At 60.7% G+C, this 52,411-nt stretch carries 68 protein-coding genes, 2 tRNA genes and 2 pseudogenes (2 of these 72 only partly in view); 42 read left to right on the plus strand and 30 right to left on the minus strand.

Going from position 1 to position 52,411, the window contains the following annotated elements:
* From ACZ5C7_RS19785 to ACZ5C7_RS19795, 3 genes are all read left to right on the plus strand, one after another.
* On the plus strand, positions 1-504 hold the 3' portion of the coding sequence (locus ACZ5C7_RS19785) for an NAD(P)H-hydrate dehydratase (protein WP_464377976.1). The gene continues 975 nt to the left of window position 1, outside the view; only the last 504 of its 1,479 coding nucleotides appear in the window; its start codon lies off the left edge, out of view; the stop codon is at positions 502-504.
* A 3-nt stretch (positions 505-507) separates the two neighbouring features.
* A complete protein-coding gene (moaC, locus tag ACZ5C7_RS19790; RefSeq protein ID WP_464377977.1) occupies positions 508-1,032 on the plus strand; it encodes a cyclic pyranopterin monophosphate synthase MoaC in 525 nt (174 codons plus the stop codon).
* 151 nt (positions 1,033-1,183) lie between these two features.
* Entirely contained in the window at positions 1,184-1,594 is a 411-nt protein-coding gene (locus tag ACZ5C7_RS19795; protein ID WP_464377978.1) for a hypothetical protein, read from the plus strand.
* A 44-nt stretch (positions 1,595-1,638) separates the two neighbouring features.
* Here the strand turns inward: ACZ5C7_RS19795 and ACZ5C7_RS19800 are convergent, their stop codons facing one another.
* Complete coding sequence (locus ACZ5C7_RS19800) at positions 1,639-2,382, minus strand: beta-ketoacyl-ACP reductase (RefSeq protein WP_464377979.1); 744 nt, start codon at positions 2,380-2,382, stop codon at positions 1,639-1,641.
* A gap of 284 nt (positions 2,383-2,666) precedes the next feature.
* Between ACZ5C7_RS19800 and ACZ5C7_RS19805 the strand changes: the two genes are divergently transcribed.
* Positions 2,667-3,116, plus strand: a complete 450-nt coding sequence (locus tag ACZ5C7_RS19805) for a hypothetical protein (protein WP_464377980.1) — start codon at positions 2,667-2,669, stop codon at positions 3,114-3,116.
* A gap of 45 nt (positions 3,117-3,161) precedes the next feature.
* Here the strand turns inward: ACZ5C7_RS19805 and phaC are convergent, their stop codons facing one another.
* The 4 genes from phaC to ACZ5C7_RS19825 are packed head-to-tail and all read right to left on the minus strand — an operon-like array spanning position 3,162 to position 6,004.
* Entirely contained in the window at positions 3,162-4,565 is a 1,404-nt protein-coding gene (gene phaC / locus ACZ5C7_RS19810) for a class III poly(R)-hydroxyalkanoic acid synthase subunit PhaC (RefSeq protein WP_464377981.1), read from the minus strand.
* Between the two features lie 46 nt (positions 4,566-4,611).
* Positions 4,612-5,157: a poly(R)-hydroxyalkanoic acid synthase subunit PhaE gene (locus tag ACZ5C7_RS19815; protein ID WP_464377982.1), complete on the minus strand. Its 546-nt coding sequence runs from the start codon at positions 5,155-5,157 to the stop codon at positions 4,612-4,614.
* Positions 5,158-5,196: 39 nt separating this feature from the next.
* Positions 5,197-5,682: a hypothetical protein gene (locus ACZ5C7_RS19820; RefSeq protein ID WP_464377983.1), complete on the minus strand. Its 486-nt coding sequence runs from the start codon at positions 5,680-5,682 to the stop codon at positions 5,197-5,199.
* 1 nt (position 5,683) lies between these two features.
* Entirely contained in the window at positions 5,684-6,004 is a 321-nt protein-coding gene (locus ACZ5C7_RS19825; RefSeq protein ID WP_464377984.1) for an AbrB/MazE/SpoVT family DNA-binding domain-containing protein, read from the minus strand.
* 267 nt (positions 6,005-6,271) lie between these two features.
* Here ACZ5C7_RS19825 and ACZ5C7_RS19830 point away from each other — a divergent pair, with 267 nt between their 5' ends.
* Positions 6,272-6,973, plus strand: coding sequence for a MaoC family dehydratase (locus ACZ5C7_RS19830; RefSeq protein WP_464377985.1), 702 nt, complete (start codon positions 6,272-6,274; stop codon positions 6,971-6,973).
* 145 nt (positions 6,974-7,118) lie between these two features.
* Positions 7,119-8,204, plus strand: coding sequence for a DUF7351 domain-containing protein (locus tag ACZ5C7_RS19835; protein WP_464377986.1), 1,086 nt, complete (start codon positions 7,119-7,121; stop codon positions 8,202-8,204).
* A 133-nt stretch (positions 8,205-8,337) separates the two neighbouring features.
* Here ACZ5C7_RS19835 and ACZ5C7_RS19840 read toward each other — a convergent pair whose 3' ends face one another.
* Together ACZ5C7_RS19840 and ACZ5C7_RS19845 are read right to left on the minus strand one after the other, a co-directional pair.
* A complete protein-coding gene (locus ACZ5C7_RS19840) occupies positions 8,338-9,108 on the minus strand; it encodes an archaeal proteasome endopeptidase complex subunit alpha (RefSeq protein WP_464377987.1) in 771 nt (256 codons plus the stop codon).
* A 2-nt stretch (positions 9,109-9,110) separates the two neighbouring features.
* On the minus strand, positions 9,111-9,845 hold the full coding sequence (locus tag ACZ5C7_RS19845) for a proteasome subunit alpha (protein WP_464378484.1): 735 nt from the start codon (positions 9,843-9,845) through the stop codon (positions 9,111-9,113).
* 272 nt (positions 9,846-10,117) lie between these two features.
* Here ACZ5C7_RS19845 and ACZ5C7_RS19850 point away from each other — a divergent pair, with 272 nt between their 5' ends.
* From ACZ5C7_RS19850 to cdd, 3 genes are all read left to right on the plus strand, one after another.
* A complete protein-coding gene (locus ACZ5C7_RS19850) occupies positions 10,118-11,521 on the plus strand; it encodes a phosphohexomutase domain-containing protein (protein ID WP_464377988.1) in 1,404 nt (467 codons plus the stop codon).
* Between the two features lie 126 nt (positions 11,522-11,647).
* Positions 11,648-12,799, plus strand: coding sequence for a CaiB/BaiF CoA transferase family protein (locus tag ACZ5C7_RS19855; protein ID WP_464377989.1), 1,152 nt, complete (start codon positions 11,648-11,650; stop codon positions 12,797-12,799).
* Between the two features lie 93 nt (positions 12,800-12,892).
* Positions 12,893-13,285 (plus strand): cytidine deaminase, encoded by a 393-nt coding sequence (gene cdd / locus ACZ5C7_RS19860; RefSeq protein ID WP_464377990.1) that lies wholly within the window; start codon positions 12,893-12,895, stop codon positions 13,283-13,285.
* A 33-nt stretch (positions 13,286-13,318) separates the two neighbouring features.
* Here the strand turns inward: cdd and ACZ5C7_RS19865 are convergent, their stop codons facing one another.
* On the minus strand, positions 13,319-13,759 hold the full coding sequence (locus ACZ5C7_RS19865) for a DUF488 domain-containing protein (protein WP_464377991.1): 441 nt from the start codon (positions 13,757-13,759) through the stop codon (positions 13,319-13,321).
* Between the two features lie 59 nt (positions 13,760-13,818).
* Between ACZ5C7_RS19865 and ACZ5C7_RS19870 the strand changes: the two genes are divergently transcribed.
* Positions 13,819-14,640 carry a nucleoside phosphorylase gene (locus ACZ5C7_RS19870; protein WP_464377992.1) on the plus strand — a complete coding sequence of 274 codons (822 nt, stop codon included), beginning with the start codon at positions 13,819-13,821 and terminating at the stop codon, positions 14,638-14,640.
* Positions 14,641-14,682: 42 nt separating this feature from the next.
* Here ACZ5C7_RS19870 and ACZ5C7_RS19875 read toward each other — a convergent pair whose 3' ends face one another.
* Together ACZ5C7_RS19875 and dacZ are read right to left on the minus strand one after the other, a co-directional pair.
* The gene (locus ACZ5C7_RS19875; RefSeq protein ID WP_464377993.1) at positions 14,683-15,447 is read right to left on the minus strand and encodes a mechanosensitive ion channel family protein; all 765 of its coding nucleotides are present in this window, start codon (positions 15,445-15,447) and stop codon (positions 14,683-14,685) included.
* A 1-nt stretch (position 15,448) separates the two neighbouring features.
* Positions 15,449-16,261 carry a diadenylate cyclase DacZ gene (gene dacZ, locus ACZ5C7_RS19880; protein ID WP_464377994.1) on the minus strand — a complete coding sequence of 271 codons (813 nt, stop codon included), beginning with the start codon at positions 16,259-16,261 and terminating at the stop codon, positions 15,449-15,451.
* Positions 16,262-16,426: 165 nt separating this feature from the next.
* Between dacZ and ACZ5C7_RS19885 the strand changes: the two genes are divergently transcribed.
* Positions 16,427-16,678 carry a hypothetical protein gene (locus tag ACZ5C7_RS19885; protein WP_464377995.1) on the plus strand — a complete coding sequence of 84 codons (252 nt, stop codon included), beginning with the start codon at positions 16,427-16,429 and terminating at the stop codon, positions 16,676-16,678.
* Positions 16,679-16,788: 110 nt separating this feature from the next.
* Positions 16,789-17,244: a hypothetical protein gene (locus ACZ5C7_RS19890; protein WP_464377996.1), complete on the plus strand. Its 456-nt coding sequence runs from the start codon at positions 16,789-16,791 to the stop codon at positions 17,242-17,244.
* Between the two features lie 69 nt (positions 17,245-17,313).
* Here ACZ5C7_RS19890 and ACZ5C7_RS19895 read toward each other — a convergent pair whose 3' ends face one another.
* The 9 genes and pseudogenes from ACZ5C7_RS19895 to ACZ5C7_RS19935 form a co-directional block, all read right to left on the minus strand.
* A complete protein-coding gene (locus ACZ5C7_RS19895) occupies positions 17,314-18,099 on the minus strand; it encodes a phytanoyl-CoA dioxygenase family protein (RefSeq protein ID WP_464377997.1) in 786 nt (261 codons plus the stop codon).
* A gap of 124 nt (positions 18,100-18,223) precedes the next feature.
* The gene (locus tag ACZ5C7_RS19900; protein ID WP_464377998.1) at positions 18,224-19,213 is read right to left on the minus strand and encodes an aldo/keto reductase; all 990 of its coding nucleotides are present in this window, start codon (positions 19,211-19,213) and stop codon (positions 18,224-18,226) included.
* A gap of 566 nt (positions 19,214-19,779) precedes the next feature.
* Positions 19,780-19,998, minus strand: a complete 219-nt coding sequence (locus tag ACZ5C7_RS19905; RefSeq protein WP_464377999.1) for a hypothetical protein — start codon at positions 19,996-19,998, stop codon at positions 19,780-19,782.
* A 91-nt stretch (positions 19,999-20,089) separates the two neighbouring features.
* Positions 20,090-20,332: pseudogene (locus tag ACZ5C7_RS19910) on the minus strand (hypothetical protein); the annotation flags it as partial.
* Positions 20,333-20,550: 218 nt separating this feature from the next.
* Positions 20,551-21,765: a right-handed parallel beta-helix repeat-containing protein gene (locus ACZ5C7_RS19915; RefSeq protein WP_464378000.1), complete on the minus strand. Its 1,215-nt coding sequence runs from the start codon at positions 21,763-21,765 to the stop codon at positions 20,551-20,553.
* Between the two features lie 277 nt (positions 21,766-22,042).
* Positions 22,043-22,519 carry a hypothetical protein gene (locus ACZ5C7_RS19920; protein ID WP_464378001.1) on the minus strand — a complete coding sequence of 159 codons (477 nt, stop codon included), beginning with the start codon at positions 22,517-22,519 and terminating at the stop codon, positions 22,043-22,045.
* 91 nt (positions 22,520-22,610) lie between these two features.
* Complete coding sequence (locus ACZ5C7_RS19925) at positions 22,611-22,757, minus strand: hypothetical protein (protein WP_464378002.1); 147 nt, start codon at positions 22,755-22,757, stop codon at positions 22,611-22,613.
* Between the two features lie 247 nt (positions 22,758-23,004).
* Positions 23,005-23,089, minus strand: a tRNA-Leu gene (locus ACZ5C7_RS19930).
* A 63-nt stretch (positions 23,090-23,152) separates the two neighbouring features.
* Positions 23,153-23,329, minus strand: coding sequence for a hypothetical protein (locus ACZ5C7_RS19935; protein ID WP_464378003.1), 177 nt, complete (start codon positions 23,327-23,329; stop codon positions 23,153-23,155).
* Between the two features lie 286 nt (positions 23,330-23,615).
* On the opposite strand from ACZ5C7_RS19935, the gene ACZ5C7_RS19940 reads away from it, so the two are divergent.
* Positions 23,616-23,924: a cyclin family protein gene (locus ACZ5C7_RS19940; protein WP_464378004.1), complete on the plus strand. Its 309-nt coding sequence runs from the start codon at positions 23,616-23,618 to the stop codon at positions 23,922-23,924.
* A 211-nt stretch (positions 23,925-24,135) separates the two neighbouring features.
* Here ACZ5C7_RS19940 and ACZ5C7_RS19945 read toward each other — a convergent pair whose 3' ends face one another.
* Positions 24,136-24,609 (minus strand): phosphopantetheine adenylyltransferase, encoded by a 474-nt coding sequence (locus tag ACZ5C7_RS19945; protein WP_464378005.1) that lies wholly within the window; start codon positions 24,607-24,609, stop codon positions 24,136-24,138.
* Positions 24,610-24,750: 141 nt separating this feature from the next.
* On the opposite strand from ACZ5C7_RS19945, the gene ACZ5C7_RS19950 reads away from it, so the two are divergent.
* The gene (locus ACZ5C7_RS19950; protein WP_464378006.1) at positions 24,751-27,006 is read left to right on the plus strand and encodes an NADP-dependent malic enzyme; all 2,256 of its coding nucleotides are present in this window, start codon (positions 24,751-24,753) and stop codon (positions 27,004-27,006) included.
* A gap of 51 nt (positions 27,007-27,057) precedes the next feature.
* Here ACZ5C7_RS19950 and ACZ5C7_RS19955 read toward each other — a convergent pair whose 3' ends face one another.
* A complete protein-coding gene (locus ACZ5C7_RS19955; protein WP_464378007.1) occupies positions 27,058-27,291 on the minus strand; it encodes a hypothetical protein in 234 nt (77 codons plus the stop codon).
* Positions 27,292-27,316: 25 nt separating this feature from the next.
* On the opposite strand from ACZ5C7_RS19955, the gene ACZ5C7_RS19960 reads away from it, so the two are divergent.
* Positions 27,317-27,688: a 30S ribosomal protein S8e gene (locus tag ACZ5C7_RS19960; RefSeq protein ID WP_459889145.1), complete on the plus strand. Its 372-nt coding sequence runs from the start codon at positions 27,317-27,319 to the stop codon at positions 27,686-27,688.
* Between the two features lie 376 nt (positions 27,689-28,064).
* On the opposite strand, the gene ACZ5C7_RS19965 is transcribed toward ACZ5C7_RS19960, so the two are convergent.
* Entirely contained in the window at positions 28,065-28,223 is a 159-nt protein-coding gene (locus tag ACZ5C7_RS19965) for a hypothetical protein (protein WP_464378008.1), read from the minus strand.
* A 214-nt stretch (positions 28,224-28,437) separates the two neighbouring features.
* Positions 28,438-29,433, minus strand: a complete 996-nt coding sequence (locus tag ACZ5C7_RS19970) for a PhoU domain-containing protein (RefSeq protein ID WP_464378009.1) — start codon at positions 29,431-29,433, stop codon at positions 28,438-28,440.
* A gap of 209 nt (positions 29,434-29,642) precedes the next feature.
* Here ACZ5C7_RS19970 and ACZ5C7_RS19975 point away from each other — a divergent pair, with 209 nt between their 5' ends.
* The 4 genes from ACZ5C7_RS19975 to pstB all read left to right on the plus strand — a co-directional run bounded on the left by ACZ5C7_RS19975 (position 29,643) and on the right by pstB (position 33,506).
* Complete coding sequence (locus ACZ5C7_RS19975; protein WP_464378010.1) at positions 29,643-30,641, plus strand: PstS family phosphate ABC transporter substrate-binding protein; 999 nt, start codon at positions 29,643-29,645, stop codon at positions 30,639-30,641.
* Positions 30,638-31,561 carry a phosphate ABC transporter permease subunit PstC gene (gene pstC, locus ACZ5C7_RS19980; RefSeq protein ID WP_464378011.1) on the plus strand — a complete coding sequence of 308 codons (924 nt, stop codon included), beginning with the start codon at positions 30,638-30,640 and terminating at the stop codon, positions 31,559-31,561. Before ACZ5C7_RS19975 ends, pstC begins: the two co-directional genes overlap by 4 nt.
* Positions 31,558-32,493, plus strand: a complete 936-nt coding sequence (gene pstA / locus ACZ5C7_RS19985) for a phosphate ABC transporter permease PstA (protein WP_464378012.1) — start codon at positions 31,558-31,560, stop codon at positions 32,491-32,493. Before pstC ends, pstA begins: the two co-directional genes overlap by 4 nt.
* Positions 32,494-32,648: 155 nt before the next feature.
* On the plus strand, positions 32,649-33,506 hold the full coding sequence (gene pstB / locus ACZ5C7_RS19990; protein ID WP_464378013.1) for a phosphate ABC transporter ATP-binding protein PstB: 858 nt from the start codon (positions 32,649-32,651) through the stop codon (positions 33,504-33,506).
* 97 nt (positions 33,507-33,603) lie between these two features.
* On the opposite strand, the gene ACZ5C7_RS19995 is transcribed toward pstB, so the two are convergent.
* The 4 genes and pseudogenes from ACZ5C7_RS19995 to ACZ5C7_RS20010 all read right to left on the minus strand — a co-directional run bounded on the left by ACZ5C7_RS19995 (position 33,604) and on the right by ACZ5C7_RS20010 (position 35,809).
* Positions 33,604-34,086 (minus strand): NYN domain-containing protein, encoded by a 483-nt coding sequence (locus tag ACZ5C7_RS19995; protein ID WP_464378485.1) that lies wholly within the window; start codon positions 34,084-34,086, stop codon positions 33,604-33,606.
* Between the two features lie 155 nt (positions 34,087-34,241).
* Positions 34,242-34,493, minus strand: a pseudogene (locus ACZ5C7_RS20000) (RNA-guided endonuclease TnpB family protein); the annotation flags it as partial.
* 56 nt (positions 34,494-34,549) lie between these two features.
* A complete protein-coding gene (locus tag ACZ5C7_RS20005) occupies positions 34,550-34,705 on the minus strand; it encodes a hypothetical protein (protein ID WP_464378014.1) in 156 nt (51 codons plus the stop codon).
* Between the two features lie 213 nt (positions 34,706-34,918).
* Complete coding sequence (locus tag ACZ5C7_RS20010) at positions 34,919-35,809, minus strand: dihydrodipicolinate synthase family protein (RefSeq protein ID WP_464378015.1); 891 nt, start codon at positions 35,807-35,809, stop codon at positions 34,919-34,921.
* A gap of 192 nt (positions 35,810-36,001) precedes the next feature.
* Here ACZ5C7_RS20010 and gcvT point away from each other — a divergent pair, with 192 nt between their 5' ends.
* The 3 genes from gcvT (at position 36,002) to ACZ5C7_RS20025 (ending at position 38,410) form a co-directional block, all read left to right on the plus strand.
* On the plus strand, positions 36,002-37,099 hold the full coding sequence (gcvT, locus tag ACZ5C7_RS20015; protein WP_464378016.1) for a glycine cleavage system aminomethyltransferase GcvT: 1,098 nt from the start codon (positions 36,002-36,004) through the stop codon (positions 37,097-37,099).
* On the plus strand, positions 37,099-37,482 hold the full coding sequence (gene gcvH / locus ACZ5C7_RS20020; protein WP_464378017.1) for a glycine cleavage system protein GcvH: 384 nt from the start codon (positions 37,099-37,101) through the stop codon (positions 37,480-37,482). The genes gcvT and gcvH overlap by 1 nt, the downstream gene beginning before the upstream one ends.
* 400 nt (positions 37,483-37,882) lie before the next feature.
* Complete coding sequence (locus tag ACZ5C7_RS20025; RefSeq protein WP_464378018.1) at positions 37,883-38,410, plus strand: GNAT family N-acetyltransferase; 528 nt, start codon at positions 37,883-37,885, stop codon at positions 38,408-38,410.
* A gap of 30 nt (positions 38,411-38,440) precedes the next feature.
* Here the strand turns inward: ACZ5C7_RS20025 and ACZ5C7_RS20030 are convergent, their stop codons facing one another.
* Together ACZ5C7_RS20030 and ACZ5C7_RS20035 are read right to left on the minus strand one after the other, a co-directional pair.
* Entirely contained in the window at positions 38,441-39,046 is a 606-nt protein-coding gene (locus tag ACZ5C7_RS20030; protein WP_464378019.1) for a GNAT family N-acetyltransferase, read from the minus strand.
* Between the two features lie 131 nt (positions 39,047-39,177).
* Positions 39,178-39,924, minus strand: coding sequence for a competence/damage-inducible protein A (locus ACZ5C7_RS20035; protein ID WP_464378020.1), 747 nt, complete (start codon positions 39,922-39,924; stop codon positions 39,178-39,180).
* A gap of 113 nt (positions 39,925-40,037) precedes the next feature.
* On the opposite strand from ACZ5C7_RS20035, the gene ACZ5C7_RS20040 reads away from it, so the two are divergent.
* The 3 genes from ACZ5C7_RS20040 to ACZ5C7_RS20050 all read left to right on the plus strand — a co-directional run bounded on the left by ACZ5C7_RS20040 (position 40,038) and on the right by ACZ5C7_RS20050 (position 42,525).
* Positions 40,038-41,621, plus strand: coding sequence for an HTTM domain-containing protein (locus tag ACZ5C7_RS20040; protein WP_464378021.1), 1,584 nt, complete (start codon positions 40,038-40,040; stop codon positions 41,619-41,621).
* 109 nt (positions 41,622-41,730) lie between these two features.
* On the plus strand, positions 41,731-42,021 hold the full coding sequence (locus tag ACZ5C7_RS20045) for a ribbon-helix-helix protein, CopG family (protein ID WP_464378022.1): 291 nt from the start codon (positions 41,731-41,733) through the stop codon (positions 42,019-42,021).
* Between the two features lie 12 nt (positions 42,022-42,033).
* Complete coding sequence (locus tag ACZ5C7_RS20050; RefSeq protein ID WP_464378023.1) at positions 42,034-42,525, plus strand: PIN domain-containing protein; 492 nt, start codon at positions 42,034-42,036, stop codon at positions 42,523-42,525.
* Between the two features lie 333 nt (positions 42,526-42,858).
* On the opposite strand, the gene ACZ5C7_RS20055 is transcribed toward ACZ5C7_RS20050, so the two are convergent.
* Positions 42,859-42,929, minus strand: a tRNA-Gly gene (locus ACZ5C7_RS20055).
* 306 nt (positions 42,930-43,235) lie between these two features.
* Between ACZ5C7_RS20055 and ACZ5C7_RS20060 the strand changes: the two genes are divergently transcribed.
* The 17 genes in view from ACZ5C7_RS20060 to ACZ5C7_RS20140 are tightly spaced (at most 10 nt apart) and all read left to right on the plus strand, a layout consistent with a single transcriptional unit that may run on beyond the window.
* A complete protein-coding gene (locus ACZ5C7_RS20060) occupies positions 43,236-44,168 on the plus strand; it encodes a putative RNA uridine N3 methyltransferase (RefSeq protein WP_464378024.1) in 933 nt (310 codons plus the stop codon).
* A 4-nt stretch (positions 44,169-44,172) separates the two neighbouring features.
* Positions 44,173-45,192, plus strand: coding sequence for a 50S ribosomal protein L3 (locus ACZ5C7_RS20065; RefSeq protein WP_464378025.1), 1,020 nt, complete (start codon positions 44,173-44,175; stop codon positions 45,190-45,192).
* Positions 45,193-45,195: 3 nt separating this feature from the next.
* Entirely contained in the window at positions 45,196-45,948 is a 753-nt protein-coding gene (rpl4p, locus tag ACZ5C7_RS20070) for a 50S ribosomal protein L4 (RefSeq protein WP_464378026.1), read from the plus strand.
* On the plus strand, positions 45,945-46,199 hold the full coding sequence (locus tag ACZ5C7_RS20075; protein WP_464378027.1) for a 50S ribosomal protein L23: 255 nt from the start codon (positions 45,945-45,947) through the stop codon (positions 46,197-46,199). The genes rpl4p and ACZ5C7_RS20075 overlap by 4 nt, the downstream gene beginning before the upstream one ends.
* Positions 46,200-46,201: 2 nt before the next feature.
* Entirely contained in the window at positions 46,202-46,924 is a 723-nt protein-coding gene (locus ACZ5C7_RS20080; RefSeq protein ID WP_464378028.1) for a 50S ribosomal protein L2, read from the plus strand.
* On the plus strand, positions 46,921-47,343 hold the full coding sequence (locus ACZ5C7_RS20085) for a 30S ribosomal protein S19 (protein WP_464378029.1): 423 nt from the start codon (positions 46,921-46,923) through the stop codon (positions 47,341-47,343). The genes ACZ5C7_RS20080 and ACZ5C7_RS20085 overlap by 4 nt, the downstream gene beginning before the upstream one ends.
* A 7-nt stretch (positions 47,344-47,350) precedes the next feature.
* The gene (locus tag ACZ5C7_RS20090; protein WP_464378030.1) at positions 47,351-47,833 is read left to right on the plus strand and encodes a 50S ribosomal protein L22; all 483 of its coding nucleotides are present in this window, start codon (positions 47,351-47,353) and stop codon (positions 47,831-47,833) included.
* Positions 47,834-48,778, plus strand: coding sequence for a 30S ribosomal protein S3 (locus ACZ5C7_RS20095; protein ID WP_464378031.1), 945 nt, complete (start codon positions 47,834-47,836; stop codon positions 48,776-48,778).
* A complete protein-coding gene (rpmC, locus tag ACZ5C7_RS20100; RefSeq protein WP_464378032.1) occupies positions 48,778-49,017 on the plus strand; it encodes a 50S ribosomal protein L29 in 240 nt (79 codons plus the stop codon). Before ACZ5C7_RS20095 ends, rpmC begins: the two co-directional genes overlap by 1 nt.
* 10 nt (positions 49,018-49,027) lie before the next feature.
* A complete protein-coding gene (locus tag ACZ5C7_RS20105; RefSeq protein WP_464378033.1) occupies positions 49,028-49,513 on the plus strand; it encodes a ribonuclease P protein component 1 in 486 nt (161 codons plus the stop codon).
* Positions 49,504-49,956 carry a 30S ribosomal protein S17 gene (locus ACZ5C7_RS20110; RefSeq protein WP_464378034.1) on the plus strand — a complete coding sequence of 151 codons (453 nt, stop codon included), beginning with the start codon at positions 49,504-49,506 and terminating at the stop codon, positions 49,954-49,956. The genes ACZ5C7_RS20105 and ACZ5C7_RS20110 overlap by 10 nt, the downstream gene beginning before the upstream one ends.
* Positions 49,956-50,354, plus strand: a complete 399-nt coding sequence (locus ACZ5C7_RS20115; protein WP_464378035.1) for a 50S ribosomal protein L14 — start codon at positions 49,956-49,958, stop codon at positions 50,352-50,354. The genes ACZ5C7_RS20110 and ACZ5C7_RS20115 overlap by 1 nt, the downstream gene beginning before the upstream one ends.
* Positions 50,355-50,357: 3 nt before the next feature.
* Positions 50,358-50,714: a 50S ribosomal protein L24 gene (gene rplX / locus ACZ5C7_RS20120; RefSeq protein WP_464378036.1), complete on the plus strand. Its 357-nt coding sequence runs from the start codon at positions 50,358-50,360 to the stop codon at positions 50,712-50,714.
* On the plus strand, positions 50,711-51,406 hold the full coding sequence (locus ACZ5C7_RS20125) for a 30S ribosomal protein S4e (RefSeq protein WP_464378037.1): 696 nt from the start codon (positions 50,711-50,713) through the stop codon (positions 51,404-51,406). The genes rplX and ACZ5C7_RS20125 overlap by 4 nt, the downstream gene beginning before the upstream one ends.
* On the plus strand, positions 51,403-51,942 hold the full coding sequence (locus ACZ5C7_RS20130) for a 50S ribosomal protein L5 (RefSeq protein WP_464378038.1): 540 nt from the start codon (positions 51,403-51,405) through the stop codon (positions 51,940-51,942). Before ACZ5C7_RS20125 ends, ACZ5C7_RS20130 begins: the two co-directional genes overlap by 4 nt.
* Entirely contained in the window at positions 51,935-52,111 is a 177-nt protein-coding gene (locus ACZ5C7_RS20135; protein WP_283835010.1) for a 30S ribosomal protein S14, read from the plus strand. The genes ACZ5C7_RS20130 and ACZ5C7_RS20135 overlap by 8 nt, the downstream gene beginning before the upstream one ends.
* Positions 52,108-52,411 carry the 5' portion of a 30S ribosomal protein S8 gene (locus ACZ5C7_RS20140; protein WP_464378039.1) on the plus strand. The gene runs 89 nt beyond the window's last position, so 304 of the gene's 393 nt are visible here — the first part of the coding sequence; the start codon lies at positions 52,108-52,110; its stop codon lies beyond the right edge, outside the window. Before ACZ5C7_RS20135 ends, ACZ5C7_RS20140 begins: the two co-directional genes overlap by 4 nt.

A 52,411-nucleotide genomic window follows, 5' to 3' on the forward strand; every position in this document is an offset into this window, starting at 1 on the left:
ACCCTCGAGGCCGCGCGCCGGTTCCTCGAGTCCTACACCGGCCCGGCGGTCGTCGACGCCGACGCCCTCGAGATCGTACCCGACCTTGAGACCGAGGCGACGCTGGTCTGTACGCCGAACCGTCGCGAACTGGCGGGAATGGGCGGACCGGAGACGGACGACCTCGAGGCCGCCGCCGAGGAGATAGAGGAGTTCGCCGCCGACCTCGGCCACGTCGTTCTCGCGAAGGGCGTCGACGACGTCGCGACCGACGGCGAACGTACCCGAATCTGCCGGGTCGGAACACCGGGGATGGCCGTCGGCGGAACCGGCGACCTCCTCGCGGGTATCGTCGCCGGGCTGCTCGAGCACGCGGAGCCGCTCGAGGCCGCCACGGCGGGTGCCTACGTCAACGGGAGAGCGGGTGAGGTGCGGGCGGGACGGATGGGACAGGGATTCTTCGCGTCCGACCTGCTCGAGGACATTCCAGCAGTGCTTTGGGGCGAGACCGACGAGGGCGAGTAACGAATGAGCGACGACCACCCGACGAACGTTCCGGAGGAGTCCGGCGATACCGACGCCGACGAACTCACCCACACCACCGACGACGGCGACGTGCAGATGGTCGACGTCGGCGACAAACCCGACACCAGCCGCCGCGCCGTCGCCGCGGGCGAAATCCGACTCCAACCCTCGACCCTCGAGGCGATCCGCGACGACCAGATCGGGAAAGGCGACGTGCTCGCCACCGCCCGAATCGGCGCGATTCAGGCCGTCAAACACACTTGGGAGACGATCCCGATGTGCCACCAGATTCCGATCACGAACGTCGACACCGGCTTTTCGCTCAAGGACGACCGCGTGGCGCTCGAGGTCGCCGTCGAGACGACCGGCAAGACGGGTTGCGAGATGGAGGCCCTCGAAGGCGTCACGACGGGACTCAACGTCGTCTGGGATATGGTCAAAGCCGTCGAGAAGGACGAAGACGGCCAGTATCCGGCGACGGGCATCGAGAACGTGCGAGTGCTCGAGAAGGAAAAGCGGGAGTTGTAAATCGATCGACGAAGCTGTGAACGCTTCGACGGAGCGGTGGGCGAATCGATAACGCAACCGCGCGAGCGAGTAGCGAATTCCGAAACAGCTTTCAGACACTTCTCGGGCGAACGAAAGGTACTTATCCGAACACCTGTCAGACGAGAACACAATGGTTTCCGGATCGATCGATCTTCCAGGGCTCTTGGTACTGGCGTTCCTGCTCCTTCTCGTCGCCGGGGCCTGGTGTCTCTGCTACGCCGTCGCGGTGGACGCCAGCGCTCGAGGTGCGAGCGGGTCCCTCTGGGGATTGTTCACGTTCGTTCTCTTACCGATCGCGATCCCGGCGTATCTCGTGTACAGAACGCGGCTCCCGGAGCGGACGGATTCGTCGTCGAAGATCGAACGGTGGGCCGGTTCGTTCGGAATCGGTGCGACCGGCGCATGGGCGCTCGCCACAACCATTGCACCGCCGGATCCGTTCACCCTCGTACTGTTAACGTTTCCGGCGGCGCTCGTTCTCGTTCCGCTATCGATGAATCTCTGTTATGGCGTTGGGCCGGGTCGTACAGAAGTCCAGTAGTCACTCGGAGGGCAAAGAGACGAACGAGTATCGGGCCGAATCGGTTAGAGATCCATGCCGCCGTTGACGTCGATCACTTCTCCGGTCACGTACGACGAATCCTCGCTCGCGAGGAATCGAACGACCGCGGCGATATCTTCGACTTCCGCGAGCCGCTCTAAGGGGACGCTCGAGACGATCCGCTCTAAGACGTGGTCGGGAACGGTCTCGACCATATCCGTCGCGGTAAAGCCCGGAGCCACGCAGTTGGCCGTCGAGCCGCCCTGTGCGAGCTCGAGTGCGATCGTGCGGGTGAAGCCGAACATCCCGCTCTTGGCCGCGGCGTAGTTCGCCTGTCCGAAGTTGCCCTGTTTGCCGACGACGCTCGAGATGTTGATCAGCCGGCCCTCCTCGGCGTTCCAGAGGTCGTCGTAGAAGACCTGACTGCAGTTGAACATCCCGCCGAGGTTGACGTCCATCACGCGGTCCCACTCCTCTCGAGTCATTTCGGTGAACTGGTGGTCCGCCGTGATCCCGGCGTTGTTCACTAACACGTCCGCCGGGCCGAAGGCCTCGAGACAGACCTCGCGCATGTGTTCGACGTCCGCGCGGTCGGCGACGTCGGCCTGGGCGGTGACCGCCGAGCCGCCGGCCGTTTCGATCGCGTCAACCGCTTCGTGGGCCGCGCCCTCCGACGTTCGATAGTTGATCACGACGTTCGCCCCCTCTTCTCCGAGGTATTCGGCGATCCCTCTGCCGATGCCTCGAGCCGACCCGGTGATGACGCAGGTTCGCCCCTCCATTGACATAGCCACCTAGACAATGTACCCCACGCCCTATATAATGACGTGCGGGCTCTCAGTTTGCCGGGCATCGACGACGGATAATTAGAGCGGAAGAGGGCCGAACAACGGTGGCCTCGAACCGCGATTCCGTTGTCGGTGAGAGCCCGGAATAAAAATACTGCGCATAATCTGTCGAGAGACGACCGTTCGGTCCGTCGTGACAGTCTCGACTCTCGCGGCTCGTACCGATCAACACGACTTCCGCTAACCAACAAACGTCATTACCCGCGGCCGAGGACGGGAAACGGATGGCACTATCCGATTCTCAAGAAGCGGTTCTTGACGACCTCGTGGCAGATGTCCCGAACGACGTGGCGTGGTGCGTCATCGGAAGCACCGACTCGGTTCTTCGAGGACTCGAGGACGATCCGAACGATATCGATATTCTCACCACGAATTCGGGAGCCGAGTGGTTTCGAGACGCGCGTTCCGACGGGTTCGTCCGAACTCGCGAGGTCGGCGAGTCACAGATCGACGAGTATCGAGTTCGCGAGGAGGAACTCGAAGTGATATTCGCCGACCGGGAAAAAGACCACCAGAAGCCGCTCGTAGATCTGAATACCGTTGAGATCGAGTCATCTGGCGAGCGAGAGATTCCGCTGTTGCCACTCGAGGAACTCCTCGACGTGTACAGGAAAATAAACAAACACGAAACGGCCGACAGACTGGAAAACGAATTCGATCCGGCGGGCGGATAACCCGGTTATTTAGGTCGCCTGTTTGAGGATATCTCCGCGCTGAAACTATCTCGAGGCGGCCTGCTCGATCCAGTCCTCGAGTCGCGCCGGGGAGATTCCGGTTTCCGTAGCCAGATCGGCGGCGTCCGCCGCGGCGAGGTCGTCGAAAGTCTCGATTCCGGCTTCCCGGAGATCTTCGGCGTAGGCGTCGCCGACGCCGGAAAGATCGGTGAGATCCTCGTCGCCTTCAGAGCCGTCGATTTCGATCTCGACTCCGCTGTCGTCCACACCGGCTTCGTCCCCCTCGACATCCGCCGCGAGCGCGGCGTCGGATTCGTCGGGGTCCGCTTCGGCTGAGTCGGTATCGGACTCCTCCTCGAGATCGGTCCCCGATCGTTCCTCGAACCATTCACAGACCTGCGGCCAGAGTTCGTCGTGGCTCCGCGAGGAGACCGACATGCCGATGTGGCCCGTCGGGAACTCGAGGATCTCGGTGTCTTCGGAGGCGATCGCGTCGTTGAACGGCTTCGAGGCGTTCGGCGGAATGAGGTGGTCGTACTCCGCGACGATCTGGAGGACGGGCATCTCGATGTTCTCGAGGTCGACGCGTTCGCCGCCGAGGACGAGCTCGTTCTCCATCAGCTTGTTCTCCTGGTAGATGTCTGTGATGAACTCCTCGTAGGCGGCTCCGGCGACGTCGATTCCCTCCGAGAGCCAGCGCTCCATCCGCGCGAAGTTCTCGACAAAGTCCTCGTCGTCCATGTTGTCGTAGAAGCGGACGTACTTCGTCACGTTGTTCGCGACGGGATCCATCAACGCGAAGCCGACGTCGAGGAACTCGGCAGGTACGTTTCCGTACGTGTTCGTCACCCGATCCGGGTCGTAGTAGTCCTCGGCACCCCACAGCTCGAGAACGCCGCCGTCGCCGGCGAAACAGAGTCCGGAGGCCATCAGCGCGAGGTTCTTGACCTTCTCCGGGTAGAGCGAGGCGTACATGGCCGACTTGGTGCCGCCCATGCAGTAGCCCAGAATGTTGATCTCGTCCTCGCCCGACCGGTCGCGGACGGTATCGACGCAGTTGTCGATGTACCGGTTGACGTAATCGTCGAGCGTGAGCGAGCGATCCAGCGCCGAGGGCTCGCCCCAATCGATCAGGTAGACGTCGTAGCCGGCTTCGAGCAGGGTCCCGACGACCGAGCGATCCGGCTGCAGGTCGAGGATGTAGGGTTTATTGATCAGGGCGTAGACGATGAGGATCGGCACGTTGTGTTGTTCCTCGGTCTTCGCCTCGTAGTGCAACAGCTCGAGTTTGTTCTCCTCGTAGACGACTTCGCTCGGCGTCTGACCGACTTCGACGTTCTCGAGCGTTTCGGTCCGCTCGGGCGCGACGCGGCTCTTCTCGGCGAGTTCGGCGGCCCCTTCCCAGGCCTGCCGTTGCATGTCCATCGCGAGTGTGTATGGGTTTTTCATTGCGTGGGGTCCGTGTGTGGATGCGTTGTGTGTGGATGATCCGCAGTTACTGGTCCTCGAGATGCTCGAGGACCCGATCCAGCTTGTTCTCGACGGCGTGCTGGCGTCGCTCGAGTTCGACGAGTCGGTCGCCGACCTCGACGACGTCGCTTTCCGTCGCGAATCCGAGCGTTCGGAGCGTCGTTTCGGCCGCTTCGTCGGCCTGTTGTTGGGCCTCGAGAACGTCCCCGACGGTTTCGCCGGTCATCTTGGCGAACGCCGTCGTGGACATCACGTCTTTGAACGCGTCGTTGGCCGTGTTGAGCCAGATGTCGCGGAACTCTTCGATATCGACGTCTTCGCCCTCGAGCTGATCGTTCATCCGGTCGACCATCTGCTGTGAGGCGTCCATCCACGTCTCGTAGGCCCGAGCGTAGCCTTCGACGCCTTCGGAAACCTCGTTCTCTTCGGCGGCTTCGCCGACCGTCTCCGACCAGCTCTCGACGAACTGGGCCTGCGCTTCCATGTTCTGCTCGAGCGCCTCGAGAAACTGTTCGTTCCACTGTTCGGCGGCCGCGTTCCAGTCGTGGCCCTGGGATGCTGGGTCTGTCATGAATAAAATTGTGGGTTGGGGAGTGAAAGTGCTTCGGGGCTACGCGGAGGTGTCGAACTCCTCGGCGGCGTCTTCGACGTTCTCGGCGACGGCCGTAACGTTGGCTTCGGCCTGCTCGTGAGCGTCGAGGAACGCGTCGAACGAATTGTCGACGGCATCCGTGTAGCCGTCGGCGAACTCGTCGTAAGCCTCGCCGGATTCTTCGACCGCGGCAACGACAGATTCGAGCGTTTCGACCTGTGCCTCGGTCGCGTTCTCGAAGCCTTCGTCGACGAGTTCGTGGAGTTCGTCGACGTTTGCGGCGTTCTCGGGAAGCGACGATTCAACGGCGTCGAGGGATGCGTGAATCGCTCCTTTCGTCAGGTCGGCGTTCTGCTCGAGCATCGAACTCGAGGAGTCGACGACGGTCGCGAAGGCGTCGATCGACTGCTTCTGGGCCTCGACGGCGTCGTGGGTGAGTGTCTGGCTCTGTTTCACTGCGGTGCGCTGTGCGTCGAACAGTTGGGTGAGTGGGGTCTGGGTCATGTTATTCGTCCTCTTCTCGGTCGCGTTTGACGGGAACGACGATCGTCTGAACGATGTCTCCCTCCTCGATGTCGAGGGCGTCTCGTTCCGGGCCGGGAATGCTGACCCGGCCGCCGCTCTGGACACGCGCTTTGAACGTCGCGGTGCCCATGTTCATCGGTCCAAACGACGACATCCCCTCGAGGGGGTTCGTCGAACCGGACTGCATCATCTGTTTCATCAGCTCCTGCTGGGATTGGGCGACCTGCTCACCGGCTTCCTGCATCTGCTCCGTAACCATCGCAGGCGGAAACCAGGGTGACCGGTCGGAGTCGTCCGTCATCACGTGTTCCAATGGGGCGAGCAGTAATAAGCATTTCCACCAGACACCATTGAATACCATTGAAATACATTTGATGGGTCGTATTGCATTTCAGTGTGTTTGAATGGGACGCCAGGTTCACAATCCGGAGTGAAAATACGTCAAGACGTCTACTCATTCTACGGTTAACGGCTATTTCATGTCCTGTAACACCGTTTCATCCGTTATTAATCGGTTTCCCTCTCAGCCAAAGAAGACTTAACGACTACTCGCATAGTTATCGATCAGATGTCCCAACAGAACTCGGGGAAAACGGACGTTTCCGCCATGACCGACGCCTGGTCCGCGATGACTCGGAGTTTCATCCAGACCACGGCCGCCGCAAACCGAGCGGCGGTATCCGCGATGGTTCCTCCCATCGTGACGGACGGTTCGGATGAGGACGGCTCGAGTCGATCCAGTTCCGACGAGACTCGCTCGAACGGCCCCACGGGTGTCGAACAATCGGCGGACATCGTCTCGGCGGCGATCCCGTCAGTCGAGTACTCCGATCTCGACTGGGAGTTCGAACGCACTACGGACAGCCCCGACCACATCAGCGTCGGCGACACCGTCACCTTCGAGAAAACCCTCTCGGAGGACGATGTCCAAGCGTTCGCTCACATCAGCGGCGATACGAATCGGCTCCATCTGGACGACGAGTTCGCCGCCGAAACGCGGTTCGGTAAACGCATCGTTCACGGAACCCTCGTCTCCGGACTCATCAGCGCCGCGCTCGCACGCCTCCCCGGACTCACCATCTACCTTTCCCAGGACCTCGAGTTTCAGGGCCCCGTCGGGATCGGCGACCGCGTCTCGGCGCGGGTCGAAATCGTCGATTCGCTTGGTAACGACCAGTATCGGCTCGAGACGCTCGTCCGCGACGAGGACGCCGACGAAACCGTCGTCGAGGGGGAGGCGGTCGTGCTCATCGACGAGTTCCCCGAATAGCTGAGAAAACGGGATCGATCGTTCCTGAACGAGGACGTCCAAATTAGTTTCTGCTGGGGGAATATCGACACGGAAGTCTCTACTCACTCCGGAAGACGAGGTTACTGACACAAAGACGTATTTTTCTTCCCCGCGAATACTGAACATGACGACAGAGGACGAGTCCGACGGATCCCGCCACCGGGGCGATCTCGAATCGAGTCCGGAGACGACCGTCGAGCCGGTCTCGATGGGGGACGCGAACGAGACGGACGAGGGACCCCGGACGGCGACGGCCGAAACCGTCTCCGAACCGAGCGACGCCTTCCAGTCGCTCGGCAACGAAGTCCGGATGGGTATCCTCGAGACGATGCTCGAGCGGACCGACGGAAACGACGCGGGGAGTACCTTCTCGGCGTTGTTTGAGGCGTCGTCCGTCGATACTTCAGCGGGCTTTGCGTACCACCTCGACCAACTCGTCGGCCCGTACCTTCGGAAAGACGCCGACGAGCGGTACGAACTCACCTACGCGGGGTTGAAGATCGCACGGGCTATCTCGACGGGCGCCTACACCCGGCGCGTCGATCATCCGCCGGTTTCACTTTCGGAGGCGTGCCCGTTCTGCGGCGAGCAGTCTCTCGCGGCCCGGTCGACCGACAACGTCGTCACGGTCGCCTGTCGAAACTGCGATCGATCGCTTTTGAGCCTCGGGTTCCCCCCTTCGGGACTCGAAGCCCACGGCGTGGAATTTCCCGAGGCCTTCGATCAGTATCACCGTCACCGACTCGGTCTCATGGCCGACGGCATCTGTCCGGAGTGCAGCGGTGAGATCTCCGCACGGCTGGTCAGGCCCGACGCGCCAACTGCCGACACGCTTCCCTCGGAACACGAGGAGCACGTACAGGCCGAATTCGCCTGTGATAGCTGTGGCATCGAGGCCCGTTGTCCCGTTTCACTCGCATTTCTCGACCATCCAGCAATCGTCTCCTTTTCCCACGACCACGAGCGAAACGTCCACCAACGCCCGATCTGGAACGTCGGCCACGAGTGGGCGGAGACGGTTCTCTCGACGGACCCGCTCGCGGTTCGCGTCGTCGTCGAACTCGAGGGGGACGTCCTCGCGCTCTACATCGACGAACCGGTCTCCGTCGTCGACGTGCAGCGATCCGAAAGGAGCGGCGCGAACACCGTCGAACGAACTGAATCCGCGGAGCGAGGCAAATCCGCGGAGCGAAACGAATCTGCGGGATGAATAACGCGTTGTCACCGCGCTTTCTCTCCCATCAAACGCTTCTGTGACAACCGCGGTACGGTTCGTCACCGTACAGTTGAACTGTGTTGTGTAACCAGTAGCCGTTTTTATGGACTCTGGAGGGGATCGCGGCTCACGCGGTCGTTTCCGCCAGCGCTAATTCGACAGCATCGGCCGAGAGCTGGTGAACCGTCGTCGGCTCCGAATCGACCGTCCAGACGGTCAGCTCCGCGGGCTCGAGTTCCTTCTCCGCCGTCGTCGTTAACGCCTCGAGAGCCGTACCCACGCCCTCGTGGTGATCGCCCGGCTCGGTGCTATCGGGCTCCCCGCCGTCGAGTAGCTGGGTTTCGAATGCCCCTCGAATATCTCGGGATCCGTCGCCGATCGCCGCCGCTCGCCAGCCGGAGGCCGTTCCGCCCGGATCGACCTCGTACAGCCGCGGACGATTTCCGTCGGGGGCCGCCGATCGCTCGTCGATGCCGGCGACGAGTAGCGCCGAACCGTACGGCCGCGAACCGCCGGCGTGTGTGGACTCCTGGACGTGATCCGCAACGGCTTTTGCGAGCGGTTCGACGCCGATCGGTTCTCCGTATCGCAACCGGTGACGTTGCCCGGCGTTTCGAGCGAATTCAACCAAGGTCCGCGCATCGGCAGCGTGTCCGGCCGATGCGATCGCGAGGTGGTCGTCCACTCGGTGAATCTTCTCGACGGAATCCGGCTCCAGCAGCGGCGATCGGAGTCGCTTTCGGGCCGCAAGGACGACGCCGTCCTCGGTCAGAACGCCGACGCTCGGCGACCCTCGTTCGACGGCCTCACGGGCGTACTCGACCTGATAGAGGCGACCGTCGGGCGAAAAGATGGTGCTCCCGCGATCGTAAGCCTGCTGTCGCGCATTCGAATCCATCGTTAGGCCACCTCTCCGGTCGACTCTCCGTCACCGTCCAGATCGGTTCCGGCCCCAGCAGCCGAGTCGGTAAGCGAGGCTATCGCCGAATCGATTCCGTCGAAGGTTTCGATGTCGATCGATTCGTCCGTAATGGTCCCGATCGTCATCCCATCACCGCTCGCGGTATCCCGTTCGGTCGCGCTCCGAACGGCGTCCGCGACGATCGTCGTGAGCCGGGAGACTGGCACCGTCGGCTCGTAAGTGCCCTCGAGCGCGCCGTAGGCGAGTTCCATCCCGCTTCCGCTCGCGGCGTAGTCGCTTTGCATGACGCCGCCTCCCTGTCCGATATCGTAGACGGCCGGCCGTTCGTCGACGCCGGCGAGGACGATATCGAGAATCCGGTACGGACCGCGACGAATGAGGTCGCCGGCGACCGTCGCCGCGGTCTCGACCGACGCGGAGCCGTCGTGGTGCATCTCGTAGCGGCGCAATTCGGCGCGCAACTGCCGAACGAACGCCTGAGCGTCGCTGACGCTCCCCGCAAACGCGACGGCCGTCCGGTCGTCGACGGGGGCGATTTTTCGGGTGCTTCGATTCGTCACGAACCGTCCGCCGAGACTCGCGCGCGTATCCGCAGCGAGGACGACACCGTCGGATCCGGCGGCACCGATCGTCGTCGTTCCCGTTTTGACTATTTGGGTCGATTGATCGCCCGACACTCGTTCCGTTCGGACCGTCGACCGCTGGCTATTCATCTCGCTCTCGTTCGTCCGCCCGCCCAGAACGCCGTGAACTCGGCGGACATCGTCCGACTGGCCGTCGATACCGTTATCTGTCCGTCTCATCACCGGTGCTAGCCGATCCGGGGGGATAAGTGAAAGCTAAAATATATTTTAGCTCGGGTGGTGTAGAAACACTCCTGAAGCGGTGGAGAACACGGCCAGACCGATGGAGGAGTGTGCAGACGGTGATTCGCCGTCGTTTGAAGCTATCAACACATAAGTGGCTGCTCGCGAAACCCCCGGTTATGACGCTGTTCGGGACGGCGGGAATTCGTGGCCCAGTCGACGAAACGGTAACACCGGCGGTTGCGCTGTCGGTTGGACAAGCCGCCGGAAACCCCGGTGAAACGTTCGTCGTCGGCCGCGACGGGCGCGAAACCGGGCCTGCGCTGGCCGCCGCAATGGAAGCCGGCCTCGAGAGTGCGGGTGCCGACGTTCGCCGAGTCGGTCAGGTTCCGACGCCCGCCCTGGCGTTCGCTTCGCAGGGACGACGCGGCGTGATGCTCACGGCGAGTCACAACCCGCCGGAAGATAACGGGATCAAACTGTTCGTCGACGGAGTCGAATACGATCGCGACGCCGAATTGGCTGTTGAAGCCGCCGTCGAGACGCCCGATCTCGCCCGATGGGACGAGTGGGGACGGTCGGAACGTCTCGAGATACTCGGCGGCTATCACGACGCGGTGACGGCGTACGTCCGAGAGCAGTTCCCGAACCTGTCCGGAAGAGAAGGGGTGGGTTCGTCCGCCGGAGTGTCCGAACCCCTCGCCGGGCTCTCGATCGCCGTCGACTGCGGCGGCGGCGTCGGGGCGCTCGCGACGCCGCAGATTCTCGAGCGACTCGGCGCTGATGTCGCCGCGTTGAACGCGACCGTCGACGGCCACTTCTCGGCTCGAGAGAGCAAGCCGACGCCCGAAACGCTCACCGACCTCTCAGCGTTTCTCGAGTCAGGCTCGTTCGACCTCGGGGTGGCTCAGGACGGGGACGCCGACCGGTTCGTCGTCATGGATCCCGACGGCGACGTGATTCACGAGGACACGATTTTGGCCGTCGTCGCCGCTCACTACACGCGAAGCGCCGATCGTGAGGATCCCGTCGTCGTCACGACGCCGAACGCCTCGGCGCGAATCGACGAGCAGGTTCGGTCCGCGGGCGGCCGCGTCGAGCGCGTTCGCCTCGGTTCGCTCCACGAAGGGATCGCCCGCGAACGCGAGCAGGGGGGCTCCGAAACCGAGGTCGTCTTCGCGGCCGAGCCCTGGAAGCACATCCACACCGCCTTCGGCGGCTGGATCGACGGCGTCGCGAGCGCGGGCGTCATCGCCGCACTGACCCTCGAGGCCGGCGACACCGACGCGCTTCGCGAACCGGTCACCGAACGCCCCTATCGGAAGGTGAGCGTTGACTGTCCCGAAGACAACAAAGTCTCCGCGATGGAGACGCTCGAGACGACCCTCCCGGATGCCTTTCCGGACGCCGAAGTCGACACGAATTACGGCGTGCGACTCGAGTTCCCCGACGCCTCGTGGGTGCTCGTCCGCCCGAGCGGCACCGAGCCCTACGTCCGAATCTATGCGGAAAGCGAAACGGTCGACGAACTCGTGGCCAACGCGCGTGACGTCGTCGAAACGGCGATCGAAACCGCGGACTGAGTCCGACGCCCCCTTTTTATACTCTCGGCTGTAAGTCGTTCAAGATTCTCGCCGCCCTGAGGGTGTGAAAATCTTCACATAGTTACAGCCAAGAGTATCAAGTCTCTCGGCTCCGTTAGCCAGGCTATGCAACTCGACGACGTTCGCGTCCTCGATCTCACTCGATTGCTTCCAGGCCCGTACGCGACCCAACTCCTCGCCGATCTGGGTGCCGAGATCATCAAGATCGAAGATCCGAACGCGGGTGACTACGCGCGGTGGATGCCACCCCGTACCGACGACGGAACGGGAGCGATCTTCGCCGCGGTCAATCGCGGCAAGCAAAGCGTCGCGCTCGATCTCAAAACTGACGCCGGAACCGAGGCGTTGTTCCAATTACTCGAGGACGCGGACGTGGTCGTCGAGGGGTTCAGGCCGGGCGTCGCCGACCGACTCGGCGTCGATTACGACGCGGTCAGCGATATCAATTCCGAAATCGTCTACTGTTCGGTGACCGGCTACGGACAGGACGGCCCGTACAGCGACCGCGCCGGCCACGACTTGGGTTACGTCGGCCTCTCGGGACTGCTCGATATGACCCGGTCGGATCCCGACGCGAGGCCCCAGATTCCCGGCTATCCGATCGCGGATATGGCCGGTGGCATGTCCGCTGCGTTCGGAATCCTCTCCGGGCTCCTCTCGCGAGAACTCGGCGACGGCACGGGGACCTACCTCGACGTCTCGTTGACCGACGCGGTGATTTCGTTCTCGCAGGTCGCGGCGCTACCGGCACTCCTCGGAAACGAGCCGCGTCCGGGCGAAACCCACCTCACCGGAGCCCTCCCGTGGTACGACGTGTACGAAACTACCGACGGGGGGTACGTCACGCTCTCGGCCCTCGAGGAGAAGTTTTGGATCGCGTTCTGCGAGGCGATCGATCGCCCCGACCTCGAGGGGGTTCACGGGACCGAGGATCCCGCGGAACGAGACGCGCTCCGCGAGGAACTCGAATCGATCTTCGCCGAGCGGACCCGCTCGGCGTGGGCGGACCTCGAGAAGGCTGACGTTCCGGTCGAACCGGTTCTCTCTCCGGCCGAAGCGCTCGAACATCCACAGATCGAGTCCCGCGGGATGGTCCGTCGAGCGGAGGACGGATACCCCGCGATCGTTTCGCCGATCACCGCCGACGGCTCGAGCGGGCGCGAAGGGGTTCCGGACCACGGCGAACACACGGAGGCAGTACTGAAGGAAGCGGGCTACGATATCGCGGAACTGGAAGGGAGAGCGGGCAAGGACTGAGCAGTTGGGAGACTGTGCGCCAGCGGGTTCGAAACGAGAGGCCTGACCGTCCGGGTCGGTGCTTTCTTGCCGCCGGTCGCGGTACCAGTGGCTATGAACGACGAGGCGCTAATCGAGGCGGCACGAGACATCCAGTCGGAAGCACACGTCCCCTACTCCGAGTATCGCGTCGGCGCGGCCCTCGAAACCGCCGAAGGCGAGGTCTACGTCGGCTGCAACCTCGAGAACGCGAACTACAGCAACAGCCTTCACGCCGAGGAGGTCGCTATCGCGGAGGCTGTCAAAAACGGGGCAACCGAGTTCGATCGCATCGCCGTCAGCTCGAGCCGACGAGACGGCGTCACCCCCTGTGGCATGTGTCGCCAGACGCTCGCCGAGTTTTGCGGAGACGACCTCGTCGTTATCTGCGACGAGGGAGAGTCGACCAGTAAGTACACGCTGGGCGAGTTGCTCCCCGAGACGATCACCGAAGAGATGCTCGAGTGAACGTCGACGACGGGCAGGGGCGATACCGGTCGACTACCGGAACCGGGATCGATCTTCGAGATACTCGCACAAAATCGTCCGGTGACACCGCTTTTTCGCCGTGTTCTCGAAACAGACGAGCGCGAGTGATTCGCCGTCCGCGAGACGCTCCTCGAGTTCGTCAAGCGCCGACTTCGCGGCCGCCGATTCCTCGAGGTACGTGCGATACTCCCCCTCGAATCCGACCTCCTCCCAGGCGGCGTTGTGTGCGCCTTCCCCGCAGAAGCCGCGCATCTTGAGGTCCTCTTCGGCGGCGCGGGTCGACTCGAGCAGCTCTTCGGGCGGGCCGAGCTCGGGGACGTTCTCGTCGACCGCCGCGTGAAACCACGACGTCGGGTGTCGGACCACGCCAACGAGGGTGGTTTCCGGCTCGAGATCGGCGAGATCGTGCTGGATCGCCGCGACGTAGGTGTCCGCGAGGTGACCGCTGCCCATACGTCCGCTACGTCCGCCCCGCATTTATATACGGTCCCGGGTCGAATCACTCGAATCTCATGGCAGGTCACAGCGAAGACCCGAACGCGGACGAACAGTACCACCTCGAGGTCGGACCGGAGGACGTTGCAGACACCGTCTTGCTTCCGGGCAATCCCGAACGCATCGAGAAGATCGTCGCCCACTGGAACGAGTACGACGAGCGGGCCTACCACCGGGAGTATCGTACTGCAACCGGAACGTACGAGGAGACGCCGATTTCGGTTACGTCGACGGGAATCGGCGGCCCGTCGGCGGCGATCGCGGTCGAGGAACTCGCCCGCGTCGGCGCCGACACCTTCATTCGCGTCGGCTCCTGTGGCGCGTTACAGGCCGAGATGGAAGTCGGCGACCTCGTCATTACGACGGGCGGTGTGCGCCAGGAAGGCACCAGCGACGAGTACGTCCGCGAAGATTATCCCGCGACCGCGGACTACGAGGTCGTTTCCGCGCTCGTCGCCGCCGCCGAGCGACTCGGTTACGACTATCACACCGGCCTCACGATGAGCGCCGACGCCTTCTATCCGGGACAGGGACGGCCGGGGTTCGAGGGCTTCGAAGCCGCGGGCTCGACGGAGTTAGTCGACGAACTCAAAGAAGCGAACGTCAAGAACATCGAGATGGAAGCCAGCGCGATCATGACGATCGCATCCATCTACGGCCTTCGGGCCGGAGCCGTCTGCTCGGTCTACGCCAACCGCGAAACCGGCGAGTTCCGAACTGAAGGGGAGTCCCGATCGGCCGAAACCGCCTCGCTGGCGACGCACCTACTCGCGAAGATGGACGAGGTAAAATGCGAAGCCGGCGCAGACCGATGGCACGCGGGATTGAGTCTCGAGTAGCCTCGAGGTCGTCTACGATCGGCCGGCCTCCGGTGGACCGTTTCAGCCCCGTATCCGGACGACGCCTTCCTCGAACACCTTCCGGTTCGGAACGATGAACTCCTCGGAGTCGTCTTCGATCTTCGTCACGAACAGATCGACCTCCTGGACGATGCCGGACTGGTCGCCGATTTTTACCTGATCGCCGATGCTGTAGGGCTGGTTCAACAGGAGGTAGATGCCCGCGGCGCTCGAGACGAGGAAATCCTTGAACGCGTAGCCGCCGACGATGACGATGCCGATGGCATAGACGGCCAACAGGATGAGCAAGGCGAATACTGCCACGCCGACCTGATCCAACGCGACGATAAACGCGATGTACAGCACCGAGTACTTCACGACTTTCGGGATGATCGCGACCTCCGGGAGTTTGACCCCACGAAGGTACTCGCTAACCACCAGTTCCGCCTTGTCGGCGATAATAAAGCCGAGGATAAGCACGAGAACGGCGATGAACAGTTGCGGGATAAACTCGATAATTCGCGCCCAGAACGCGTCGGTCGGAAGCAGTTCTGCGATATGTATCGCGGTGAGGACGGCGATACCGTAGATGAACCACGAACTGATCCGCGCGACGATTTCGACTGTCGAAGTGCCGAGGCTCTGGGCGGTCCGTTCGAACGGCGTCCCTTCGACGGCGTCGGCCACTCCAGCCGCGCTCAGGAGTTCCTTGTTGAGTTTTCCGACGAGGTAGCCGACGACCAATCCGAGCGCGAGCACTGCCACGGCGATGACCGCAGGCTCGTCGATGAACGTCTGCCACTCCATATCAGTACGCCTCCGGATCGACCTCGATCAGGAGCTCGCCGCCCTTGAACGCCCGTACCATTCCGTCGCTCTCCGAAAGCGCGATCGCGATCGAGTTCGTATCCCTGGTGATCGCACCACCCGCCATGTGGCGGGCACCCAGCCCCTTGGGAATGTCGACACCCTCCGCGGAGGGCTCGAGATAGCGGTATGCCGAGACGATCTTGCCCGAATCCGAGATGACGAACGCGCCATCGAGTCGCGAGAACTCCTTGAGCATGACGCTCACGATCGGATCACCCACGTGAACGTGGGACTTTTCGAACGGGTTGTAGCTCAACGGCCGGGACTTGTTCATCACCTTTCCGGCGTCGCCGACAACAAACAGCGCGCCGACGGGCTTGCCCTTCTGGCCTTTCTTCCCGAGTTCAATCGCTAACTCGAGAATCGACTTGATGACCTCCGGATCCGCACGCGACCTCGAGAATAGATCGTAGATACCCGTCTTCGACTCGGCGTCGGCTCGGACTCGCGAAACCGTGTCGATACTGTCGCTGAACACGCTCGTCGCACACGCGAGTTCGTCGCCGTCTTCGATAATGCCCTGTTGCAAGGCTCCTTCGAGACCGAACGACACCCGCTCTGCGACGTCCTCGAACTCGAGTGGCAGTTCGACGAACGTGTCCGCGCTCACGACGTTTTCCGTTCCGACGACGATAACGTCGAGGTCTTCGACCGACGAAAAGCGCTCGTAGTACGACCCGCTCGGCCCGAAGAGGACGACGGCATCGACACTCGAGAAGATGTCCCCGAACACATCGTCTAATCCGTCCATTACTCCTAGAAGTCGTTCGTGATCGAATAAACGTTGTGGGCTTGACGATGGTAGTGGTGGCTGTTACCAAACGAACCGATCCGAGTGGGTCCCGAAACTGATCGACGGGGATCTCGAGATCGTTCGTCGAGTAGGTTTATAGTGATAGGAGAAAAACAGGTTTCCATGGTTCACTACCAGCGAACGGAACGACTCGTCCCGTCGTCGGCCTGGTTCAAAATGCGATGTGTAACCCTGGAGCTACTGCTTACGCTCTCGTTGCTCGCGGGGACGGCATCGTTGCTCGCGCTCTCAACCGGGAATCCAGAAACGATCGCGATAGTCGCATTTGCGAGCGTCGCGGTACTTTTCACCGGTCTCGCGGTAATTCGACTTCTCGATCGTCTGGAGTCTCGCGGCGTTCCAGTACTCGAGTGATATCGCGAATCTCGACGAACTGACGGCACCCGATTCGCTTGGATCTTGTTCGCAGCAGATCCCAGCGTGATCTCAGAACGCTTTTTCCCGGTCGGTCGAATCGATGAGGTATGAGTGATCTCCTCCTCGGCGTTCTTGGACCGGTGGTGATCGGCGTCGTCTCGTTGCTCGTCTACTGGGATGCGAGACGAGTCGATGTCGTTTGGCCGCCGGTTTGGGCGCTTCTGGTATTCAGTACGGGAATGCTCGGGCTCGGACTCTTCCTGTTCGTTCCGACGGTTCCCATTCCGGGGCTGCTCGTCATCGTCCTCATCGGCCCCGTTTTCTACGTCTTCGAACGCGATGACACCAGACACAGCGACGAACCCGCCGATCCGCACACGCTCGCCGACGCGGAGACGACTCACGAGAGTTCGGATCCGATACCGAACGCTTCGGACGACGACACGGACGAACCAGTCACAGCTCCCGACGGAAACGAAGCGAGCGATCCAACCGCGTCTCACAGTGACGACGAAACGGATCAGGAATCGGCGGATTCCGACGACTACGCCGACCCGCGATAAATCGACCAGTGACCATCAACGAGAGAACAGTAGCGAGAGTCGAGGTGAAGAGCGCTTGTCTGGGAACGCTCAGACGCAGCCCGGGAACTCCTCGCCCTGAATGTGTACCGAGTCGACCCAGTCGGGTCGTTCGTCGTCGCTCTGGGTGAACCTCGAGCGGGCGTCCATGTACGACATAATGAGCGCTCGGCGCGGGTTGTCGGTCGTGTTCGGTTCGGTGTAGTGCGGGAGCAGACAGTGCTGGAAGAGCGCGTCACCCGGCTCCATCGGTAATTGGACGAGATCGTCCTCGCCGTACTCCTCGCCGTCGATCACGATATCGGTCTCGTACTCGTCGGTTTCGTGGGTGATGATTCCCTTCGTATGTTCGCCGGGAACAACGGACATACAGCCGTTCTCGAGGGTCGCCTCGTCGATGGCGATCCAGACGGTGACGTGATCCATCGGGCGGATCGGGTAGTAGGCAGCGTCCTGATGGAAGCTCTTCTCGCTCCCGACGTGTGGCGGTTTGAGCATCGCGGCGCTTCGAAGCAACTTGAGGTGCTCGCCGAGCAGGTGCTCGTTGATCGAGACGATCGAATCGTCTCTCGCGACCGCTTCGAAGACGTCGTCCTCGTCGACCATCCCCAACCCTTCCATCTTCCGGACGGCATCGCCCGGTTCGTCGACTTCGACCTCGCCGCGTTCGACGGCGGGCTCGAGCTGTTTGCCGAACGTCTCCGGCTCCCGGTCACCGTGGGTATACTCCCGAAGTCGCTCTCTCGCTCGATCGACAGTGTCGTCGGAGAGCACGTCTTCGACGACGACGTAGCCCTCGGACTGATATTGTTCGAACTGGTCGTCGGTGAGTTTCATGGCCATAACTCGATGATATCTGGAGGTAATCCTTTCGGTCCTCCGGAAGACAAATACTCTCTTAGATCGGTTCAAGCGGTTGATTTTGGTCGATACGGAGACTGTTCATAGTTGTAACCGTTCGTCACCACTGGTGGTGAACCGCGTCGTAGACGTCCGCTTCGTAGATATCTCGAACGACGCCGTGGGTTCGGTTCGAGAGCGGGTCAAACGACGAGGCGGCGACGTTTTCACGAATATGCTCAGGGGAACTCGAGCCCGGGATCACCGTCGAGACGGCGTCGTGGTCCAGAATCCAGCGCAGGGCGAACTGCGCGGTCGTCATCCCCTCGGGGACGTGTTCTTCGATTCGGTCTGCGACCTCCAGTCCCCGCTCGAAGGGCAACCCGCTGAAAGTTTCGCCGCGGTCGAAGGCCTCGCCGTCGCGGTTGAAGTTCCGGTGGTCGCTCTCGGGGAACTCCGTATCCGCGGAGAGCGCGCCCGTCAGGAGTCCGGAGGCGAGCGGAATGCGGACGACAACGCCGATATTCCGGCGTTTGGCCTCCTCGAAGAACAGCTCCGCGGGGCGTTGGCGGACGGGGTTGAAGATGATCTGAATCGTGTCGACGCAGGAGTACTCGATGGCCTTCAGGCCCTCCTCGACCTTTTCGACGCTCACACCGACGTGGTCGACTTTTCCGGCCTCGACGAGCGAGTCCATCGCGTCGAACACTCGAGGCTCGTAGTACACGTCCCGCGGCGGGCAGTGTAGTTGTACGAGATCCAGCGTTTCGACGCCCAGATTCTCTCGAGACCGGTCGACGTGCTCCTCGAGGTTTTCGGCGGTGTACTCCGCGGTGTCGTGGGGATCGAGCCGTCGGCCGACCTTGGTGGCGACGGTCACGTCCGCCGAGTCGTCCCAGTCCTCGAGGACCTCCCCAATGTACTGCTCGCTCGCGCCGTCCCCGTAAACGTCAGCGGTATCGAGGAACGTCACGCCCTCCTCGAGAGCCGTTCGGACGGCCGCTCGAGCCTCCTCGTCCGAGACGTCGCCCCAGGCCGAGCCGATGTTCCACGTTCCGAGGCCGATTTCCGTTACGTGCAGATCCGTCGAACCGAGTCGTCGCTGGTCCATAGGTAGTTGTTGGCAAGGGGGTATTTGGATCTGTTTCACTCGCCGAGCGAGGAGTTTAGTATAGAACGAAGGCTCGAGGGAGGAGGAAACGGCAACTGGCTCAGAACCAACCAAAACACGTGCGGTGGCGCGCGCTGTATCACGGTGAGCGCTGGGAGCGGTGACCGACAGGAACCGCGATCCGTACGAACCGTGACTCAACGTTGTGCGAGGTCTTCGATCACTTGTGATCGAACGGCTTGGAAGTCCCGTCACGTCTTCCAGTGGATGAGCGAACGAACCTGTGAGTGAGCGAATCGGTTGGGGAGGACGAGATCCGAACGTAGTGAGGGTCTCGAAACGTGAACGGGGAGAGCGAGATGCGGCGAAGCCGGGTCTCGACAGCGGACGGTGAGTGAAAAGAACCGTGAGCGGAACGAAGTGATCCGTGAGCGGCGTGGAAATCTGTGTTGCCAGCACGAGCAGGAAACTCGAGCGAAATCTGCGATAGGAAAGCGAGCGAGCGTAGCAACAGGATCTGCACGTGATCCGCATTGGAGAGCGTTTTGCAACACGAATCAACCGTGCTATCGCTCTCGAAGGCCCTCCATGAAGAGAGAGAAAATCCAGTAGGCGGCGACAACTGCGACTGCCGCCCCTCCAACGCCAAGCAAAAGACTTCCCCCGTAGATGGCATTAAACACCAAACTGAGAGCGATGAGGCCCGCTATTGCGAGTAATACACCGAGGATCGAACGGTGAATCGCGGACACGAACGCTTCCGTTTCGGAATCGTTCTCGAGCATATTTCAAATAACCAACCCGATTATCGATAAGCGTTTCGGCGCTCCATAACGGCCTCGAGTACCGAGTCGAATCCACCACTCACCCATCGTCTCATCCGATTACGATGTCCGGGGCGACGAGTACGGTGATCACGAACCCGACGAGAAGACCGTATGCGGTCATCCGAAGGAGTCCGGGCGCGAGTCGTCGATCAGTCGGGAGGAGTTCCGCGACCCCGGACAGGAGGAACGCAGTCCCGAGAACGAGCGCGCTGATCGACCCGCCATCTACTTCGAGTCCGTAGTATACGTACAGCGCGAAGAAAACGACCGAAAAGGCGACCATCACCAGGGCAGACCACCTTCTGGCTCGTCGAAGACGTGTTGCTCGACTCGAGCTTTCATCGGCCGGGAATTTCTTTTAGAGATACAAAAATAACGGGTCAACTCCCCCTCGACCTTGAGGGCCGGCCATCCGGCTTGATCGACTATGGACCTAAATAACGAACTGAGACCAGCGCGAACTGCGCACAATGCGAGTCGCGACGCGACAGTGCGAGATGGTCGGTCACATTACTCTTTTTCGGGAACCTCCGTTCCGGCCGGCGTTTCTTCGAGGTGGTCGGTGATGACGGAGATGGTCGCCCGTTCGATAGTTGCGGTTATCTCTCCCGCTTCCTCTGGTTCAGGCGCTTGCTCGTCTTCCTCGGGTAGCACGTGTTGAACGGCAATATCGGTTCCAGAGAACGTGAACGTTCCCGCTTCGGTCTCGAGGTTTTCGACGGTGTTGTCCGCTGACTCGTCCGACGAGTGGTAAACCCACCGCTCGTTGTCGATCACCGTCGAATCCTCGATAGTGGAATCTGTGGTATTGACAAACACGAATGCACCCGGCTCGAGGTCGGCCCAGCCTTCCATCTCTACGTCGCCTTGCGTGTTCGTAATCGCCACGTTCTGGAAGTGTTGATCGCTGGATTCCAGCGAGAGAACGCCTATCTGGGTGTTTCTGTCGAGTTCGACGCCCGAGACGGTGCTGTCGTCGGTGTCGATACCGAGAATGAGTCCCACGTCGTTGTCCGCAATTGTGGACTCGGTTAACTCGAGGTTGGTCGTTTCCCAGACCGCTATGCCGTCGAGGGTGTTTGACCGGCTTTCAACGTTGTGTATCGCGTTATCCTCCGAAACGCCCTCGTCCCAGCTATCGAAAATGAACCCCGAACTACCGTTACTCGCCGTGGAATCGGCGAACGTAACCTGACTCGAGTTATAAGCAGAAATACCGTCGCCGTTGTTCTCCGCCGTTACGCCCTGTACCTCGCCATTCATTACGCTCTCGTAGTTGATGCCGAAGAACCAGTTACTGACGGTTACATTGCGCACCACGACAGACGAACGATCGGCTTCCGCGCCGACCGAGATGCCGATGCGTTGCCACTCGGGGTCGGTCGGGAAGGCACCCTCGTCGTCTTCGACGGCGCTAACGAATTGCTCGCGTTCCTCGTCGGTAACGTCGCCATCAATCGTGTGTCCGTTTCCATCGAGTTCGACGTTATTCGCTTCGATCTCGATGCAGACGTCTTCGGAGGAGTCTTCGATATCCTCAGCGAGTTGGTAGTTCCCCGGCTCGGAGATCGTCGTGCAGGAATCGATCTCCGTCACGTCGACGTTCTCGCCGGAAACGCTACCAAGCCCGATTCCGGCTGCTGTGAGACCAGTAACCGCGAGAACGACTATAATCCCGATACCGACGGACCGACCGAATCGCGTACGTTCATTCTGTGGGAGCATCCAAACACCACTGGTTGAACCCCGACACGTCTAATAAACCGCTTGTGCGATTCCCCGGACATTCAATTTCACGGTTCCATACTCGCCTTGTCGACGAAACGTGGGGACTCCACAAGCCCTCGAGTCTCGAGTCGAACCCGCCACTCACACTGAAACAGTAGCTATATGACATTTGAGCGCGTTCGTCAGAATGGAAGCCAACACTCCACAGCAAGGGGGCGTTCGTATTGAAATGCCCCGGGTGGTAACAGCACCCGAGACGTGGCTTCCAAACCCGCTAAGGGTCAGTTGCCATGATTGGATTACTTCTCCGCGGGCATAAACGTCCCGTACGCCAGTCGAATCGAAATCCAACCAGCGACGGTCTCGAGTACACCCACTCACACCAGAGCGGTGCCCACCCACGATGACCCACTCGAGCGATCCGCTCGTCGTGGACATCGTCCGTACGCTCGAGGACCACGGCCTGCCTCGGGACGAGTACTAACTCGCCAGCGAGTTCGACCCCGAGGCGCTCGAGGTTCGCGTTACCGTTCGTGGAATCCCGCTCCTCGTGACGAACGCGGGTGCGTTCGTCGTGAGCGAGCAAACAGACGATTGCACGAGCGATAGGGCAGACGACCCAGCCGTCGAGACCGACGGCGGCGACGAGTCGCCGTTTCCCGACTGCCCGCGGTGTGGAACCCCGGTCCTGCGAGTGGTCACCTCCGGTCCCGGTCGCCACACGGCTCGTCCCTGCGGCTGTCGGGTGCACTACGACCGACTCGATCGGGGATAAAGCCGTTCGATCATCACGGCTGCTCGAGACGAACGCGACATCGGCTCAAGAAACGGAAGATCAATTCTTAGGTCTCCGCCGAAACCCGGCTCACCAGCCGAACGCTGTACCAGAACCAGGTCCCGACCAGTCCCGCGATCGCGACCAGCGGAAGTGCCAGCGGACCGACCCGATCCCCGGTGCTGGCGACGAGCAATGGAGAGCCGAGCAACACCAGACCGAACGTCGTACAGCCGAGAACTCTGGTCGGCTGCTTCTCGAGTGAGCGACAAGCAGACTGATTTCCCGGAGTTACAAGCAGACGGTTCTCGAGAGATCATTGAATTGGGTGCGCGGGACCGGATTCGAACTATGTGGAGACGTTCCGGGTCGCTCCCTCCGGTCGCTTCCGGGCTGCGACTCCTCGAGTTCGAATCCATATTGGCGATTCCCGTCGCTCGCGAGTTTGCGAGCGACAGGAATGCGCGGGACCGGATTCGAACCGGCGGACCCCTACGGGACAGCGTCCTAAGCGCTGCGCCGTTGGCCTAGCTTGGCTACCCGCGCGCAGGCTATCGTTTCCGCGATTCGAGTAAGAACCTGTCGATCCGTCCTCTCGAGACCGCAAACTCAATCGTGAACTAAGGGCTCTTCGGGCGACCAATCCGGTGGAACGATGAAGGTCACGTGCTCGGAATCCCGCAACTGGTGGAGTTCCGCCGCCTGCTCCGCCAGCGATCTATCTCTGTACGGCATCTCGAGGCCACAGCCGGTACAGACGAGTTTGCATGTTGGCTCGGTACTCATGATGAGACGCGAGTCGCGGGAGCGAGCGACGGGCGTCACTGAGGCCTTCCGGTTCACCCGGCTTTAGTAATCGTGACCTAGTGAAATCGCCAGCGAACGGCCAGTTTCTCTAGTCGTTCGTAGCTGAACGTTGTCCGATATAGCCCCCTATTGCGGAGAGTATCCGGCCCCAGAGACCGTTCACGGAGTCCATAACGTTACGGGAGCAAAACAGTCAGTCGACGCGACCGTCTAGCCTTCCACGGATGTCCGTGGGTTTATTTCGATGCCGCTAAAATCTCGAGCCATGCACAGTGCGCGCGATCGCGTCGAGTACGAAGCCTGGCTCGATGAACTCGAGACCATCGCGGATCGGCTCGAACTCTCGAGCGAAGCGCGCTCGTACGCCGGCGATCTCTTTCTCACCGATGTTCCCGAATCGGATCGGTCCAAGCGCGCCGTCCTCGCGGCGAGCATCTACGCTGGTTCGCTTGTCGCCGGCGACGGCCGCACGCAGGGAACGGTCGCCGACGCCGCAGACGTTTCGCGACTCTCCATTCAACAGCGATGGAAGGAACTGCTCGAAACCGCTGGACTCGAGCCCCCGCGCTGGTAGCGTCGGTCACCGGCCACGATGGTACCAATCGCCGCGCTGGCTACGAATTCTACCCAAGTCATCGACGCTATCAAGTGGTTTATCGGAATCAAAACCACGTAAGTGCCAACTACGGTGATGAAACGATACCCATCGGTAAGAACTACTGAGAACGGTTCGTCGGCGAAAGCAGCAGTTCGGCGACTCTCATCGCACGTCGATACTCCGCCCGCTACTGGTCGTCCGAATCGACCAGCTGCCCGTGTTCGTCGATTTCGCCGTTGACGATGCGCGTGCTCGAGATGATGTCGCCGTCTTCGGCTCGAAGATGCGGGACGACGATCACCTCGAGGGAGTCGTGGCCTCGTTCGCGCCGAATTTCGTTGATTTTCTCGCCTCCATCGACGGTTTCCGGCGAAACGACGAGATAATCGAACTGCGGCTCGGTCGCGATCCCCGTCGGCTCGCGGAGGGTTCGAACCTCGAACGTCCGATCGTACTCCTCGGCGAACGGTTCGAGTTCGTCCTCGAGGCGGTCCTTTCGCTGTTCGAACGACCGCACGGGTCGGTCCTCGTGGCGCGTTTTCGGGGCGAGGTCGTCACTCGTTAGCCCGACGGTCACGTCTCCGAGTTCGAACGCCCGTTCGAACAGTCGCCGATGACCGTCGTGGACGGGGTCGAACGTCCCACCAAGCGCGACATCCATACCCGGTTGGACTGTCGCGGGCCGTATAAAAGGGTCGAATCGTCGAACTCGGACGCGTTGAGAGAGCGCCGACAAGCAATTCGACGTTTGTCGAAATGCGCCTTCGCATTGTTTTTAGTGGTTCCCGTTAGTGATCCTCGTATGGGACTAGACGAGGACGCACTGGAGTACCACCGAATCGATCCGCCGGGAAAACTCGAGATTTCGACGACGAAACCGACGAATACGCAGCGGGATCTCTCGCTCGCGTACTCACCCGGCGTGGCAGCGCCGTGTCTCGAGATCGACGAAGACGAATCCGAAGCGTTTCAGTACACCGCTAAGGGAAATCTCGTCGGCGTGATCTCGAACGGCTCCGCGGTGCTCGGTCTGGGAGATATCGGTGCCCAAGCGTCCAAGCCGGTCATGGAAGGAAAGGGCGTTCTCTTCAAACGGTTCGCCGACATCGACGTCTTCGACATCGAACTCGACGAGGCGGATCCCGAGAAGATAATCGAAGCCGCGAAGATGATGGAGCCGACCTTCGGCGGCATCAACTTAGAGGACATCAAAGCGCCCGGCTGTTTCATCATCGAAGAGCGGCTTCGCGAGGAGATGGACATCCCCGTCTTCCACGACGACCAGCACGGCACCGCGATCATCTCCGGTGCGGCGTTGCTCAACGCGGCCGATATCGCCGACAAGGATCTCGAGGACCTGAAGATCGTCTTCTCCGGAGCCGGCGCGAGTGCGCTCGCGACCGCGCGCTTCTACGTCTCGCTCGGCGCAAAGCGAGAGAACATCCTCATGTGTGACTCCTCGGGGATCATCACGGACGCCCGCGCCGCGGCCGACGACATCAACGAGTACAAGCGAGAGTTCGCTCGAGACGTGCCGGAAGGCGACCTCTCGGACGCGATGGAGGGAGCCGACGTTTTCGTCGGTCTCTCGATCGGCGGGATAGTCGATCAGGACATGGTTCGCTCGATGGGCGACGATCCGATCATCTTCGCGATGGCCAATCCCGATCCCGAAATCGGTTACGCGGAGGCCAAGGAGGCTCGAGACGACACGGTCATCATGGCGACGGGTCGTTCGGACTATCCGAATCAGGTCAACAACGTCCTTGGATTCCCGTTCATTTTCCGCGGCGCGCTCGACGTTCGGGCGACCGAGATCAACGAGGACATGAAAGTTGCCGCGGCCAGCGCGCTGGCGGATCTGGCCCGGCAGGACGTCCCCGACGCGGTTGTCAAAGCCTACGGCGACGACCCGATCCAGTACGGACCCGATTACATTATCCCGAAACCGGTCGACCCTCGAGTCCTGTTCCGGATCGCTCCCGCCGTCGCAGAGGCGGCGGCCGACTCCGGAGCCGCTCGCACAGATATCGATATCGACGAGTACGAAGAACAGCTCGAGGCTCGACTCGGCAAGTCCCGCGAGATGATGCGGGTGGTCCTCAACAAGGCTAAAAGCGACCCCAAGACGGTCGCCCTCGCGGAGGGCGAAAACGAGAAGATGATCCGAGCTGCGTATCAGCTCCAGGAGCAGGAGATCGCCCTGCCGATTCTGATCGGCGACGAAGCCGAGATCAAATCGACGGCCGCGAACCTCGGACTCGACTTCGAGCCGCAGGTCGCGGATCCGGACGCGGGAGACTACGAACGGTACGCCGAACGATTGCACGAACTCCGCCAGCGAAAGGGAATTACGCGCACCGAAGCGGGCGAGCTCGTGCGCCGCGACACGAACTACTTCGGTAGCGTGATGGTCGAAGAGGGTGACGCCGACGCGTTCCTGACCGGTCTCTCTCATCACTACCCCTCGGCGCTTCGACCGCCGCTGCAGGTGATCGGCACCGCGGACGACGTCGACTACGCCGCCGGGGTCTACATGCTCACGTTCAAGAATCGCGTGATCTTCATCGCCGACGCAACCGTCAACCAGTCCCCCGACGAGGACGTCCTCGAGGAAGTGACCAAGCAGACGGGCAAACTCGCCCGACGGTTCAACGTCGAACCGCGCGCGGCGCTTCTGTCGTACTCGAACTTCGGCAGCGTCACCAACGAAGACACCGTCAAACCGCGCAAGGCCGCACAGCAGCTCCAGGACGATCCCGCGGTCGACTTCCCAGTCGACGGCGAGATGCAGGCCGACACGGCCGTCGTCGAGGACATCCTCGAGGGCACTTACGGCTTTTCGGAACTCGAGGAGCCCGCGAACGTGCTCGTCTTCCCGAACCTCGAGTCGGGGAACATCGGCTACAAACTGCTCCAGCGTCTGGGCGGTGCCGACGCGATCGGCCCGATGCTGACAGGAATGGACAAACCGGTCCACGTCCTCCAGCGGGGCGACGAGGTTAAAGATATCGTCAACCTGGCGGGCGTCGCGGTCGTGGACGCACAACAGGAGTAGCGAAAACAGACGGTCGAAAGCGACGGTGAGAGTACCCCGTTTTTCGGCTGATTACGCGGACTCGAGCGATTCGGCTCGTGCAAACTCCCGCCAGTGGCGAAATCCCCGGATACCGATCGCCGTACAGACGATCGCCGCGGAATAGATCAGCATGTGCGTGTTGAAGACGCTCGTCGGGTCCGCCGAAGCGTAAGCAACGCCCTCGACCGCACGACCGACGGCAACGACGGAACGGCCGTTCCAGTCCGTCGACTCCGATAGGCCGGGAGAAAAGGTTGCATTCAAGTATCCGCCCGGACTTTCAACGGGTATGCAAGATCAAGGCCGTTCTACTCGCAAGCGAACAGGCGGGCGACTCAAGCACATCCGAAACCGACGCAAGTACGAACTCGGTCGACTTCCGACCGAGACCCAGGTCGGTGAACCACGCTACCGAACCGTCGATGTCCGCGGAAACGGCGAGAAGACGCGAGCGCTCGCGACGAACGTCGTAAACGTCAACAAAGGCGGCGAAACCGTGACGACCGAAATCAACGACGTCGTCGAAAACGACGCGAACCCGAACTACGTCCGACGAAACATCATCACCAAGGGCGCAATCATCGACACCGACGAAGGAAACGCTCGAGTCACCTCCCGGCCCGGCCAGAACGGACAGGTAAACGCCGTTCTCGTCGAATAACTGTCGGAATCGATTTTCTCGAATTCGTCTCGCCTCTCCCGAGCGGCGCGAACCATCCGTTCACACCGCGGAGTGAATCACTCAGGGTGAGGTGATTCGAGAGAGCTTTGGAGCCCTTGTTACTGACAGGAACAAATCTCCCGCGAGGTCCGCGAAACCGACGGTTTCATAGGAATTATCGTAGGGATTCATAGATTTCTTGTTCGAAAATCGAAACACGGTGTCAACCCTTACGAGGCGAAACATCCGGCTGGCTACGATAATCCCTATCAGTCGAACACGGAATCCGGAGTCTTCCAGTCGACCTCGAAGATTCGTACTACTCCGGCTGTAGAACGGTGCTTTCAACGCGTCAAGCGACCGAAAGCGGCTGAATTCACTCTGCAGGTTGCGTTTCCTGTCCGCTGACGAACTCGCGGAGCCTGTCGGAATACATGCCGACGCCGATTCCGATCACGAACGTCAGGTAACTCGGAACGAGAATCCACCAGAGATTCGGATGACCGTGCCCGGCGTGTAGTAAGGTATCGAACATACACCTCCTATCACAGTAGACGGAAATGAATCTGCCGGTGTCCGCAGTTCTTTCTCACTCGTCGTGTGATCTTGGTAACTGATCGTGATACAAAGGAGAGAGAGCGGTACTCGATCAGGTATTTTTACAGCATCCGTCCACTGTTCAACATGATATCGATCGACCCTTGAGAATCCGACTGCCCGATCAGCTCGTCGACCGTAAAACGCCTAACTCAGGGGCTCGGTGCAGCCTTCTGTAACGCCGTTTCCGCGATGTTTCCACCGTAGTCTGCACTCCGAGAGAGCGAGTCGACGATTAAGCCGAGCGACTGGGCCTGCATCGGATCGAGTTCTCGAAGCATGTCGTCGATCGTCCGGGTGTGTTCGTCGATTTCGAGAATCCGCTCTCGAGCGGCGTGGCCCAGCCGGTTCGCTTCTTCGCTGTCCTCGGCGACCAACGCATCGAGTGACTTTTCTAAGACGTCGAACGCGTCGTCGTGAAGCGCCGCGAGCGCCTCGGCGACGGCTTCCGGGATCTCCTCGAGTTTGAGCGCGAGTTGGCTGATTTTGACGGCGTGATCGGCGACGCGCTCGAGCTGTCTGGCGCTCGAGTGGTAGTCGAAACAGTCCTCGCGAGGAACCCCGAGTTCTTCGGCTGCTCGAGGAGATCGCAGAGTCGCCCGAAAGATTCGGGAAACGACGAGCCAGAGGCGGTCGACGTCGTCGTCACGTTCGATCACGTCGCGCGCGATGTCGTCGTCGTTTTCGATGAGCGCGGTGATCGCATCGTCGAGCATCGACGAGGCGATCAGCCGCATGCGGGTAACGGCGTTAAGGATCGACAGCTCCGAGGAGTCCAGCAGGTCCTGAATCACGACGCTGTCGGTGGTCTCCTCTAACACCTCGACGCCGACGAGGCTCTGGGTCGCGTTACGGATCGCCCGCCGCTGGTCAGTTGTGATCCGGTTCGCCTCGAGACGGATGAGATCGAAGCCGCTGACGTACATCGTCATGACGGCCCGGGTCAAGCGTTCGTCCTCGAGGTTCGAGACATCGAGCGTCCCTTCCTGTCTGTCGACATCGCTCTGTGGCGTCAACAGGAGCGAATCGTCCTCCGGATAGAACTCGACGGTCGTCCCGGCGCTGACCTCGTTTTCGGTCGCCCAGGATTTCGGAAGCGATACCGTGTACGTCGACCCGCCCGTCACCTGGACTTTTCTCGTCTCCATATTCAGGGGATTTTGCACATGGTAACATAAATCTACTCCAATCTATAGAGACATATCGAAAATGGCCATAAACGCGCCATACACCGTTACACACGCGATTAGGTGGTCAGTAGACAGCAATAGATAATGGGCTGTTAACGGTTGACCCACATAGTACTATATAGAGATAATAGAAGGGTATTTAGATCCCATCTTCTAATGATTTCGTGATGGAAACTGAGCCGACAGCAGGACGCGGCGAGGGCGTTTCTCGCCGTCGCGTTCTGCTCGGCACCGCGGGAACAGCCCTGGCCGGGCTGGCCGGGTGTCTCACCCGCGGTGAAGACAGTGGACTCGAGGGGCGAATCGTCGTCGACGGCTCGAACACGCTGTTGCCCAACAGTGCGCTCGTTGCAGAGCAATTCCTCTGGCAAAACAATCAAGTGCAAATCCCCGTCAGCGGATCCGGCACCGGCGCCGGATTCCAACAGTTCTGTTTGGGCGAGACGGACCTCCAGAACGCGAGCCGTGAGATCAGTGACGATGAACGGGAACTCTGCCGTGAGAACGGCATCGATCCGGACGAGGACGTCCTCGAGCTCGAGGTCGTGATGGACGGAATCGCGGTTATGAAACACCCAGATAACGACTGGTGTGATTGTCTCACGACCGACCAGCTCGAAGAGCTCTGGCGAAACGACTCGCCGATCCAAACCTGGGCGGATATCGATGACGATTGGCCCGACGAAGAGATTTCGTTTTACGGACGCGACGCGGCATCCGGGACGTTCGACTACTTTACCGAGGAAGCGACGGGCGGCGTCGCAAACATTCGCGACGATTACAGCGGTTCCCCCGATACCAACGTCATCGTCAGAGGCGTTCGCGGAAACGAGGACGCGATCGGGTTCGGCGGTGCTGGCTACTACTACGAGAACGAAGACGACCTCGAACTGATCGGGATCGACGACGGAAACGGGTGTACGCGCCCGACCCCGGAAACGATCGAAGCCGACGACGAAGAAGATCGGTACACACCGCTTGCTCGGCCGATGTATCTGTACGTCCGAACGGAGGAACTGAGTCGGGAGGTCTACCGTGAGTTCTTACGATACTACCTCGAAAACACTCGAGAGACAGCACGTGAGGTCGGGTTCTACGCAGTTCCCGAGGAGACAGTTTCTACCCAACGCGAGAAACTCGAAAATGCAATCGAGGAGCACACATGAGTTCTGATTCGATCGACCTCTCCAGAAGCACGAACGACGTCGGCGGGCTCGGTGACCGGTTCGCACATTACGTATTCTTCGGCTGTGCGCTGGTAACCGTCGCGACGACGGTCGCGATTATCGCCGTTCTGGTAAACGGCGCGCTCGATTTCTTCTCGGAGGTGTCTCTCCTCGAGTACTTGACCAGCACCGACTGGTCCCCGCGGGCGACGGACGATCCCGGATTTGGTGTGTTACCGCTGGTCTGGGGAACGCTTATGATCACCGTCGGCTCGGCACTGGTCGCGATTCCGGTCGGAACGCTTACCGCGATTTACCTCTCCGAATACGCCGACCAGCGCGTGCGAAAAACGGTCAAACCGACACTCGAGGTTCTCGCAGGCATCCCGACGATCGTCTACGGCTTTTTCGCCCTGTCGTTCATTACGCCGGTGATTCAGTTTTTCTTCCCGGAAACGGGAACGTTCAACGCGGCGTCGGGCGCGATCGTCGTCGGTGTAATGATCATTCCGATGGTGTCGTCGCTTTCGGAAGACGCGATGAGTTCGGTTCCGGACTCGCTTCGAAATGCGGCCTACGGCCTCGGCGCGACGAAGTTCGAGGTGTCGACACAGGTCGTCGTCCCCGCATCGCTGTCGGGAATCCTGGCTGCGTATATTCTGGCGATTTCGCGGGCAATCGGTGAGACGATGGCGGTGGCGCTCGCCGCAGGTGCGCTCTCTCAGATAACGACGAATCCGCTCGATGAGGTCCAGACGATGACCGCATTTATGGTCGAAATCGGGACTGGTGACGCCTCCGTCGGCTCGATCGGCTACCAGAGCCTGTTCGCGATCGGCTTGACGCTATTCATCATGACATTCACGATGAACATCGGCAGTATGTGGATCCGGTCACGGTACCGGGAGGAGTACGAATGAGCGCTCCAACTGAGTCCGAAGAGTTCGAGTTCGACGGTACTTCGATCAAACGCAAACGCCAGATCGGCCGAGTGTTCCTCGGCCTCTGCGTCGGCGCGACGATGGTCGGCATCGTTGCACTGGTCGCCCTGTTACTTGACGTGCTCGTCGAGGCGTGGGGATGGCTTACCTGGGAATTCTTGACCTATCCTCCGTCGCAGTTGGTCGAGAACTACAACCCCGCAAACTACGGCGATCTCCCAACAGGACCCGGCGGGATCTACCCTGCGCTAGTGGGGTCGATCTATCTGATCAGCCTGACCGCGATCTTTACGCTCGTCCTCGGTGTCGGTGCCGCGATCTATCTCGAAGAGTACGCGCCGGATACCCGACTCACGCAGTTCATCGAGGCGAACATCTCCAATCTCGCCGGTGTTCCGTCGATCGTCTACGGTCTACTCGGACTGGCGATGTTCGTCCGGGCGCTCCACACCGGCGCGAGCCTTATCGCGGGCGCGCTGACATTGACACTACTCATCCTCCCGATCGTCATCGTCTCCTCACAGGAGGCGCTCCGGGCCGTCCCGGACTCGATGCGTCGCGCATCCTACGGATCGGGCGCGACGAAGTGGCAAACCGTCCGAAACGTCGTACTTCCCGAGGCGGTCCCGGGGATCATGACCGGAATAATTCTCTCGCTCTCGCGGGCGATCGGCGAAACAGCACCGATTCTAATGGTCGGTGCTGCCACGTCGATGTTCGCCCCGCCGGAATTAACTGATCCCACGGGCCCATTCGCCGCGATGCCGATGCAAATCTTCGAGTGGGCGAGTTTACCCGAAGGCGATTTCCAACACGTCGCTGCCGCCGGGATCGTCGTCTTGCTCGCGATCTTGTTGCTGATGAACGCAGTCGCGATTTTCATCAGGAACAAGTACGACCGCCGAGCGTAACTCGTCGTTTACTCGCTTCGAACCGCGCTCGGATCGGTAGATACGAATAACTAGATTCAACCAACGGGCAGTACTTTGCGAGTTCCGAGCGTGCTCGCTCGGCGCTCGATTCCGGAACAGGTAACTGCCTGAGGACCAACGAATACGTAACCCGTATGACGGCAAACAGCGGCGGACCTGAGACGGTCTCGAAGCACCAGATCGACGATTCTCCCCCGGAAGAAACCACCTCGAGCGAGCCGATCGAGGACGCCTGGGGTGATCAGGCCGTGATCCAGTCTCGAAATCTCGAGGTCTTTTACGGCGACGAACAAGCCCTCGACGAGATCGACATGGACATCCCGGAACGGCAGGTGACGGCACTCATCGGCCCCTCGGGCTGTGGAAAGTCGACGTTCCTACGCTCGATCAACCGAATGAACGATCTGATCGATGTCGCCCGAGTCGAGGGCGACCTCTACTTCCACGGCAAGAACGTCTACGACGACGACGTCGATCCCGTCGCGCTCCGTCGGAAGATCGGGATGGTCTTCCAGAAACCGAACCCGTTCCCAAAGAGCATCTTCGACAACGTCGCCTACGGCCTTCGCGTCCAGGATCAGGAAGACGACGTCGACGAACAGGTCCAGCAGGCCCTCGAGCGCGCCGCGCTCTGGGACGAAGTCAAAGACCAGCTCGATTCGTCGGGTCTCGATCTTTCCGGCGGCCAACAACAGCGCCTCTGTATCGCCCGCGCGATTGCCCCTGACCCCGAAGTCATCTTGATGGACGAGCCAGCGAGCGCCCTAGATCCCGTTGCAACCTCGAAAATCGAGGATCTCGTCGAGGAGCTCTCCCAGGAGTACACGGTCGTTATCGTCACCCACAACATGCAACAGGCCGCCCGAATCTCGGATAAGACCGCCGTCTTCCTGACCGGGGGTCGACTCGTGGAGTTCGACGAGACGAACAAGATCTTCAACAATCCAGAAAGCCAGCGCGTCGAGGACTACATCACGGGCAAGTTCGGATAAGCAGCTCCTCACGCGAAAGCGGGCCGGGATGATTTACGAACAATTGGAAACGATCTCCGAACAGGTTGCTTCTTTCGGTACCTGGCGTTGCGTGATACTATTCCGATAACGTTACGCCCTCGTCGGCCGCGTTCCGAAGCGCATCGGAGCGACCGTGACTCCCCGGTGCGATCGCGACGGTGTGAATGCCGGCCGTGCCCGCGTACTCGAGTACCGGCTTGAAATCCGTGTCCCGAGAGGCGATAACGAGGGTATCGACGGTTTCGTCGGCGGTGAAAGCGGTCGCATCGACGGCGAGTTTGACGTCGACGTCACCGCTCGTGATGACCACCTCGTAGCCGCGGGCCTCCGCGGCCTGAATCAATCCTGGCGTCGCGTGTTCGTCGAGATAGAGCCTGGTGATTCCGACGCGTCCGTACTCAAGCGCTTCGTCCCGGACATCATCTAGATCAACGTCGAACTCGTCCCGAAGAACGTTCGGTCCGTCGACGAAGAGTCCGACGGTCGGCGGCGAATCAGAACCAGAGTCGGAATCAGGGCCAGACGAAGACTCGAGACGAGAGCGAACGCGGTCGAAGATGGACATAGATACTACTCCGTAGCGGGGGTCGCGAAATAGGTGTGACGAAAGGAACGAGACCGACAGCCGTTCTGTAAACTACCCTACCCTACTTCGCTCACCCCCATACGGGGTTCGCTCGTTGAGGGTAGGGCTTTGATGTGGACTCCCAGCAATCAGTCCCCAGCAATAGGCTGGTGACCGTCGCCGTTCACCATCCCACCATGTATACGCACGTCTACTGGTGTCGAAGGAAATCGAAGATTTCCTGACCATTGGAAAGCTCCGCTTTCCAAGACGTCTCCGCTCTCCGACATGGGCGAGGAACGGAGTCTATGCTGCCGTTTTCGGGCGTATCGTAGCCCGATATTTTTCGCTGCGTTGTAGTCCGCGTTGACCTCGTAGCCGCATTTCTGAAACTGTTCGCCAGACCAGCCGACTCGTCCTCGAGTTCGCCGTCGGTTCCCCGTACGACGAAGGCCGCCTACTCGGCGCCCGTTCCGGCAGCCGCGTCGAACTCGTCTGGGTCGTCGAGGACATCGGCCTGTTCGACGATTTCGAACGTGCTTTCACCGCAACTACAGCCATCCTGACCGATGATCTTGATGTCGCCATCCGGCCACTGTCGTGCCGCATACACAGAGTCGCAGTTCACGCAAGTAGCTAACACTCTCTCCACGTCTTCTCTTCGGGCCATTTGATACAAGACAAGAGGAGATACACTACGAAAGAGTCTTTCTATTTTGGAGGTGTTAGCGTCGGAACTAGTGGATTACGGCGCAGATACGATTCAGCAACAATAGTCATCGGTTATCGTTTTCGACAAATGGAAGTATTCCGACGACCGCTCGGATTAACTCCCAACGGTGGTGAGCGCCTGCTCGACTGATTCACCGATCCGGTTCGCACCCTCGTCTTCGACAGCCACCAGCGGCGGCCGGACGCGATCTGACTGGATTACTCCTCGGTGAGCGAGTGCGGTTTTCGTCGCCGGTGCAAATCCGAACTCCTTGCACGACTCGAACAACGGACTGATAGCGTTCTCCTGAAGCGTTCGACCGGGTTCGCCGTGTGCACGGTCGATTGCTTTGTCGTACACCTCCGGGAGCACGTTCGAGAGCGCGTTGACGCCCCCGTCTGCTCCCATCCGCATCGCCGGGACGAGAAGCGAGTCGTACCCCTGAAGCATGAGAAACGCGTCCGAGGTTCGGCCCAGCACCGTCAAAAAGTACTCGAGATCACCGCTCGAGTCTTTGAGACCGAGTATTTGGTCGTGGTCAGCCAGGGCGACGACGGTTTCCGGCGCGATCTGTCGGCCGGTACAAGCGGGAATGTTGTACAACAACAGCGGGAGAGACGACCGATCGGCGACGGCCTCGAAGAATCGCTGGTTTCCCTGCGGTGCGTTCGCCGTATGGAAGTACGGTGGCGTGAGAACCGTTGCGTCTGCTCCCGCTGCGGAAGCGATATCGATCGCTTCGACTGCGGATTCGACGTCCGTTGCCGACGCGCCTGCAACAACGGGAACCGATGCCCGTTCGGCGGTGTGTTCGACAACCAGTCGCCGTTCGTCCGGCGACAAACTCGCGAACTCGCCTGTCGTCCCGGCCGGAAACAACGCGTCGATCGACCCCGACTCGAGGTGGTCGATCAGATCGGTCACTGCACCGGTATCGACGGTCCCGTCGGCGAATGGAGTGATCATCGGACAAGTAATGCCTCGCAACGCTTCTCGAATGTCCATACGAGAAGTGGTTCGTCCACCCCTAAAGCGGTACTCCTGGAGGTTCGATACGAGCGAGAGGATTCCGCCGACAGTACTCGTGGCGATCACAGTACACGTTATTCGTCCGGGACGGAGCGGTGGGCGGTGAGCCGGGTCGGATCGGCCACAGCGACGAAAAGACATTACTGTCCCGGGGGTGTCCAGTCGATTATGCCGCTTCAGACGCCGCCGTTACGTGGGGTCCACGACGATTACGGAGCGAAGTTTACCGAGTTCGGCGGCTGGGATATGCCCGTCGAGTTCGAGTCGATCCGCGACGAACACCTTGCGGTCCGGGAGGACGCCGGAAAGTTCGACGTCTCGCACATGGGCGAGGTTCACGTCACCGGCCCGGATTCGACCCGACTCATGCAACGGCTCACTACGAACGACGTGGCGGCGCTCGAGGTCGGTGACTCCCAGTACGCGGCCATTACCGACGAAGACGGCACGATCATCGACGATACGGTGATTTATCGGCTCCCCGACGAAGACGGGGCAGAGACGTATCTGTTCGTTCCGAACGCCGGTAACGACGAGACAATGCACGAGCGTTGGATCAGTTACCGAAACGAGTGGAACCTCGAGGCGACGGTAGACAACATGACCGACGAGTACGCGATGTTCGCCGTACAGGGACCGAACGCGGCCGGTCTCGTCGGCGATGTCGTCGAGGGATCGATCACGGATATCCCTCGGTTCGAAGCGCGGTACGCCACGGTCGCGGGAATCGAATGCTGGACGGCTCGAACCGGGTACACGGGAGAGGACGGGTTCGAATTCGTCGTCCCATGGAGCGACGCCGAGACGGTCTGGTCGGCGTTCGACTGCCAGCCGTGCGGACTGGGCGCTCGCGATACACTCCGAATCGAAGCTGGCTACCTCCTCGCCGGCCAGGATTTCGACCGGGAATCTAATCCCCGAAACCCCTACGAGGCCCGCATCGGATTTGCGGTCAAACTCGAGACCGAATTCGTCGGCCGGGACGCCCTCGAAGGAGCGTCCGTCGAAGGTGTCGAAGAGAAACTCGTCGGCATCAAACTGATCGATCGCGGTGTCCCGAGACACGGTTACGATATCACCAACACCGACAGCCGCGTCGTCGGCACGATCACGAGCGGGACGATGAGTCCGACCCTCGAGTCACCGATCGGACTCGGCTACGTTCCGGTCGAGTACGCGGACCCGGGAACGACACTCAACGTCATCGTTCGCGGACAGTCCAAGAAAGCAAGAGTTGAAACGATTCCGTTCATCGACACAGTATAATGAGCTTCGACATCCCAGCAGACAGACGGTACCAAGAATCGCACGAGTGGGCACTCGAGACAGACGGCGTCGTCCGCGTCGGCATCACGGACTTCGCACAGGACGAACTGGGCGACGTCGTGTTCGTCGAACTTCCCGACGAAGGCGACGACGTCGTCCAGGACGAAGAGTTCGGCGTTATTGAGTCCATTAAGGCCGTTTCGGACCTCTACGCGCCCGTTAGCGGCGAGGTCGTCGCGGTTAACGAGGAACTCTTCGACACGCCCGAACTCGTCAACGACGACCCGTTCGGCGACGGTTGGATGCTCGAGATCGAGCCTGCGGAGGAAGACGAACTCGAGGCGTTGTTGGCGGACGAGGAGTACGAAGACCAGATTGCCTGAACGGCAACGACAGTTCGTTCCTCGGAATCAGCGTTCGATCGACAACCAATGTTTTGGATGCGGGAGGACAAAGAGAAAGCCCGCCCTTTAGGACTGAGCGGGTGCCACGTCGCATGTATCAGCCGTTCACTACAGCTGCGCAACGAACTTTTCCGCCTCGGGATTCCTCGCTGCGCTCGGAACCGCTCGGCGCAAAAAATTCGATGAAAAAGGCCGACAGCTCGGCCTTCGGCTTCGCGTCGGTGAACCGTGCTCGCTTCGCTCGCACGGATGCGACAGCGGTAAGTCCTCGTACTGTACGTACCGAAAGAATCAGATCAAAGACAGTTTCATAGATGTTAGGTCGAAACGCACCACCACCAATCGATAGAGCCACACGGCTCGATTTCAATTCTCCGGCATGTCGATCGAGATTCGCTCCGCCGACCTCGAGACGGACCGCGACGGCCTCTGGCGGCTCAAGCGCCAGTTCGAACTCGGACTGGGAACTGATACTGGGGGCGAACAGAAAGCCGAGATCTACAAGCAGAAACTGACAGGCGAGTACCGAACTCGGTATCTCGAGTGGGCCGAACGCTGTACCGAAGAATCAGCCCAATCCATCCTTGTTGCCGAACGGAACGCGACTGCCGGTCGAACGACCGACGGAGGCGAACATCTCGTCGGGTATATATTCGTCCTGCCAGAGTCGCTCTCGCTCGTCTGGGATGCCGGCGTCGTAAACGAACTCTTCGTCGCCGAGCCACACCGAGGAACTGGTGTTGCCGACCGACTCATGGAACGCGCGCTCGAGGTTCTTTCCGAACAGGACCTCCCCCTCGAGCGCGTCGTCCTCGACGTCGATCGGGCTAACGACCGCGCCCAGGCCTTCTACGAGCGATACGGGTTCGACCACTGGGGCGAGCTCGTTTCTCGGCCGCTCGAGTAACGGACAGATAGCCTCGGTCGCCCGCTCGTCTCACCTCGAATCCGAGGAACGTCGCGACTCGCGATACTGCTCTCGAGTGATCGTGTAGCGGTGAAGGTCACGAACCGAATCTTCGATCGGGACCCAGTTCCGGAGGAGCCCGTCGTACTCGCCGCCGAAACGGTCGACGTACTTTTCGATGGCCCGCTTGGAATTCTCGTTCCCGGCCAGATACCCCGCCGAAACAAGCTCGAGATCGAGCTTTTCGAACGCGAGTTCGATCAACGCGGCGGCTCGTTCGCCCGAGTAGCCTCGACCCCAGAACGGTTTCCTGAGCCAGACGCCCAGTCGAGCGGTTCGTTTCTCCCAGAGCGGGATGAGGCTGGCGACGCCCGCGAACTCGCCGCTTCGTGGCTCTCCAGCGGCCGGATACATCACCCAGTTCGCACGCGTGCGTTCGTCCCATCGTTCCTCGGACTCGAGGAGATACTCCCGCGATTCGTTCGGAGTGTGATGGACGTCATCCGTCAGATGCGTTGCGACCTCGTCGAACCCGCTTCCCGGCTTCCGGTATTCGTACAGCTCGAGTGGTTCGATCGTCTCTCGAGAGAGTCGCCGGAACTCGATACGGTCGGTTTCGAAGGTCTCGGGAAACATTCGTTCGCCAAGGTTATCGTGGAGAGTATAAAATAGTCGGCAGTATATCCGCGCGGCCCTTTCGCCGGCGTTTAGTCGTTCGTCGGCGGTTGGTCGTTCGTCGGCGGTTGTCGACTGGTCGAACCCGAAGACTAGTTCGGCTCGGAGGGCTGGCCCGTCTCGACCCGCTCTCGGATCCACGCCGCCGCATCCTCGACGGCGTCCTCGTCGTTGCCCGTAACGCGCAGCCGTCCTAACCGGTCCTCACTCTGGGGATAACTGCCGACCGAGACATCGAACTCGTCGGTCACGCCCTCGAGAACCGCTCGAAGAGACCCCTCCGGAGCCGGCGTGAACACGGTCCTCGAAACGACGTTGCCCGTAAATTCGGCGTCGACCACTTCGAACATGGCCTTCATCTCGTCCGGAATCCCGGCGAAGACATAGACGTTCTCGACCACGCAGCCCGGCGACCAGCCCGCGTCCGTAACGACCGGTCTGGCCCCCTCCGGAAGCGAGGCCGCGGCGTCGACGTCGAACTTGAGGTCGTATTCCTCGAAGAACTCCGGCCGTTCCGCCCGGAGTTCGCGTCCCTTTTCTACGATTTGTTCTCGAACGTCGGGAAAGACCACGAGGTCTCGCTCGAGTCCGGCCGCGACCGCCTCGATCGTGACGTCGTCCGGCGTCCCGCCGAGGCCCCCGGTAACGACGACGGCGTCGAACGTCTCGCTCCACCGTGAGACGGTCTCTGCGATGAGTTCCCGATCGTCGGGGATCGTCAGAATCCGGCGGACGGAGCCGCCGCGGTCGGTGATCTGCGAGCCCAGCCACGACGCGTTCGTGTTCGTCGTTTGCCCGGCGAGCAGTTCGTCACCGATCGTGAGAATAGCGACCTGCATATGAGACCGTTCTCGTCGTCAGCAGTTATATCTCGCGCCGATCGGTTCTGACCGCCGGAGGGGAAAACACTTATAGAGGGCTTGACAACCCCGAAAGCGATTGAGTTTGTTGCATGGCCGACGATCCCTCTATCGCACCCAGCCGGGTTTCCAGCAGTTCAGATGATTCCTCGAGCGCCCGTTCGGTGATCGGATCGCGACTCGGAATCGACCGTCGGGCTCTCGCTGCGTTCCGGATCGGACTCGGCGTCGTCATCCTCTTCGATCTGCTCCTCCTTCGAGTCCCGGGAACCGTGCCGTTCTACACCGACGCAGGCGTGCTTCCGCGGTCCGCGCTCGCGGAAGTGTATCCCGCGTTCGCATCGGCGTCGATCCACGCGCTAGCAGGATCGATGTGGGTGCAAGCGGTTCTGTTCGCGGTCGCCGGACTCTTCGCCGTCTCTCTGTCTCTCGGCTACCGAACTCGCCTCGCGACGTTCGTTTCGTTCGTCCTCCTCGCCTCGCTCCAGGCCCGAAATCCGTACGTTCTCAACGGCGGCGACACCATCCTGAGCTCGTTCCTGTTTCTCGGTCTGTTCCTCCCGCTCGGGGCTCGATGGTCGCTCGATGCCCGAAGAACCGCTCGAGAACGGTCTCGGGAAGTCACCGGCGACCGAGAACGAGCAGGGACTGGTGAAACAGAAGACGGGGTGACCGGCGACGCGGCGCAAGTCGTCTCCGTTGCGACGGTTACGATTCTCGTCCACATCGTCCTCATCTACGCGACGAACGCGGCCTTCAAGTTCCAGAGCGAGGCCTGGATGAACGGAATCGCCGTCCGGCGAACCATGCATCTCGAGCAGTTCGTCGTTCTGCTCGGTCCGTACCTCTCGGACCTCTCGACGGCCCTAACTGCGGTCAACTGGCTCTGGATCGCGACGCTGTCGGCCGCTCCGCTTCTCGTCCTATTCGCCGGGAAGCTCCGAACCGCGGTCGTCGTCGCGTTCGTCTGCACCCACCTCGGAATGGCCGCGACGATGCGTCTCGGTGTGTTCCCCTTCGTGCTGATAACCGGATTACTGTTGTTCCTCCCGCCGGCAGTCTGGGACGTGATCGAGCGGAGTCGAACTCGAGACGCGCTTGAGCGCATCGAAACCAGCATCCGGGCCAGCCTTCCTCGCGGTTCCCCGCTCGAGTCACGTTCGGTTCCGTCGATTACGGTTCCGTCCGCAGCCCGCCGAATCGGGCGAATTTGTGCGTCCGGATTCCTCGTCGTCGTGCTCCTCACGTTGGTTTTTTGGCAGACTGCTCAGCTCGGTCTGGTCGACTCGCCCGCTTCGGAACTGGAAGAAGGCATGGGCGACGTCGGCTGGACGTTCTTCGCCCCGAGTCCGCCGGACGCCTCGATCGGGTACGTCGCCGAAGCCGAACTCGAGTCCGGGGAGACGATCGACCTCATCCACGGCGGTCAAGCCACGCTGGATCGCCCGCCGGATCCCGACCAGGCGTTCCCGACGACGCTCTGGAAGCGTTACGGGACAGATATGAGCCACGCCGACGAGAGCCAGTACGAACCCCTACTCGAGTACCTCTGTGATCGTTCGGAGCACGAGATCACGGACCTGACGATCTATTACTTCGAGCAACCCGTCGAGCCGGACGGGCCGGTCGGCGAACCAGAGGCGCTCGAGCGTATTTCCGGGACGTGTTTGGAGTGAGACGAAATCGTTCTCGCACAGTGAGTCGCGGTTCAGTGACGACGATTCAACCGCTCGGATAACGTTTATGAGGGCGTACATACAATGTGTGTACAACAGAGGAACCAATATGGGTACAACACGAGTAAATTTCCGCCTGCCAGAAGAGTTGGTCGAGAAAGCCGACGTTGCAGCCGAGGTTACGCACAGAAACCGAACAGAGATACTCAAAGAAGCTCTCCAAGCGTACTTCGAAGAAGTCGAAGACGACGAGAAGTTCAAAGAAGCTGTCGTCGAACTCTATCTCGACGACCGAATCGAATTCGAGACGCTACGAGAGTTTATCGGGCGACAGGATGCCGAAGCCGTTCGAACCTCGAAAACGATTCTCGATCAGGGTGACGAACTCGCGAATCTGTAGGATGGCTTCAGTATGATCGTTATCGATACAAGCGCCGCTATCTCTCTCGCAACTGCTAATTCTCTCGAAATCGTCCTCGAACAGTTCGATAGTCACACAACCGAATCGGTGAGACAGGAACTCGAAAACACGGCGGAGTATGATAACATTCACGGAACCGCTGCAATGGCAGTCCTCGAGCACGAAGAAGAGTACGTCGTCCATCTCACAAACGAATCAACGAGACACTCGTCCCGAATCGATCAGGGAGAAGCAAGCTGTGTCACGCTCGCGAAAGAACTTGACGCAGACTTCTTGGTAACTGACGATTTCCGGGCGCTCCCAGAGCTACAGACCGTGACTCATTCGAAGGTGGCCATTTCACCGCTTCTCCTGAAGGCGCTGGTCAAACGTGGTGAACTCGAAAACCAGCAGGCTCGGGAGCGGGTCGAAATGTTGGCCGAAAATCGTGACTGGCTTGGATCTCCGATATACCGCCGAGCAAAGCAGCTCTTCGAGGAATGAATTGTTCGCGACAGAAGTGCGTTGGCTGGGATTTGAACAACTCGAAGACGATCTCACTCGCGTTGCTCGCGGTAAGCCGCTCGCATCGCGGTTCTCACTTCGTTCCGAACCGCGCACTGCTCGTGAGCGTGCGACTTCTTTCGTTCAAATCAGATTGATTTTTCCAAACTTGAATACTCGCGTTGCTACGTAATGGTCGTGGAAAGTGAGTTTGGAAAAATGCGTTGGCTGGGATTTGAACCACGGTCGCACGACCTCGCGTTGCTCGGCTGCGAGCTCCCTGATTCAAATCCAGTCGACTACTGTCGCTCACGAGTTTGTTCGCGACAGAAGTGCGTTGGCTGGGATTTGAACCCAGGTTGTGACCATGGCAAGGTCACGTGATACCACTACACTACCAACGCCCTGCTACACTTCTAAATACATCTGGAGGGATGTATAAGGGTTGCGAATCGAGGCGCTCTCGAGAGACAATCACACGAGGGCGGCGATTTCAGTGTCTCGAGTTCCACACCTTGAGAAACGTGCCGATCCGCCCAAAGTGACTCGAGAAATCGAACACGTTACGCAGCCAAACTATGCGTGTGGCTGATACGCACGAATTCGATACTGTGAGAGGTTCACAGCCGGAACGGGATTCCGCTACCCTTTTAAGATCTCGTCGGGAAATATCGCTACAGTCTAGTGACGAGGCGCCGAAGCGTCACGGTATGACCACAAGCGTACTCGTGCCGTCGTCACTCGCTCGAGAAGCCGAAGACAAACGCGAGGCAACTCGCAAGCTCGGCTACGTCGCCCGCGCGGCGACGATTTATCGGGTTGATCGCCTGATCGTCTACCCAGATCGGGACGGCGAACGGGGCGATCTCGGCGGCGGGTTCGTAAGCACCGTACTGCGGTACGCCACGACGCCTCCGCATCTTCGAAAGGAGATCTGGGGCAAGCGGGACGAACTGGAGTACGTGGGCGTCTTACCGCCGCTCCGCGCCACGTCACAGACCGGCTCCGAATCCGACGATTCGGGGTCGAAAAGACAAGGAATCGTGACCGAGGTCGGACCTGATCAACGCGTCCGGGTCAATTGCGGGATGCAACACCCGATCTCTCTCAACGTGCCGTCGGATATGGCACTCGAGGAGGGAGAGCGCGTGACAGTCAGGATCTCTTCGCGACGACCGGTCCGTGCGAAAATCATCGACAAGCCTACACAGGGGCTTTCGATCGAGGAAACGGACCTTTCGGCGGCCCTCAGCCGTGAGGACGCTGGCGTCCGAATCGCAGCTTCCCGGTTCGGTGAATCGCTCACTGTCGGGAAACTCGAGACGCTGGCCGGACGGATCGAACGGGACGGTCTTACCGTCGCGTTCGGTGCGCCCGAAAGAGGGCTGCCGGCAATCCTCGGCATCGACGCCGACGCCGTTCAGAAAGACGGCGTCGAACGGCTCGATGCGGAGGACGACGCAGACGCCGTTCAGAAAGACGGCGTCGAACGGCTCGATGCGGAGGACGACGCAGACGTCGAACCCAACGGCGATCCGGGGTTCGACCTCTGGCTCAATACGGTTCCGAACCAGGGAAGCGGCGTGGTGAGAACAGAAGAAGCGATGTTCACCACGCTCGCTTCCATAACATTGAGAGCGTGATAGAATGCCACAACCAAACGCACCACGCAAAGGCTCACTCGGGTTCGGCCCACGACAGCGTGCGACCAGCGAGGTCCCACGTTTCAACTCGTGGCCGGACGACGACGGACAGCCAACGCTCCAGGGCTTCGCGGGCTACAAGGCCGGCATGACCCACGTGGTAATGGTCGACGACGCCGCTAACTCGACGACCGAGGGAATGGAGACGACCGTTCCCGTTACCATCGTGGAGACGCCGCCGATGCGCGCCGTTGCTCTGCGTGCGTACGAAGACACACCGTATGGTATCAAGCCGATAACCGAGGTCTGGACCAACGAGTTCGACGACGATCTCGATCGCGTTCTGGACCTTCCCGGGGATGACTACGACGTCGAGGCCGAGGAGGCCAAACTCCGCGACCTGCTCGAACAAGGTCGCGTCCACGACGTCCGCGTCATCACCCACACAGTACCCGGATCCTTGCAGTCGATCCCGAAGAAGAAGCCGGACGTCATGGAGACGCGCGTCGGCGGCGGTTCCGTCGAGGAACGCGTCGACTTCGCGCTCGACGTGGTCGCCGACGGCGGCGAGCACGTCCTGAACGACGTCTTCCGTGCCGGCGAGTACGTCGACGCAAGCGGCGTCACGAAAGGGAAAGGGACCCAGGGTCCTGTCAAACGCTGGGGCGTCCAGAAGCGAAAGGGCAAACACGCCCGTCAGGGATGGCGCCGCCGCATCGGTAACCTCGGTCCGTGGAACCCGAGCCGCGTTCGCTCGACGGTTCCACAGCAGGGACAGACGGGGTACCACCAGCGAACCGAACTGAACAAACGCCTCGTCGATATCGGCGACGGCGCAGACGCGACGGTCGACGGCGGCTTCGTCAACTACGGCGAAGTCGACGGCCCGCACGCGCTGATCAAGGGCTCGCTCCCCGGGCCGAACAAGCGTCTCGTACGCTTCCGCCCGGCGATCCGACCCGGAGACCAACCGCGCCTCGATCCCGAGGTTCGGTACGTCTCCACCGCATCAAACCAGGGATAACCCATGCAGGCAACAGTACGCGACCTGGACGGTGCAGACGCAGGGGAAATCGAGCTCCCGGCGGTCTTCGACACGCAGTTCCGCCCGGACTTGATCGCCCGTGCCGTCCGCACGTCACAGGCCAATCGAAAACAGGACTACGGCGCCGACGAATTCGCGGGCATGCGAACGCCTGCGGAATCGTTCGGTAGTGGCCGAGGCATGGCCCACGTTCCACGACAGAACGGACGCGCTCGCCGCGTTCCACAGGCTGTCAAGGGACGAAAGGCACACCCGCCGAAAGCCGAGAAAGATCAGACTGAATCGATCAATACGAAAGAAAAGAAACTGGCCGTCCGCAGTGCGATCGCTGCGACGACCGACGCCGAACTCGTCGCCGACCGCGGCCACGAGTTCGACGACGACACCGAAATTCCGCTGGTCGTCAGCGACGAGTTCGAAGACCTCGTCAAAACGAAGGAGGTCGTCTCCTTCCTCGAGGAGGTCGGTGTCGACGCCGATATCGAGCGTGCCGACGAGGGTCGGAACGTACGATCCGGACGCGGGACGACCCGTGGCCGAAAGTACAACACGCCGACATCGATCCTCTTCGTCACCTCGAGCGAGACCGGTCCGTCGCGGGCCGCTCGCAACCTCGCAGGTGCCGACGTCGCGACCGCCGCCGAAGTCAACGCGGAGGATCTCGCGCCGGGCACCCAGCCGGGTCGACTGACGATCTGGACCGAAAGCGCACTCGAGGAGGTGGCAGATCGATGAGTTCGATCATCGACTACCCGCTCGTCACCGAGAAGGCGATGAACGACATGGACTTCGAGAACAAGCTCCAGTTCGTCGTCGACGTCGACGCCACCAAACCGGAGATCGCGGATGTCGTCGAAGACCGCTTCGACGTCGGTGTCACTGACGTCAACACGCAGGTAACGATGAACGGGAACAAGAAAGCAACCGTCAAACTCTCCGAGGACGACGACGCGCAGGAAGTCGCCTCGCGAATCGGGGTGTTCTGAGAATGGGACGACGTATTCTCGGACAGCGACGTGGACGCGGTACGCCGACGTTCCGCGCCCCGTCACACCGATACAAGGCAAAGCTCGAACACAAGAAACCGGAGGACAGCGACGTCGTTCGTGGAACGATCGTCGACATCGAGCACGATCCCGCTCGCTCGGCCCCGGTCGTCGCCGTCGAGTTCGAAGACGGCGACCAGCGACTCATCCTCGCTCCCGAGGGAGTCACGGTCGGCGACGAGATTCAGGTCGGCATCTCCGCGGAGATCAAGCCCGGGAACACGCTCCCGCTGGCGGAGATCCCCGAAGGTGTCCCGATCTGTAACGTCGAAGCGAACCAGGGCGACGGCGGCAAGTTCGCCCGGTCTTCCGGCGTCAACGCGGACCTGATTACCCACGACCGCGACGCCGCGGTCGTTCAGCTCCCAAGCGGCGAGGTCAAACGCCTCGACCCACAGTGCCGTGCAACCGTCGGCGTCGTCGCCGGTGGCGGTCGAACGGAAAAGCCGTTCGTCAAGGCAGGGAACAAGTATCACAAGATGAAGGCCCGGGGCACCAAGTGGCCCCGCGTCCGCGGTGTTGCGATGAACGCGATCGACCACCCATTCGGTGGCGGTGGCCGCCAGCACCCCGGCAAGCCCAAGTCCGTCTCCCGCGACGCGCCGCCGGGGCGGAAGGTGGGAGACATTTCCTCGCGCCGTACCGGCCGAGGTGGTAACAAATGAGTTCTGACTACCGAACCGGCCGTGAAGGTGAGTTCACCTACCGCGGTCACACGCTCGAGGAACTGCAGGAGATGGAACTCGAGGACGTCGTGGAACTGCTCCCCGCTCGCAAGCGGCGAAGTATCGAACGCGGTCTTTCGGTCGAACAGCAGAAGCTGCTCGAGAAGGCCCGCGACAAAGACGAGGAGACGACTGCGAACGATCCGATTCGCACGCACCTTCGGAACATGCCAATTCTTCCGGAGTTCGTCGGACTGACGTTTGCCGTGTACACCGGCCAGTCCTTCGAGCGCGTGCGCGTCGAGCCCGAGATGATCGGACACTATCTCGGCGAGTTCCAGTTGACCCGGACATCCGTCGAACACGGACAGGCCGGTATCGGTGCAACTCGCTCGTCGAAGTTCGTCCCACTGAAGTGATCAACGCATGGGAATCAATTACTCAGTCGACGCCGACCCAGACTCCACCGCGAAAGCGATGCTCCGGGAGCGTCACATGAGCCACAAGCACAGCAAGGAGGTCGCACGCGAACTCAAGGGCCGAACCGTTGAGAACGCACAGGCGTACCTCCAGGACGTTATCGACGAGAAGCAATCGGTTCCGTTCCGCTCGCACAACAGCGGTGTCGGTCACCGATCGGATATCGACGGCTGGGACGCCGGCCGCTATCCGGAGAAAGTCAGCGAGGCATTTCTCGATCTCCTCGAGAACGTTTCCTCGAACGCAGAGCATCAGGGATTCGACGGCCAATCGATGGAGATCGCCCACGTCGCCGCCCACAAGGTCGGCGAATCAGTCGGTCGGAAGCCCCGAGCGATGGGACGTGCCTCGGCGTGGAATACGCCGCAGGTCGACGTCGAAATCGTCGTCGAAGAAGCTGACGCCGCTGATGAGGGAGGTGACAACTAAATGGCAGACGAACACCAATTCATCGAAAACGGCCTACAGCGATCTCAGATCGACGAGTTCTTCGAAGAAGAGCTCGGTCGTGCAGGCTACGGTGGTATGGACGTCGCCAAGACGCCGATGGGAACGCAGATCGTTCTCAAAGCGGAGAAACCAGGAATGGTCATCGGCAAAGGTGGCGAGAACATTCGAAAAGTGACGACGGCACTCGAGGACCGATTCAATCTCGAGGACCCACAGATCGACGTTCAGGAGGTCGAAGAACCCGACCTGAACGCTCGAATCGTCGCCGACCGACTCTCGAACGCACTCGAGCGCGGCTGGTACTTCCGAAAGGCCGGTCACACGACGATCGACCGGATCATGGAAGCCGGCGCACTCGGTGCCGAGATCGTCCTCTCCGGGAAGGTCACGGGAGCACGCTCGCGCGTCGAGAAGTTCAACCGTGGTTACATCAAGCACAACGGCGAACCCGCCGAAGAGGTCGTCGACCACGGACAGGGCGTCGCGGTCATGAAACTCGGCACCATCGGCGTGGATGTCAAGATCATCCCGCCGGGAGCCGAACTGCCCGATGACTTCCAGATCTACGACGATATGGATCCCGAGGAGGTCGTTCCCGACGCCGTCGAAGCGAACGAAGGCGTCGAAGAACTGCTCGAAGCCGAACCTGAAGCGGACGATGCGGAGGCTGAGGAGGACGCCGACGACGAGGCTGAGCCCGAAGCTGATGCGGACGAACCCGACCTCGACGAGGAAGTCGTCGAGGAGGTTATCGAAGAAGAAGCTGAGTCTGAGGACGCCGAAGCCGAGGCAGACGACGGCTCCGTCGAGGACATCGAGGAAGAGCTCGATGAACTCGAGGAAGATGTCGAAGCCGAAGCCGAGGAGCTCTTGGACGAGATGGAAGCAGCGGACGACGAGGACGCCGACGAGGGTGATTCCTGATGGCGATCCTTCACGTTGCGGAGATCCGCGACATGACGGCGGCTGAACGAGAAGCCGAACTCGAGGAGCTCGAGACCGAGCTTCTCAACCAGAAGTCCGTCCTCGCAGCCGGTGGTGCGCCGGAAAACCCAGGTCGAATCGGCGAACTGGGCCGCACCATCGCTCGGATCAAGACGATCCAGCAGGAGGAAGGCGACTTCGAAGACGAATCGGCTTCGGACGAGACCGACGCGGAATAACGATACACAGATGGCACTCACACCAGAGACACTCCCCCGACACGAACTCAACGGACTTCCGGTCCGCGTCGTCGAAAGTGACGACGACGGACGGGAAGGACTCGAGGGTCGCGTCGTCGTCGAGACGACGAACACGCTCTCGATCGAAGTCTGCGTTCCACAGAGCGTGGAACGTGAGCGAGGCGGTGATACCGCCGAGCGTCGTGAGGATGGAGCGTCTCGAGTGGTGATGGTGCCGAAATCGGGCTCGGTGTTCGAGTTCGCGATCACAGATGAAGCCGCCGGGGACGAGAAGTCCTCGGGGACTGCGTCCAAACTGGCCAACACTCAACCCTCGTCGACTGACGAGGACCGAGCTGGCGCTAATTCCGACAGCTGTCGTGCCGACTGGCACGTCGCCGGCGAGGATGTAGCCTACGTTACGGTCGATGGATCGCGGCTGCTCTCACGACCCGCCCGAAGAACAGAAACGTCAGGTGATTCACCATGGCAATAGGACTAGACGTAACAACACCTCCGGAACCAGAAAACCCGGAGGAATACGACTACGAGAAGTGTCCGTTCTACGGCGAGCTTTCCGTTCGAGGACAGATCCTCGAGGGAACGGTCGTCTCGACGGACATGGACAAGTCCGTAGTCGTCGAGCGAGAGTACGACGTGACGGTTCCGAAGTACGACCGTCAGATGAAACGTCGCTCGCGCATTCCGGCACACGTGCCGGGCGTGCTCGAGCCGCTCTCGGTCGGTGACACGGTCAAGATCGCAGAGACCCGACCACTGTCGAAGACGAAATCGCACGTGGTCGTTGAAGTAACTGAAGAAGCGACCGCCGAAGACCTCGCCAAGCTGACCCGTCAGAGCGAACCTGAACGGGAACTCTCGGCAGAGGATGTCTCGGCGGACGCGGACGAAGAAGACGAAACCGACGGTGATCAGTGATGGAGGCAATGAAAGCCGACGTCACGCAGGGACTCAAGAAGGGGTCGCTGGTCACGTGTGCCGACAACACCGGCGCTCGCGAACTCAAGATCATCAGCGTTTCGGGCTACCACGGCACCAAGAGCCGCCAACCGAAGGCGGGAATCGGTGACAAGGTGACCGTCTCGGTCACGAAGGGTACCCCGGAGATGCGCCGTCAGGTCCTCGAGGCCGTCGTCGTTCGCCAGCGGAAGTCGATCCGCCGGCCGGACGGCACGCGACTGAAGTTCGAGGACAATGCGGCAGTCATCGTCGACGAAAACGAAGAGCCACGCGGCACGGAAATCAAGGGCCCGATCGCCCGCGAAGTCGCAGAGCGCTTCGGAGCAATTGCCAGCACGGCAACGATGATCGTATAGACAATGAGTAAGCAACCACACAAACAGCGAAACGAAACTGCGCGTGCCCCGCTTCACCAGCGACAGAAGCAGATTCACGCCACTCTCTCGGACGATCTTCGCGAAGAGTACGACACGCGTCGAACCCGCGTCAACGCGGGCGACACGGTCGAAGTCATGCGCGGCGATCACGCCGGAGAGGAGGGTGAAGTGCTGACGGTCGATCTAACGGAGCAGGTCATCCACGTCGAGGACGTGACGATCGAGACGGCAGACGGCGAAGAAGTGCCGCGACCGCTCGAGCCCTCGAACGTTCGAATTACGGACCTCGACCTCGAGGACGACCGACGCGAGGCACGCCTGGAAGGTGAGACTGCATGAGCAACCATCAGAAACGACTCTCGGTACCGAAATCTTGGCCCGTCGAGCGCAAGACCGAGACCTTCACCGTCAAGGCCGGCGCCGGCCCGCACGGTGAAGCAGGTGTTCCGCTTGTCGTTCTCCTGCGGGACGTTCTCGGTTACGTCGATTCCAAGAAAGAAGCGCGCTACGCACTCTCTGAGGATTCGATCCTCATCAACGGAGACGCAATCAACGATGAACAGCGTCCAATCGGGATGTTCGACATCGTCGCGTTTCCCGACCTCGAGGAGTACTATCGTATCTTCCCCGACGAGGGCGGTCGACTCGCGCTAACTTCGATCGACGCCGACGCGGCAGACAGCCGCCTCGGCAAAATCGACGGAAAACAGCAAGTCACTGGCGGCGACACCCAGTTGACGCTTCACGACGGAACGAACGTCATCGTCGACGACGAGTACAGCGCAAAGGACTCGGTCGTCGTCGACAACGAAGACAAATCGATCGTCGCTCACTTCCCGTACGAAGAGGGCGAACTCGTGACCGCCGTTCGTGGCAACCACGCCGGCAAGATCGGCACGATCGAGAATATCGAAGTCACGAAAGGGAGCGGATCCAACATCGTGACCGTTGAGACCGACGACGAACTGTTCGAAACCGTCGAAGAGTACGTCTTCGTCATCGACGAGAAATTTACGGGTGATGATGAATGAGCGAAGCCAGCGATGCTGAGTTCCACGAGATGCGCAAACCGCGCGTCGAAAAAGTCGTCGTCCACATGGGCGTCGGCCGCGGTGGTCGCGACCTCGGGAAAGCAGAGGACATCATCGAGGAAGTCACGGACCAACAGAGCGTCCGGACGCAAGCCAAACGGACCGAACCCGAGTTCGGTATCCGCGAGGGTGAACCGATCGGCACGAAGGTTACCCTTCGTGACGACGACGCAGCCGAGTTCCTCGAGACAGCACTGACGTTCGCCGATATTTCGGCGAATCAGTTCGACAATACGGGGAACTTCAGCTTCGGTGTCGAGGAACACACCGAGTTCCCGAATCAGGAGTACGACCCGAGCATCGGGATCTACGGGCTGGATGTCACCGTCAACCTGGTCCGCCCAGGGTATCGCGTCTCGAAACGCGATAAGGCGACCCAGCAGATTCCACCGAGTCACCGACTGACGCCCGAGGACGCCATCGCGTACCTCGAGTCGAACTTCGACGTCGACGTGGAGGAGTCCACAGATGAGTGAAAGTGAAAACGAACGAACGGGCGAACACGCCGAAAAGCGCACGGGCCAGATCGAGGCCTGCCAGCGCTGCGGTCGAAAGCAGGGACTCGTCGGCAAGTACGACATCAACCTGTGCCGGCAGTGCTTCCGAGAAATCGCCCGCGACATGGGATTCAAGAAGTACAGATGACAGGGAATAACCCGCTCAGTAACGCGCTTTCGGGGCTCGACAACGCAGAAGATGTCGGACACCTGAGCCACGAGGTACAGCCCGCCTCGAACGAAATCGGCAGCGTACTCGAGGTCTTCTACGACCGCGGGTACATCGACGGATTCGATCTCGTCGACGACGGAAAAGCCGGAACGTTCGAAATCGAACTGAAAGGAGCGATCAATGAATGTGGGCCCGTCAAACCCCGCTACGCCGTCGGTGCCGATGGCTTCGAGAAATGGGAGAAACGATTCCTCCCGGCTCGAGACTTCGGGACGC

This window comes from Halostagnicola alkaliphila (assembly GCF_055379965.1).

Coding starts and splice junctions, on each gene's coding strand:
- ACZ5C7_RS20090 (WP_464378030.1), top strand. CDS start 47,351: ATGGGAATCAATTACTCAGTCGACGCCGACCCAGACTCCACCGCGAAA.
- ACZ5C7_RS19870 (WP_464377992.1), top strand. CDS start 13,819: ATGGCAGGTCACAGCGAAGACCCGAACGCGGACGAACAGTACCACCTC.
- ACZ5C7_RS20035 (WP_464378020.1), bottom strand. CDS start 39,924: ATGCAGGTCGCTATTCTCACGATCGGTGACGAACTGCTCGCCGGGCAA.
- gcvT (WP_464378016.1), top strand. CDS start 36,002: ATGCCGCTTCAGACGCCGCCGTTACGTGGGGTCCACGACGATTACGGA.
- ACZ5C7_RS19915 (WP_464378000.1), bottom strand. CDS start 21,765: ATGCTCCCACAGAATGAACGTACGCGATTCGGTCGGTCCGTCGGTATC.
- ACZ5C7_RS20115 (WP_464378035.1), top strand. CDS start 49,956: ATGGAGGCAATGAAAGCCGACGTCACGCAGGGACTCAAGAAGGGGTCG.
- ACZ5C7_RS20040 (WP_464378021.1), top strand. CDS start 40,038: ATGGCCGACGATCCCTCTATCGCACCCAGCCGGGTTTCCAGCAGTTCA.
- ACZ5C7_RS19815 (WP_464377982.1), bottom strand. CDS start 5,157: ATGACAGACCCAGCATCCCAGGGCCACGACTGGAACGCGGCCGCCGAA.
- ACZ5C7_RS19855 (WP_464377989.1), top strand. CDS start 11,648: ATGCAACTCGACGACGTTCGCGTCCTCGATCTCACTCGATTGCTTCCA.
- ACZ5C7_RS19825 (WP_464377984.1), bottom strand. CDS start 6,004: ATGACGGACGACTCCGACCGGTCACCCTGGTTTCCGCCTGCGATGGTT.
- ACZ5C7_RS20130 (WP_464378038.1), top strand. CDS start 51,403: ATGAGCGAAGCCAGCGATGCTGAGTTCCACGAGATGCGCAAACCGCGC.
- ACZ5C7_RS19975 (WP_464378010.1), top strand. CDS start 29,643: ATGGAAACTGAGCCGACAGCAGGACGCGGCGAGGGCGTTTCTCGCCGT.
- ACZ5C7_RS19905 (WP_464377999.1), bottom strand. CDS start 19,998: ATGCTCGAGAACGATTCCGAAACGGAAGCGTTCGTGTCCGCGATTCAC.
- gcvH (WP_464378017.1), top strand. CDS start 37,099: ATGAGCTTCGACATCCCAGCAGACAGACGGTACCAAGAATCGCACGAG.
- ACZ5C7_RS19850 (WP_464377988.1), top strand. CDS start 10,118: ATGACGCTGTTCGGGACGGCGGGAATTCGTGGCCCAGTCGACGAAACG.
- ACZ5C7_RS19900 (WP_464377998.1), bottom strand. CDS start 19,213: ATGGACCAGCGACGACTCGGTTCGACGGATCTGCACGTAACGGAAATC.
- ACZ5C7_RS20045 (WP_464378022.1), top strand. CDS start 41,731: ATGGGTACAACACGAGTAAATTTCCGCCTGCCAGAAGAGTTGGTCGAG.
- ACZ5C7_RS20075 (WP_464378027.1), top strand. CDS start 45,945: ATGAGTTCGATCATCGACTACCCGCTCGTCACCGAGAAGGCGATGAAC.
- ACZ5C7_RS19830 (WP_464377985.1), top strand. CDS start 6,272: ATGTCCCAACAGAACTCGGGGAAAACGGACGTTTCCGCCATGACCGAC.
- pstA (WP_464378012.1), top strand. CDS start 31,558: ATGAGCGCTCCAACTGAGTCCGAAGAGTTCGAGTTCGACGGTACTTCG.
- ACZ5C7_RS20135 (WP_283835010.1), top strand. CDS start 51,935: ATGAGTGAAAGTGAAAACGAACGAACGGGCGAACACGCCGAAAAGCGC.
- rplX (WP_464378036.1), top strand. CDS start 50,358: ATGAGTAAGCAACCACACAAACAGCGAAACGAAACTGCGCGTGCCCCG.
- ACZ5C7_RS20030 (WP_464378019.1), bottom strand. CDS start 39,046: ATGTTTCCCGAGACCTTCGAAACCGACCGTATCGAGTTCCGGCGACTC.
- ACZ5C7_RS20105 (WP_464378033.1), top strand. CDS start 49,028: ATGGCACTCACACCAGAGACACTCCCCCGACACGAACTCAACGGACTT.
- ACZ5C7_RS20125 (WP_464378037.1), top strand. CDS start 50,711: ATGAGCAACCATCAGAAACGACTCTCGGTACCGAAATCTTGGCCCGTC.
- ACZ5C7_RS20065 (WP_464378025.1), top strand. CDS start 44,173: ATGCCACAACCAAACGCACCACGCAAAGGCTCACTCGGGTTCGGCCCA.
- rpl4p (WP_464378026.1), top strand. CDS start 45,196: ATGCAGGCAACAGTACGCGACCTGGACGGTGCAGACGCAGGGGAAATC.
- ACZ5C7_RS20110 (WP_464378034.1), top strand. CDS start 49,504: ATGGCAATAGGACTAGACGTAACAACACCTCCGGAACCAGAAAACCCG.
- ACZ5C7_RS19945 (WP_464378005.1), bottom strand. CDS start 24,609: ATGGATGTCGCGCTTGGTGGGACGTTCGACCCCGTCCACGACGGTCAT.
- ACZ5C7_RS19840 (WP_464377987.1), bottom strand. CDS start 9,108: ATGGATTCGAATGCGCGACAGCAGGCTTACGATCGCGGGAGCACCATC.
- pstB (WP_464378013.1), top strand. CDS start 32,649: ATGACGGCAAACAGCGGCGGACCTGAGACGGTCTCGAAGCACCAGATC.
- ACZ5C7_RS19885 (WP_464377995.1), top strand. CDS start 16,427: ATGGTTCACTACCAGCGAACGGAACGACTCGTCCCGTCGTCGGCCTGG.
- rpmC (WP_464378032.1), top strand. CDS start 48,778: ATGGCGATCCTTCACGTTGCGGAGATCCGCGACATGACGGCGGCTGAA.
- ACZ5C7_RS20095 (WP_464378031.1), top strand. CDS start 47,834: ATGGCAGACGAACACCAATTCATCGAAAACGGCCTACAGCGATCTCAG.
- ACZ5C7_RS19820 (WP_464377983.1), bottom strand. CDS start 5,682: ATGACCCAGACCCCACTCACCCAACTGTTCGACGCACAGCGCACCGCA.
- ACZ5C7_RS20025 (WP_464378018.1), top strand. CDS start 37,883: ATGTCGATCGAGATTCGCTCCGCCGACCTCGAGACGGACCGCGACGGC.
- moaC (WP_464377977.1), top strand. CDS start 508: ATGAGCGACGACCACCCGACGAACGTTCCGGAGGAGTCCGGCGATACC.
- ACZ5C7_RS20060 (WP_464378024.1), top strand. CDS start 43,236: ATGACCACAAGCGTACTCGTGCCGTCGTCACTCGCTCGAGAAGCCGAA.
- ACZ5C7_RS19960 (WP_459889145.1), top strand. CDS start 27,317: ATGCAAGATCAAGGCCGTTCTACTCGCAAGCGAACAGGCGGGCGACTC.
- ACZ5C7_RS19845 (WP_464378484.1), bottom strand. CDS start 9,845: ATGAATAGCCAGCGGTCGACGGTCCGAACGGAACGAGTGTCGGGCGAT.
- pstC (WP_464378011.1), top strand. CDS start 30,638: ATGAGTTCTGATTCGATCGACCTCTCCAGAAGCACGAACGACGTCGGC.
- ACZ5C7_RS19940 (WP_464378004.1), top strand. CDS start 23,616: ATGCACAGTGCGCGCGATCGCGTCGAGTACGAAGCCTGGCTCGATGAA.
- ACZ5C7_RS20080 (WP_464378028.1), top strand. CDS start 46,202: ATGGGACGACGTATTCTCGGACAGCGACGTGGACGCGGTACGCCGACG.
- phaC (WP_464377981.1), bottom strand. CDS start 4,565: ATGAAAAACCCATACACACTCGCGATGGACATGCAACGGCAGGCCTGG.
- ACZ5C7_RS19895 (WP_464377997.1), bottom strand. CDS start 18,099: ATGAAACTCACCGACGACCAGTTCGAACAATATCAGTCCGAGGGCTAC.
- ACZ5C7_RS19805 (WP_464377980.1), top strand. CDS start 2,667: ATGGCACTATCCGATTCTCAAGAAGCGGTTCTTGACGACCTCGTGGCA.
- dacZ (WP_464377994.1), bottom strand. CDS start 16,261: ATGGACGGATTAGACGATGTGTTCGGGGACATCTTCTCGAGTGTCGAT.
- ACZ5C7_RS19890 (WP_464377996.1), top strand. CDS start 16,789: ATGAGTGATCTCCTCCTCGGCGTTCTTGGACCGGTGGTGATCGGCGTC.
- ACZ5C7_RS19875 (WP_464377993.1), bottom strand. CDS start 15,447: ATGGAGTGGCAGACGTTCATCGACGAGCCTGCGGTCATCGCCGTGGCA.
- ACZ5C7_RS19935 (WP_464378003.1), bottom strand. CDS start 23,329: ATGAGTACCGAGCCAACATGCAAACTCGTCTGTACCGGCTGTGGCCTC.
- ACZ5C7_RS19795 (WP_464377978.1), top strand. CDS start 1,184: ATGGTTTCCGGATCGATCGATCTTCCAGGGCTCTTGGTACTGGCGTTC.
- ACZ5C7_RS20050 (WP_464378023.1), top strand. CDS start 42,034: ATGATCGTTATCGATACAAGCGCCGCTATCTCTCTCGCAACTGCTAAT.
- ACZ5C7_RS19950 (WP_464378006.1), top strand. CDS start 24,751: ATGGGACTAGACGAGGACGCACTGGAGTACCACCGAATCGATCCGCCG.
- ACZ5C7_RS19965 (WP_464378008.1), bottom strand. CDS start 28,223: ATGTTCGATACCTTACTACACGCCGGGCACGGTCATCCGAATCTCTGG.
- ACZ5C7_RS19800 (WP_464377979.1), bottom strand. CDS start 2,382: ATGTCAATGGAGGGGCGAACCTGCGTCATCACCGGGTCGGCTCGAGGC.
- ACZ5C7_RS19970 (WP_464378009.1), bottom strand. CDS start 29,433: ATGGAGACGAGAAAAGTCCAGGTGACGGGCGGGTCGACGTACACGGTA.
- ACZ5C7_RS19835 (WP_464377986.1), top strand. CDS start 7,119: ATGACGACAGAGGACGAGTCCGACGGATCCCGCCACCGGGGCGATCTC.
- ACZ5C7_RS20010 (WP_464378015.1), bottom strand. CDS start 35,809: ATGGACATTCGAGAAGCGTTGCGAGGCATTACTTGTCCGATGATCACT.
- ACZ5C7_RS20085 (WP_464378029.1), top strand. CDS start 46,921: ATGAGTTCTGACTACCGAACCGGCCGTGAAGGTGAGTTCACCTACCGC.
- cdd (WP_464377990.1), top strand. CDS start 12,893: ATGAACGACGAGGCGCTAATCGAGGCGGCACGAGACATCCAGTCGGAA.
- ACZ5C7_RS19865 (WP_464377991.1), bottom strand. CDS start 13,759: ATGGGCAGCGGTCACCTCGCGGACACCTACGTCGCGGCGATCCAGCAC.